56 protein-coding genes, 1 tRNA gene, 1 rRNA gene and 1 other RNA gene (1 of these 59 only partly in view) are annotated in these 56,949 nt (G+C 47.3%); 39 read left to right on the forward strand and 20 right to left on the reverse strand.

Going from position 1 to position 56,949, the window contains the following annotated elements; translation table 11 throughout:
* Positions 1-94, forward strand: a 5S ribosomal RNA gene (gene rrf, locus DET62_RS12875); the annotation flags it as partial.
* Between the two features lie 148 nt (positions 95-242).
* Complete coding sequence (locus tag DET62_RS12880) at positions 243-1,274, forward strand: IS110 family transposase (RefSeq protein ID WP_110014235.1); 1,032 nt, start codon at positions 243-245, stop codon at positions 1,272-1,274.
* A gap of 456 nt (positions 1,275-1,730) precedes the next feature.
* Here the strand turns inward: DET62_RS12880 and DET62_RS12885 are convergent, their stop codons facing one another.
* Together DET62_RS12885 and DET62_RS12890 are read right to left on the reverse strand one after the other, a co-directional pair.
* On the reverse strand, positions 1,731-5,111 hold the full coding sequence (locus tag DET62_RS12885) for a translocation/assembly module TamB domain-containing protein (RefSeq protein WP_110014236.1): 3,381 nt from the start codon (positions 5,109-5,111) through the stop codon (positions 1,731-1,733).
* Positions 5,108-6,835 carry an autotransporter assembly complex family protein gene (locus DET62_RS12890; protein WP_110014237.1) on the reverse strand — a complete coding sequence of 576 codons (1,728 nt, stop codon included), beginning with the start codon at positions 6,833-6,835 and terminating at the stop codon, positions 5,108-5,110. Before DET62_RS12890 ends, DET62_RS12885 begins: the two co-directional genes overlap by 4 nt.
* Positions 6,836-6,920: 85 nt before the next feature.
* Between DET62_RS12890 and DET62_RS12895 the strand changes: the two genes are divergently transcribed.
* The 7 genes from DET62_RS12895 (at position 6,921) to DET62_RS12925 (ending at position 12,068) form a co-directional block, all read left to right on the forward strand.
* Positions 6,921-7,778, forward strand: coding sequence for an HDOD domain-containing protein (locus DET62_RS12895; protein ID WP_034823055.1), 858 nt, complete (start codon positions 6,921-6,923; stop codon positions 7,776-7,778).
* A gap of 95 nt (positions 7,779-7,873) precedes the next feature.
* Positions 7,874-7,950: transfer RNA gene (locus DET62_RS12900), tRNA-Trp, on the forward strand.
* Between the two features lie 67 nt (positions 7,951-8,017).
* The gene (locus tag DET62_RS12905) at positions 8,018-8,338 is read left to right on the forward strand and encodes a hypothetical protein (protein WP_110014238.1); all 321 of its coding nucleotides are present in this window, start codon (positions 8,018-8,020) and stop codon (positions 8,336-8,338) included.
* Positions 8,325-8,762, forward strand: a complete 438-nt coding sequence (gene rimI, locus DET62_RS12910) for a ribosomal protein S18-alanine N-acetyltransferase (RefSeq protein WP_110014239.1) — start codon at positions 8,325-8,327, stop codon at positions 8,760-8,762. Before DET62_RS12905 ends, rimI begins: the two co-directional genes overlap by 14 nt.
* Positions 8,763-8,780: 18 nt before the next feature.
* Positions 8,781-9,527, forward strand: a complete 747-nt coding sequence (gene deoC / locus DET62_RS12915; protein WP_034823051.1) for a deoxyribose-phosphate aldolase — start codon at positions 8,781-8,783, stop codon at positions 9,525-9,527.
* A 4-nt stretch (positions 9,528-9,531) separates the two neighbouring features.
* A complete protein-coding gene (deoA, locus tag DET62_RS12920; protein ID WP_110014240.1) occupies positions 9,532-10,872 on the forward strand; it encodes a thymidine phosphorylase in 1,341 nt (446 codons plus the stop codon).
* Positions 10,869-12,068, forward strand: a complete 1,200-nt coding sequence (locus DET62_RS12925; protein ID WP_110014241.1) for a phosphopentomutase — start codon at positions 10,869-10,871, stop codon at positions 12,066-12,068. Before deoA ends, DET62_RS12925 begins: the two co-directional genes overlap by 4 nt.
* On the opposite strand, the gene DET62_RS12930 is transcribed toward DET62_RS12925, so the two are convergent.
* The gene (locus tag DET62_RS12930; protein WP_110014290.1) at positions 12,061-13,752 is read right to left on the reverse strand and encodes a methyl-accepting chemotaxis protein; all 1,692 of its coding nucleotides are present in this window, start codon (positions 13,750-13,752) and stop codon (positions 12,061-12,063) included. The genes DET62_RS12925 and DET62_RS12930 overlap by 8 nt on opposite strands.
* Before the next feature lie 178 nt (positions 13,753-13,930).
* Between DET62_RS12930 and prfC the strand changes: the two genes are divergently transcribed.
* Both prfC and DET62_RS12940 read left to right on the forward strand, forming a co-directional pair.
* Positions 13,931-15,520 (forward strand): peptide chain release factor 3, encoded by a 1,590-nt coding sequence (gene prfC, locus DET62_RS12935; RefSeq protein WP_110014242.1) that lies wholly within the window; start codon positions 13,931-13,933, stop codon positions 15,518-15,520.
* Between the two features lie 11 nt (positions 15,521-15,531).
* Positions 15,532-16,323, forward strand: coding sequence for a TatD family hydrolase (locus tag DET62_RS12940; protein WP_243735034.1), 792 nt, complete (start codon positions 15,532-15,534; stop codon positions 16,321-16,323).
* Here the strand turns inward: DET62_RS12940 and DET62_RS12945 are convergent.
* A complete protein-coding gene (locus DET62_RS12945) occupies positions 16,280-16,912 on the reverse strand; it encodes an AhpA/YtjB family protein (RefSeq protein ID WP_243735037.1) in 633 nt (210 codons plus the stop codon). The two genes, DET62_RS12940 and DET62_RS12945, sit on opposite strands and share 44 nt — an antisense overlap.
* Positions 16,913-16,939: 27 nt before the next feature.
* Between DET62_RS12945 and serB the strand changes: the two genes are divergently transcribed.
* Positions 16,940-17,602 (forward strand): phosphoserine phosphatase SerB, encoded by a 663-nt coding sequence (gene serB / locus DET62_RS12950; RefSeq protein WP_110014245.1) that lies wholly within the window; start codon positions 16,940-16,942, stop codon positions 17,600-17,602.
* On the opposite strand, the gene DET62_RS12955 is transcribed toward serB, so the two are convergent.
* Positions 17,576-20,080: a PilZ domain-containing protein gene (locus tag DET62_RS12955; protein WP_110014246.1), complete on the reverse strand. Its 2,505-nt coding sequence runs from the start codon at positions 20,078-20,080 to the stop codon at positions 17,576-17,578. The genes serB and DET62_RS12955 overlap by 27 nt on opposite strands.
* A gap of 65 nt (positions 20,081-20,145) precedes the next feature.
* Here DET62_RS12955 and radA point away from each other — a divergent pair, with 65 nt between their 5' ends.
* The gene (radA, locus tag DET62_RS12960; RefSeq protein ID WP_110014247.1) at positions 20,146-21,510 is read left to right on the forward strand and encodes a DNA repair protein RadA; all 1,365 of its coding nucleotides are present in this window, start codon (positions 20,146-20,148) and stop codon (positions 21,508-21,510) included.
* A 51-nt stretch (positions 21,511-21,561) separates the two neighbouring features.
* On the opposite strand, the gene ettA is transcribed toward radA, so the two are convergent.
* On the reverse strand, positions 21,562-23,226 hold the full coding sequence (ettA, locus tag DET62_RS12965) for an energy-dependent translational throttle protein EttA (RefSeq protein WP_011235105.1): 1,665 nt from the start codon (positions 23,224-23,226) through the stop codon (positions 21,562-21,564).
* A 159-nt stretch (positions 23,227-23,385) separates the two neighbouring features.
* Here ettA and glyA point away from each other — a divergent pair, with 159 nt between their 5' ends.
* From glyA to ribBA, 4 genes are read left to right on the forward strand one after another with little or no spacing between them, the layout of a single operon-like run.
* Positions 23,386-24,642, forward strand: coding sequence for a serine hydroxymethyltransferase (glyA, locus tag DET62_RS12970; RefSeq protein ID WP_110014248.1), 1,257 nt, complete (start codon positions 23,386-23,388; stop codon positions 24,640-24,642).
* Positions 24,643-24,681: 39 nt separating this feature from the next.
* Positions 24,682-25,131, forward strand: a complete 450-nt coding sequence (gene nrdR, locus DET62_RS12975) for a transcriptional regulator NrdR (protein WP_011235103.1) — start codon at positions 24,682-24,684, stop codon at positions 25,129-25,131.
* Positions 25,124-26,251: a bifunctional diaminohydroxyphosphoribosylaminopyrimidine deaminase/5-amino-6-(5-phosphoribosylamino)uracil reductase RibD gene (ribD, locus tag DET62_RS12980; RefSeq protein WP_110014249.1), complete on the forward strand. Its 1,128-nt coding sequence runs from the start codon at positions 25,124-25,126 to the stop codon at positions 26,249-26,251. Before nrdR ends, ribD begins: the two co-directional genes overlap by 8 nt.
* Before the next feature lie 13 nt (positions 26,252-26,264).
* The gene (gene ribBA / locus DET62_RS12985) at positions 26,265-27,380 is read left to right on the forward strand and encodes a bifunctional 3,4-dihydroxy-2-butanone-4-phosphate synthase/GTP cyclohydrolase II (RefSeq protein WP_011235101.1); all 1,116 of its coding nucleotides are present in this window, start codon (positions 26,265-26,267) and stop codon (positions 27,378-27,380) included.
* Here ribBA and DET62_RS12990 read toward each other — a convergent pair.
* From DET62_RS12990 to DET62_RS13005, 4 genes are read right to left on the reverse strand one after another with little or no spacing between them, the layout of a single operon-like run.
* Positions 27,377-28,294, reverse strand: a complete 918-nt coding sequence (locus DET62_RS12990; RefSeq protein ID WP_110014250.1) for a 2-dehydropantoate 2-reductase — start codon at positions 28,292-28,294, stop codon at positions 27,377-27,379. The genes ribBA and DET62_RS12990 overlap by 4 nt on opposite strands.
* Complete coding sequence (locus DET62_RS12995; protein WP_110014251.1) at positions 28,281-29,624, reverse strand: MFS transporter; 1,344 nt, start codon at positions 29,622-29,624, stop codon at positions 28,281-28,283. The genes DET62_RS12990 and DET62_RS12995 overlap by 14 nt, the downstream gene beginning before the upstream one ends.
* The gene (locus DET62_RS13000) at positions 29,624-30,214 is read right to left on the reverse strand and encodes a peptidylprolyl isomerase (protein WP_110014252.1); all 591 of its coding nucleotides are present in this window, start codon (positions 30,212-30,214) and stop codon (positions 29,624-29,626) included. The genes DET62_RS12995 and DET62_RS13000 overlap by 1 nt, the downstream gene beginning before the upstream one ends.
* A 2-nt stretch (positions 30,215-30,216) precedes the next feature.
* Positions 30,217-30,762: a YajG family lipoprotein gene (locus tag DET62_RS13005; protein ID WP_110014253.1), complete on the reverse strand. Its 546-nt coding sequence runs from the start codon at positions 30,760-30,762 to the stop codon at positions 30,217-30,219.
* A 129-nt stretch (positions 30,763-30,891) separates the two neighbouring features.
* Here DET62_RS13005 and DET62_RS13010 point away from each other — a divergent pair, with 129 nt between their 5' ends.
* The 3 genes from DET62_RS13010 to ffs all read left to right on the forward strand — a co-directional run bounded on the left by DET62_RS13010 (position 30,892) and on the right by ffs (position 32,930).
* The gene (locus DET62_RS13010) at positions 30,892-31,980 is read left to right on the forward strand and encodes a ketoacyl-ACP synthase III (RefSeq protein ID WP_011235096.1); all 1,089 of its coding nucleotides are present in this window, start codon (positions 30,892-30,894) and stop codon (positions 31,978-31,980) included.
* A gap of 20 nt (positions 31,981-32,000) precedes the next feature.
* Positions 32,001-32,750: an enoyl-CoA hydratase gene (locus DET62_RS13015; RefSeq protein ID WP_011235095.1), complete on the forward strand. Its 750-nt coding sequence runs from the start codon at positions 32,001-32,003 to the stop codon at positions 32,748-32,750.
* An 83-nt stretch (positions 32,751-32,833) separates the two neighbouring features.
* Positions 32,834-32,930, forward strand: an RNA gene (gene ffs / locus DET62_RS13020) — signal recognition particle sRNA small type.
* Positions 32,931-32,947: 17 nt separating this feature from the next.
* Here the strand turns inward: ffs and DET62_RS13025 are convergent.
* Genes DET62_RS13025 through DET62_RS13035 form a run of 3 tightly spaced genes read right to left on the reverse strand, consistent with a single transcriptional unit; the run spans position 32,948 to position 34,680 of the window.
* On the reverse strand, positions 32,948-33,223 hold the full coding sequence (locus DET62_RS13025) for a late competence development ComFB family protein (protein WP_011235094.1): 276 nt from the start codon (positions 33,221-33,223) through the stop codon (positions 32,948-32,950).
* A gap of 4 nt (positions 33,224-33,227) precedes the next feature.
* Entirely contained in the window at positions 33,228-34,163 is a 936-nt protein-coding gene (locus DET62_RS13030; protein ID WP_110014254.1) for a histone deacetylase, read from the reverse strand.
* Positions 34,150-34,680 carry a primosomal replication protein gene (locus DET62_RS13035; RefSeq protein ID WP_110014255.1) on the reverse strand — a complete coding sequence of 177 codons (531 nt, stop codon included), beginning with the start codon at positions 34,678-34,680 and terminating at the stop codon, positions 34,150-34,152. Before DET62_RS13035 ends, DET62_RS13030 begins: the two co-directional genes overlap by 14 nt.
* Positions 34,681-35,147: 467 nt before the next feature.
* On the opposite strand from DET62_RS13035, the gene DET62_RS13040 reads away from it, so the two are divergent.
* The 19 genes from DET62_RS13040 to DET62_RS13125 all read left to right on the forward strand — a co-directional run bounded on the left by DET62_RS13040 (position 35,148) and on the right by DET62_RS13125 (position 51,422).
* On the forward strand, positions 35,148-35,936 hold the full coding sequence (locus DET62_RS13040) for a DUF3450 domain-containing protein (protein WP_041291783.1): 789 nt from the start codon (positions 35,148-35,150) through the stop codon (positions 35,934-35,936).
* Positions 35,933-37,300: a MotA/TolQ/ExbB proton channel family protein gene (locus DET62_RS13045; protein WP_011235090.1), complete on the forward strand. Its 1,368-nt coding sequence runs from the start codon at positions 35,933-35,935 to the stop codon at positions 37,298-37,300. The genes DET62_RS13040 and DET62_RS13045 overlap by 4 nt, the downstream gene beginning before the upstream one ends.
* A gap of 3 nt (positions 37,301-37,303) precedes the next feature.
* The gene (locus DET62_RS13050) at positions 37,304-37,828 is read left to right on the forward strand and encodes a MotA/TolQ/ExbB proton channel family protein (protein ID WP_011235089.1); all 525 of its coding nucleotides are present in this window, start codon (positions 37,304-37,306) and stop codon (positions 37,826-37,828) included.
* Positions 37,829-37,840: 12 nt separating this feature from the next.
* Positions 37,841-38,242, forward strand: a complete 402-nt coding sequence (locus DET62_RS13055) for a biopolymer transporter ExbD (RefSeq protein ID WP_011235088.1) — start codon at positions 37,841-37,843, stop codon at positions 38,240-38,242.
* Position 38,243: 1 nt separating this feature from the next.
* Complete coding sequence (locus DET62_RS13060) at positions 38,244-38,855, forward strand: energy transducer TonB (RefSeq protein WP_110014256.1); 612 nt, start codon at positions 38,244-38,246, stop codon at positions 38,853-38,855.
* Positions 38,856-38,858: 3 nt separating this feature from the next.
* A complete protein-coding gene (locus DET62_RS13065; RefSeq protein ID WP_110014257.1) occupies positions 38,859-40,157 on the forward strand; it encodes a hypothetical protein in 1,299 nt (432 codons plus the stop codon).
* 74 nt (positions 40,158-40,231) lie between these two features.
* A complete protein-coding gene (locus DET62_RS13070) occupies positions 40,232-41,041 on the forward strand; it encodes a DUF692 domain-containing protein (protein ID WP_110014258.1) in 810 nt (269 codons plus the stop codon).
* Positions 41,034-41,789 carry a putative DNA-binding domain-containing protein gene (locus tag DET62_RS13075; protein WP_110014259.1) on the forward strand — a complete coding sequence of 252 codons (756 nt, stop codon included), beginning with the start codon at positions 41,034-41,036 and terminating at the stop codon, positions 41,787-41,789. Before DET62_RS13070 ends, DET62_RS13075 begins: the two co-directional genes overlap by 8 nt.
* 66 nt (positions 41,790-41,855) lie before the next feature.
* Positions 41,856-41,978, forward strand: coding sequence for a hypothetical protein (locus DET62_RS14610; protein ID WP_255801606.1), 123 nt, complete (start codon positions 41,856-41,858; stop codon positions 41,976-41,978).
* A gap of 35 nt (positions 41,979-42,013) precedes the next feature.
* Complete coding sequence (locus tag DET62_RS13080) at positions 42,014-42,391, forward strand: response regulator (protein ID WP_110014260.1); 378 nt, start codon at positions 42,014-42,016, stop codon at positions 42,389-42,391.
* 16 nt (positions 42,392-42,407) lie between these two features.
* Positions 42,408-42,941 carry an adenine phosphoribosyltransferase gene (locus tag DET62_RS13085; protein ID WP_110014291.1) on the forward strand — a complete coding sequence of 178 codons (534 nt, stop codon included), beginning with the start codon at positions 42,408-42,410 and terminating at the stop codon, positions 42,939-42,941.
* A gap of 25 nt (positions 42,942-42,966) precedes the next feature.
* On the forward strand, positions 42,967-45,012 hold the full coding sequence (gene dnaX, locus DET62_RS13090) for a DNA polymerase III subunit gamma/tau (protein WP_110014292.1): 2,046 nt from the start codon (positions 42,967-42,969) through the stop codon (positions 45,010-45,012).
* A gap of 31 nt (positions 45,013-45,043) precedes the next feature.
* Positions 45,044-45,370, forward strand: a complete 327-nt coding sequence (locus tag DET62_RS13095) for a YbaB/EbfC family nucleoid-associated protein (RefSeq protein WP_034823014.1) — start codon at positions 45,044-45,046, stop codon at positions 45,368-45,370.
* Between the two features lie 16 nt (positions 45,371-45,386).
* Positions 45,387-45,992: a recombination mediator RecR gene (gene recR, locus DET62_RS13100; protein WP_034823012.1), complete on the forward strand. Its 606-nt coding sequence runs from the start codon at positions 45,387-45,389 to the stop codon at positions 45,990-45,992.
* Positions 45,993-46,057: 65 nt separating this feature from the next.
* Positions 46,058-47,971, forward strand: a complete 1,914-nt coding sequence (gene htpG / locus DET62_RS13105; protein ID WP_011235078.1) for a molecular chaperone HtpG — start codon at positions 46,058-46,060, stop codon at positions 47,969-47,971.
* A gap of 117 nt (positions 47,972-48,088) precedes the next feature.
* Complete coding sequence (gene adk / locus DET62_RS13110) at positions 48,089-48,736, forward strand: adenylate kinase (RefSeq protein ID WP_011235077.1); 648 nt, start codon at positions 48,089-48,091, stop codon at positions 48,734-48,736.
* Positions 48,737-48,811: 75 nt separating this feature from the next.
* The gene (locus DET62_RS13115; RefSeq protein WP_011235076.1) at positions 48,812-49,219 is read left to right on the forward strand and encodes an MAPEG family protein; all 408 of its coding nucleotides are present in this window, start codon (positions 48,812-48,814) and stop codon (positions 49,217-49,219) included.
* 9 nt (positions 49,220-49,228) lie between these two features.
* The gene (locus DET62_RS13120; RefSeq protein ID WP_110014261.1) at positions 49,229-50,017 is read left to right on the forward strand and encodes an alpha/beta hydrolase; all 789 of its coding nucleotides are present in this window, start codon (positions 49,229-49,231) and stop codon (positions 50,015-50,017) included.
* A 16-nt stretch (positions 50,018-50,033) separates the two neighbouring features.
* Positions 50,034-51,422: an MATE family efflux transporter gene (locus tag DET62_RS13125; RefSeq protein ID WP_110014262.1), complete on the forward strand. Its 1,389-nt coding sequence runs from the start codon at positions 50,034-50,036 to the stop codon at positions 51,420-51,422.
* Here the strand turns inward: DET62_RS13125 and hisIE are convergent.
* The 7 genes in view from hisIE to hisD are tightly spaced (each overlapping or abutting the next) and all read right to left on the reverse strand, a layout consistent with a single transcriptional unit that may run on beyond the window.
* A complete protein-coding gene (gene hisIE / locus DET62_RS13130; protein WP_110014263.1) occupies positions 51,419-52,027 on the reverse strand; it encodes a bifunctional phosphoribosyl-AMP cyclohydrolase/phosphoribosyl-ATP diphosphatase HisIE in 609 nt (202 codons plus the stop codon). The two genes, DET62_RS13125 and hisIE, sit on opposite strands and share 4 nt — an antisense overlap.
* The gene (hisF, locus tag DET62_RS13135) at positions 52,024-52,821 is read right to left on the reverse strand and encodes an imidazole glycerol phosphate synthase subunit HisF (protein WP_110014264.1); all 798 of its coding nucleotides are present in this window, start codon (positions 52,819-52,821) and stop codon (positions 52,024-52,026) included. The genes hisIE and hisF overlap by 4 nt, the downstream gene beginning before the upstream one ends.
* Positions 52,803-53,540 carry a 1-(5-phosphoribosyl)-5-[(5-phosphoribosylamino)methylideneamino]imidazole-4-carboxamide isomerase gene (gene hisA, locus DET62_RS13140; RefSeq protein ID WP_110014265.1) on the reverse strand — a complete coding sequence of 246 codons (738 nt, stop codon included), beginning with the start codon at positions 53,538-53,540 and terminating at the stop codon, positions 52,803-52,805. The genes hisF and hisA overlap by 19 nt, the downstream gene beginning before the upstream one ends.
* A complete protein-coding gene (gene hisH / locus DET62_RS13145) occupies positions 53,534-54,124 on the reverse strand; it encodes an imidazole glycerol phosphate synthase subunit HisH (RefSeq protein ID WP_011235070.1) in 591 nt (196 codons plus the stop codon). Before hisH ends, hisA begins: the two co-directional genes overlap by 7 nt.
* The gene (gene hisB, locus DET62_RS13150; RefSeq protein ID WP_110014266.1) at positions 54,121-55,197 is read right to left on the reverse strand and encodes a bifunctional histidinol-phosphatase/imidazoleglycerol-phosphate dehydratase HisB; all 1,077 of its coding nucleotides are present in this window, start codon (positions 55,195-55,197) and stop codon (positions 54,121-54,123) included. The genes hisH and hisB overlap by 4 nt, the downstream gene beginning before the upstream one ends.
* Positions 55,194-56,267: a histidinol-phosphate transaminase gene (gene hisC, locus DET62_RS13155; protein WP_110014267.1), complete on the reverse strand. Its 1,074-nt coding sequence runs from the start codon at positions 56,265-56,267 to the stop codon at positions 55,194-55,196. The genes hisB and hisC overlap by 4 nt, the downstream gene beginning before the upstream one ends.
* Positions 56,264-56,949: the 3' portion of a histidinol dehydrogenase gene (gene hisD, locus DET62_RS13160; protein WP_110014268.1), read on the reverse strand. Its footprint extends 643 nt past the window's final position; only the last 686 of its 1,329 coding nucleotides appear in the window; its start codon lies off the right edge, out of view; it ends in the stop codon at positions 56,264-56,266. Before hisD ends, hisC begins: the two co-directional genes overlap by 4 nt.

Genomic DNA, 56,949 nt, shown 5'->3' on the forward strand with positions numbered 1-56,949 from the left:
CACCACCTGAATCCATTCCGAACTCAGAAGTGAAACACACCAGCGCCGATGGTAGTGTGGGGTCTCCCCATGCGAGAGTAGGTCACCGCCAGACTTTTATTCTAAGAAGCCCTCAGCTCACGCTGGGGGCTTTTTTTATGTCTATCGGTAGCCTGATGAGATGGTCCCCTCCCTCCTAAGCGGCATCGCAATGTGCCAATATAGAGGTTCAAGCTTCTATAGAAACAGAGTGGAGAGGACCAATGGCTATTGTAAACAGAATTGCCCTGGATTTGGCAAAGGATTTTATTCAGGTTTTGGCGCTGGATGAAAATGAGCAGGAAGTTTTTAATAAAAAACTGCGCAGCAATAAAGTGTCAGCGAAGCTGGCGACGCTGAGCCGTACGGATGACTGTGAAGTAGCGGTTGAGTCCTGCGGCATGAGTCATTACTGGCGCCGCGAATGTGAAAAGCTGGGTTATAAAACGGTGGCGTTGCCACCGCGTTTCGTCAAAGCGTACCTGCAGGGTGAGAAGAACGATGCGAATGACGCCCGGGCGATAGCCGAGGCGGCATCACGACCCAACCGTCAGACGGTCAGGCTGAAAAGCATTGAGCAGCAGGACTTAGCATTGATGGTCAATCAGCGGGAAGGCTTCGTGCAGACGAGAACGCAGTTCTCGAATAGGTTGCGGGGGCAACTGGCCGAATACGGCATTCTTTTACCGAAGCGAGTCGGTACGATATTACAGAGAGTACCGGAGGTACTGGAAGACGACAGCAATGCGCTGACGCTTCAGTCACGGGACCTCATCAACCGGCTCTATCAGATGCTGCGAGCGGTGGATGAAGAAGTTAAAGCGCTGGATAAGCACTTAGCGACACAGGCCGAAAGGAATGAAGACAGTCAGCGGCTGATGACCCTGCCGGGTATCGGACCGATAACAGCGACCTCGCTGCTGGCACTGATAGGTGATGTGAGTGAATTTAAACGCGGCCGCAACCTGTCGGAATACCTGGGACTGGTACCACGGCAAAACAGCAGTGGCGGTAAAGACCGTTTAGGCGGTATTACCAAAAAAGGGAACACCAAACTCAGGACACTGCTGGTGCATGGCGCCCGCTCGGCACTGCGGGTGGCACAACAGCGCCACGACAGGCTGAGCCTCTGGGCACAGGATGTCGCTAAACGCAGAGGCAACAACGTTGCAGCGGTGGCACTGGCTAACAAGCACGCCCGGATAATCTGGGCGATGTTAAAGAATAAAGAAGATTACCGGATGACTGCTGCTTAACAGCATTCAGTAAAAGAGCACAGCGAAGGTTCATTCCTTCCGGGAGTTGCAAACGTCAACAGGATGGTAAAATAGGGTAAACCGACGACAACTGAGACTGTTGAACGTCCGTACATAAAGTACGTTAGCCTGATAAGCCAGTTGTCGTGCGGAGTTCATCCAGGCCAGGTGCGCAAAGCGCGCACCATAAACAGGCCGTATATATGCGAGCGCCCCGACATTTACCACGAGTTGCCGTTGCAAAACGGGAGGGGACCATATATGACGTTCACGTCAGGTGAGATATCTTAGCTTCTCCCCGTACCTTAGTCTCCCTGCTCAGTTTATAGCTGCAGTGACGCGTGTCGGCCAAGATCCGCTCTCATAATATACCCCGGGTTTAACCCCCAACCTCCCCACCTGATGCAAGAGCATCAGGCTACTACAAAACAACCTTTGGTGATAAAGCGAGGTGAGTTACTTAGTTTCGATGGTATATATTAAATCGCCACCTTGACCTTCAGTGGTTGAGGTGGATTCAAAAAGTAGTCTTTCAGACAGTGTGTAGCGCAGTATGAAAGTAGAGGTTGGTTCTAGTAAGCCAATTCCATACTTAACGTACAGACGAGGAGAGAGGTATTTACCTATATACAAAGAGGTATCATTGACATCACTGGTTTCAGAATCCAAAGACACTTCATCTAAATCAAAAGTGTCTTTTATGCCTTCAGTTAGAAACTTGGCGCTACGGCCACCAACTAATAGTGCAGCCTGTAGTTCGAGATTATTCGCATCTCCCTGGCTACCCGGCGGCTTTCCGAATAACAGGTACGAGAGGATAGTACTGTCCGGAAGAGGCGGTGTTGAAAAAAGGCTTAATTCAGGTCGGTTTATAGTACCGGTAACTCTGGCTCCTATCGTCTCAGGCGGCCGCTCGTCGATACCGGTTTTTTCAATATTACGGGTAACTCTAAGATTTAGGGATGGAGTATCTAAAGGCCCCCCATTGAAAAGCAAATCACCGCGTTCAATAGCTAATTTTTGTCCGTAAATCTCGTAATTACCGGATACGACCCCAATACTGCCGTTACCTCGTGCAACGGAATCGGGTTGCTGTGTAATTTGGAGTTTCCCTTTTAAGTTACCTGAAAAACCTAGAGCTTCGACGCGAACTTGTTCTCCTAGACTCACTGTTATATCTGTATTAGTAGAAAACAAAGGAGGATCTTTAGACTCATTTTTCAAAGTAACATCAGCTGACTCCGTGACAGCTTGATCTAAATTCACTGGTGTTATTCGAGCTTTAGGTAGATGTAAATCCCCTCTGACGAATACAAGATCTTTCTCAAGCTTTAGGGAGATATCAGGTGATGCAACAAGGAGAAGATCCGGGGTATCTAAAATCAATAGATCTTTACCCTTTATAACGAGGTTTCCGGTTCGTTTAAATGCATTGAGCTCCCCCTCAATAGCGACATCACCATCACCTATTTTGCCGTCTGCATTAACCGTAAATTCGCCAACATTTGCGTCTGCCGTTAGTTTTGCATTGAGCTCAGTAATTAATGTACCACTGGCTAATACAATGATTCTGTCTGCATTAAGGTTAACTTTTCCTGAAGCAGTTGGATCATTTAAATCACCTGCAATATTGAGTTCTGCGCTAGTACTCCCATTGCCGATATCCACTTGCGGTGCAAATAAATTCAGTAACTCTAAACTTTTAGAATTTAATGAAACCTTTCCGGAAAGAGGACTGTCGGGAGCTACTTTTTCGATAGTAAGCTGCCCTGACAGGTTAAAATCGAGTTCGTCAGCTATCGCTGTCATTCCAATATCAATGCCCTCGTCGTCGCGGTTTTTAGCGGTTAAGTTAAGCTGATTTAAAATAACTTTTTCTTCACCAGCCAGTACTTGACTGTTATCCGCGTTAATAGCGCCGTCAAGCTTCCTTAACGTCATATTTTCATAATCGAATGTACCGACAACCTCAGCCGATACCTCTCCAGTTAGCTTGTAAGCGACGTCGGGTAATACAAGAGCTTGCAGTAAATCCAGCGGAATCTCACTGGCATCTGCATCGAAACTTATTAACTTGTCCTGCTGTTCTAACTTAAGGCAGAAGGGATTATCTATCCCTTTGTAATTTAGACAAACTGGCGTTGTATTGAACGTGATGTCCTCATAGTTAAAAACGACCGTGATAGGTTGATTTAAACTAACAGTATTGTAGTCAGGGTGCTTCAGGTTAAATTTATTAAAACCTATTTTAAACTCTGGTTGGTTTAGTTGCCCACTAATATCACCGGTAGCTACAACCTCTCCTTTAACGTCAGAAAGCTCGCTTAAATCTTTAGACGTTACTTGCCAGGTGAGCTTTTTGCCAGGGCTAAGCGCCCCTTCAGCGATAAGTGACTGCGCTCCCCAGCTGGCATTAAACTGGTCAACAAATAAGTAGGGCTCTGACAAACGCAATTTCGCTTCTGCATTGACCGTCCGCTGTTGATATTCACCCGAAATATCCGTAGTTAAAGATAAATTGTCTTTCCAATTGATAGCAGCCTTGCCACTGACAGTTTCATCATTATGAGTAAGTTTCAGGCTTAAGATATTTAGGCTGTCAGACTTAAGTTTAGCTTCAGTAACAAGCTGTAAGTCTTCTTCAAGTACGCCAGACAGTTCGTTACTTAAATTAATTGCAAGCTCATCGAGTTCGCCTTTGGCCTGTAACCGGCCTTCGTGGCTGCTGATACCGTTCGGTTCGTAGGTTATTTTTTCCCAACTTACAGAAGCATCAATTACCGGAGTAGTCGATAGTGATGAAACATTTCCCTGCAAGGTTAGCTGTCCCTGGATATCGCCTCTAGAGTGCACATTGAGTGGTGCGAAGTTTATTATGTTGTCTTGATAGCTAACGGAGCCATCGATATCCATTGTCTGTTGATTAACTGTGACAGCTATGTCGGGCTCGATACTGGCTTGTGTTACTCCACCCTCTCCACGTATATCTCCGGCAAAACTCAATTCAACCTGGTCAGCTCCGACACTTGCCAACCACAGGCTCAGGTTATTCTGCTGCCAATTGCTGTCAAACTGCCAGGTAAGCTCGTTCAGCGGGTTATCGATTTTAGCGGTAACTTCACCGACAAGTCCTTCGGATAGTTCACTATTTGTCGTCAGAGATCGAATGTCGCCAGCTATCTCCGTTTTTACTTTAAGCGAAGGGAAGTCTGGTGAGTGAAAATGGGTGTTATTTTCGAGCTCACTTTTAAAAGGATAAGATAATTTAGTTTTTCCGGAAATCTCGGTGGTTAGGTATTGGTGCTCCAGACGAAACTGTCTGATATTAAGCTGGCCATCAGCGTTAGCTCTGGCTGATGCTTCAATCGTTAGTTCCTGAGAAGGAGTTTCTAAAATAAAAAAACGGCTTTCCTTAACCAGCAAGTTACGCAAGTTGACATCTAAAGGCAGCTCAATTTGAATGTCTTCAACAGAAGCTTCAGAATCCGCGTTTTGACTCGAATTCTGAGCTGCACGAAGACGGATCTCGCCACCAAGGCTTTCTATGTTATCTATTCGAATAACACCGGACAACAAAGCTAGCGGATCCCAGTTTATGATTAGCTTGTTTGGTGTATAGGAAAAAGTTTCGCTTTCAAAACGAAAATCTTCAAACTCAAACTCATTCAGCAGAGTTCCATTAAATGCTTTGTACTGGATGTCTACCGATAGATATTTTTGTCCCTGAGTTAGTATCCAGCGGCTGCCAGTTTCACTGCCAACCAGGCTGATAGCCATTAGTGGGACTAAAACAACCAGAACAAGAACTGTAATGGCCAACCAACGATAAATGCTCATAAATCGGGGCCTAAGGTAAAGTGTAGGCGCCAGGGCTTATCTGGCTCATCTATTGCCTGAGCCAAATCCAGACGAACCGAACCAATAGGAGAGATCCAGCGAATTCCGAATCCAACACTTTGTTTCAGCTTTTCATTAGGTTCAATCATGGCATTACCAATATCCGTGAATAAAGCGACACGCCAATTTTCCTTAAAGCGATAATCAATTTCTGCGCTGGCAACAGCCAAATAACGGCCACCTAAAATGGTTCCTGTATCGTCTTCTGGTCCTAATTGCTCATAAGCGTAGCCGCGCACGCTGTTGTCCCCGCCAGCGAAAAAACGTAGCGAAGGAGGCAACTGATTAAAATCATTTATATAGGTAGCGCCGGCTTCGGCTCTGGCAAGAAAACGTATATTGTCTGTAACAGGGACAACGGCTTTAGAGCCAAGTTCCACGCTGGCTAAATCGGCATCAGACAAAACTGCTTCACTTGCTGCTTTTAGTGTTACATCAAAACGAAAGCCTTTGTCGATATTCAACCTTCCATCGGCTGTCACATAGTTCCAACTGGCTTGCGGAATTAAAAACTGACTGGTTCCCGAACTTTCGCCAATTTCGAAGTCATCGCGTTGCCAGTTTAACCCGTACTCGCGTTGCCATTTACCCATTGCAACAACGCTGGATGCGCCAAAGCGATATAGTCGGTTAGTTTGTCCTTCGTTATCTTTATCAGAGGCCTCGGCTCGAATCTGGTAATAATCTGACTGAGGGTTTTGACCCGGAATGATGTAGTTTGCACCAACGCGGCTTTCTACTTCTGATAACTGTGTCATCCCCCTGAGTTGGTGTCCCTGCGTATTGACCCAACGGCGGTTGAGGCTGGCACTAATACGAGCTCCGGTATCGGTTCCGTAACCAACACCGTATTGATACTGGTTTCTGAAGTTAGGCTCGGAGCTGACAGAGATAGGTACTGTGTGCTCTTCGGCATTTCCCCAGTCCGGACTGACCTGAACTTGAGAGAAATATCCGCTGTCACCTAATGCTACTTGTAATTGACTGAGTTCCTGTGTGCTGTAGCCTTCGCCGTGTTCAAAAGGAACAAAGCGATGGAGCAGTTCGTCGTCGAGTATATCCTGTTCGAATGTGACCTGCCCGTACTCGTAGCGTTTCCCGGAATCAAAAATCACTTCTATATCAGCGGTGTTTTCTGCAACATCAATTTCGACATTGTGTTTTATAAAGCGAGCATCGTGATAGCCGCGCTGACTCGCTAATGACAATAACCTGGACTTAACTTGTTCGTAAGTACTATGAATAAAACGTTGTTTTTCTTTGAGGCTATTATTCTCTATTATGTTCTCGAACGCCTCGTCTTCAGCCGCGTCGCCCCGAATTTCCCACATGTTTTTAGCAATTTTTACCGGGTCATTCAGCTCAATTTGGTAGGCAGCTGACCAACCTCCCTCAATGGTTTCTAGTTGAGCATTCACTTCAACCTGATAATATCCATATGGGCGGAGTGCTTTTTTAATGTCGTCAGGTGCTTGTCTATGTAGATACCGGACTCTATAGTCGGCGTAACTTTTGTCTTTATCCAGACGGGCTATTTGTAATAGCGCCATAACATTGGCGTACTCGTCTCCCTCAACACCGGAGACCGCAACTTCAACTGAAGCAAGAGCCAGCCCGTTGAAAAGTATACTAAAACTAAAAAGAATAAATCGAAAGTAACGCATTGAAGTGTTATACCAGACAAAAAGTTAAGACATAATCGCATGCTTTAAGATTTCATGTAAATCATTGGTTCAACCCGGAGACTCTATGGCGATAGAAATTACGACGGCAGAAAAACGATTGTTACAAAGAGTAAGTATTCCACCGCGCCCCGAAACTTTGCTAACTGTGAGTCGTGAAGCCAAAAAAAGTGAACCTGATGTCACCGTTATCGCTGAATCTATTTCGGCTGATATGAGTATAGCCGCCGCTGTTTTACAGGTTGTTAATTCTGCCGCTTACCGCAGAGCAAGAGAGGTCGATTCAATTCAGCAGGCCGTCATGACGCTTGGCTTTCGCCGGGTTTTTCCGATTGTAAGGGCGGTTGCTCTTAAGTCGGCTTTGACATCTGACTATGATCTCAGCGAGTTCTGGCGTTATAACGAGTGGGTTGCCGGGGCCTGTGTGATGATCGCTGAAGCCATCGGACGACCGGAATTGAGAGATCATGCTTATATGCTGGGTCTTTTTCAAAGCTCAGGAATACCGGTTATGTTGGCTGAGTTCGATGATTATGCTGACTTACTAAATGCCGCAGAAAGTACTCCCTGGCAGCAGGTACAAGCTAAAGAGCTAGAGCTTTTCCAGACTTCACACACTACTATCGGTGCGCTGTTGGCACAACAATGGAAGTTGCCGAAAATTGTAGTTGAAGTCATTTATTATTTGTTTGAAGACAGTTCAATTTTCAATCACTCCAGCGAACTTGACAATTTAACCCTCGACTTATTGGGAATACTAAAGATATCGCGATACGCAATTGATTTGAGAACCCGCAGTTTGGCCGGAGAAGAAGAATGGCAGTATGTTCAGGATGGCGTACTTGAGCATTTTCAAATTGATGAGTTTAAGGTAGATGAGATGCTGCAGATTGTTCATGAGGAGCTTTTTGATACAGAAGCCTAGCCATAATTGTTTAATTTATCTGCAAACAGTAGGTTAAGCCGTAAATATCGCTTGTCTGAATACTGGGTGTCGGTATAATTCTCCGCTCAAGCGTTAGGGGCGTAGTTCCAATTGGTAGAACAGCGGTCTCCAAAACCGACGGTTGGGGGTTCGAATCCCTCCGCCCCTGCCAGTTTCTAACTGGCTATCCTTCCCAAGCTTGAGTAAACTGCATTTATCTGTTTTCAACGGTAATCGTCATGCTCCCAGAATGGACCAGTCAACAACGCGCCGCATTACAAGTTATGGGTATTCCCATTTGGGAAAAGAAACGAGCGTCGGCACCGGTATTTTATTATCGTCTGGGCCCTCTCTATTTGCGTGGAGAGAGAGAATTGCCTGTTTCTCTGCCCGGTTGGCTTGATGATCTTTGCTTGTATCTCGGGCAACGCCCTGTTGCTATAAAAGCCCCCGCTAAAACTCCAGACTTGTGTTTTGATTACACTGACAGTCTGAACGGTTCCTTTCCGGTTGAAACAAAAAAGTCCCTCTGGCAGCAACTGGCACATGCAAAGCTTTAATATTGAGGACTTTCGACCCGGTGAGCTTGAGTTTTCGGTCGAAAAGAATGCACATCGTACCCCCTGGCCCTGGTCTGTATTTAGCGAAAGCTATGGTGAACAATATCGTTGTCGGCGGCTATTGCAGGGTTCTAGGGTTATTGGTTTTACTATTAGCCAGTTAGTTGCCGATGAATTGACGTTGCACAACATTGCTGTGGATCCTGACTTTCAGGGGCAGGGCTTTGGTTACAAACTCATGCAGGACTTATTAGACTATGCTGAAAAGAAACACTGCGTTGTGTTTCTGGAAGTTCGTGCTTCCAATGCTGCCGCTATCCGCTTATATGAAGGCAATGGATTTGATACGGTAGGGCGCAGAGTCAATTATTATCCAGCCGCCGACGGGCGTGAAGACGCTTTAGTTATGCGTTGGGAAAGCTAATAACCAAATGGAGTAATTATGCCATCAACACAACAGGTACGGGCACTACAGGCCTTGTCCTTTATGGATTTAACCACGTTGAATAACGATGATACCCGAGAGGTTATTGAAGACTTATGCCAACGTGCCTCGATAAATAAAAAGAGTGTCGCTGCGGTTTGTGTGTTCCCTGAATGGGTGGCGTTGGCTCGCCAGTTTCTCAACGAGCAGGGGCTGGATACCAAAGTCGCTACGGTTACTAACTTTCCTGATGGCAGTACCAATGTCGCCCGCGCCGCAGCAGAAACCGAGCGAGCTATAGCGGCCGGAGCGCACGAGGTTGACGTGGTCCTGCCTTATGCTGCTTTATTGCAGGGTGATGAGAGCACCCCGGCTGAATTGGTAAGAGAGTGCAAGGATATTTGCGGCGATTCTGTTCAGCTAAAAGTCATTATTGAGTCAGGTGAGCTTCAGCAACACGATAAAATTGTTCTGGCTAGTGAGTTAGCTATTGCTAACGGCGCTGACTTTATTAAAACCTCAACCGGTAAAGTATCGATAAATGCCACCTTGAAAGCGGCGGAAGCTATGCTGGGGGTCATTAAATCCAGTCAAACAGATTGTGGTTTTAAAGCCGCAGGCGGAATCCGGACTCTGGATGATGCGGTTCAGTATATTGAGTTAGCCGAGCGGATTATGGGTGAGGACTGGGTCACAGCTGATAATTTCCGCATCGGAGCCAGTAGCCTGTTGCAGGATCTCCAAAGCCTTTTGGTTAAGGTTTAAGTTTATGTTTTTGGCGCAAGAAGTTATTCGCAAAAAGCGTGACGCTGTAAGTTTATCCGACACCGATATTCAGCAGTTCGTTAACGGAATTTGTGATGACAGCGTCAGTGAGGGGCAAATAGCCGCGTTGGCTATGGCGATTTATTTTCGCGGTATGTCGGCGCAGGAAAAAACAGCTTTAACCGTTGCTATGAGAGATTCCGGCGATGTTCTTGACTGGCGACAGGACAATTTAAGTGGTCCGGTATTGGATAAGCACTCAACCGGCGGTGTCGGTGACGTCGTTAGTTTAATGCTGGGTCCTATTGTCGCAGCCTGTGGTGGCTATGTTCCGATGATTTCGGGGCGTGGTCTGGGACATACTGGCGGTACGCTGGATAAATTTGACGCAATTCCCGGCTATCAGACCGCTCCGGATAATCGGCGCTTTCGCGACACGGTTAAGCAGGCTGGTGTTGCCATTATTGGGCAAACAGGGCGTCTGGCACCAGCTGATAGCCGCTTTTACGCAACGCGCGATGTGACCGCGACAGTGGAGTCGATTCCGTTAATTACAGCTTCTATTCTGGCAAAAAAGCTGGCTGAAGGCCTTGATGGTTTGGTTATGGATGTTAAAGCCGGTAACGGTGCATTCATGCCAGGATACGATGAATCGAGAGAGTTAGCGCAGAGTCTGGTGAGTGTTGGCCGGAAACTGGGAGTAGAAACCACGGCGCTTATTACTGACATGAATCAGGCATTAGGTTCAGCTGCCGGTAATGCGGTTGAGGTTCAGTTAGCCGTTGATTATTTAACGGGAAAGCTCAGAGATAAACGCCTGCATGAGGTAACAAAAGCCTTATCTGCTGAGTTGCTGGTGTCGGGAAACTTGGCTAAAAGTACTGACCAAGCTGAGGTTATGGTTGAAAACGTACTGGGAAGCGGTTTGGCGGCCGAACGTTTCGCCAAAATGGTCGGTTCTTTGGGCGGACCTCACGACTTTCTGGAAAAAAGCGACCAGTACCTGCCCCAGGCAAACCTGAGAAAACCGTTAAAGCTTCCCGCCGAGTATCATGGGCTATATTTATCGGAAGTGAATACAAGAGAATTGGGAATGGCGGTTGTCTGTTTAGGTGGAGGCCGGCGCAAAGCTGATGATAAATTGGATTTAAGCGTTGGTATGACCGATATCCTGACAGTTGGATCGAAAGTGGACTCAGAGAGTGTCATTGCAACAGTGCATGCCAGTAACGAGTCGGACTGGCAAGAGGCTGCTGACAGCATACTGAAAGCTTTGAGTTTTTCCTCTACCCCGCCGGAGCCCGACTCTGTTATCTATGAGCGCATAGCCGGAGAGACTGAATGAGCAGAGCCATTGTTCTGGTATTAGATTCGTTTGGTATTGGTTCAGCCCCCGACGCTGATAAGTTTGGTGATGAAGGCGCTGATACTTTTGGCCATATCGCGGAATACAGGTATCAGCACGGACAACCCCTGCAGTTACCTAACCTTACCCGGCTGGGTTTAGCTAAAGCTCATAAAGAAGCGACAGGCACCTATGCCAAAGGTTTTCACGAAGTGGAAACTTATGGTGCTTATGCCTGTGCCGCAGAACTCTCGTCGGGAAAAGACACACCCTCTGGTCACTGGGAGTTAATGGGCGTTCCCGTACACTTCGAATGGGGGTATTTCCTCAATGAAGAGAACAGTTTTCCCAATGAATTGTTAACTCAAATTCTTAAGGCCTGCGAACTCGACGGTTATCTTGGTAATTGCCATGCTTCGGGCACTGAAATCCTAAAGCAGTTAGGTGAGCAGCACATTCGTAGCGGTTATCCTATTTTTTATACCTCTGCCGATTCCGTGTTTCAAATTGCCGCGCACGAAGAACATTTTGGTCTGGAGCGTTTATATCAGGTATGCGAGAAGGTTAGGGCCCTTATAGAGCCATATAATATTGGTCGCGTTATTGCACGTCCGTTTGTTGGCGATAAAGCGGACAACTTTGAGCGTACAGCCAATCGAAAAGACTACTCTGTTTTACCACCTAAGCCGACGGTGCTGGATAAGCTTCAAAATAAAGGCGGCAAGGTTATTGCTATCGGTAAAATCTCGGATATTTTTGCCGGGCAGGGCGTTTCCGAGTCGGTCAAAGCCTCGGGGCTGAACGGGCTTTTAACGGCGACATTAAACGCAATGGAGAAAGCCCCGGAGAACACATTAATTTTTACCAATTTAGTGGATTTTGACACCTTATACGGACACCGGCGGGATATTGATGGCTATGCCCGGGAACTGGAAACGTTTGACCAATGGTTGCCTGTTATTGAATCGGCAATGAAACCGGATGATGTTTTGGTATTAACCGCCGATCATGGCTGTGATCCCACCTGGCAGGGAACCGATCATACCCGTGAATTTATTCCTTTATTACTGTCGGGTCAAAACGTGCAGGCGGGTAACCGGGGGAAACGACACAGTTTTGCCGATTTAGGGCAGACACTGTGTCGTCTATTTGACTTACCCGCGATGGAAGAAGGCAAGGCGATTAAGCTTAGCTAACACGATACCGCTTAACGTTGTTCTCAAGTTGTGCCGCAGTGTTACTAAGCTCTTTCATATGCTCTCCGGCCTGTTGAGTGCCATCGGCGGTTTGCTTCGCAATATCGACAATTGCGGTCATATTTTGGTTTATGGTTTCCGAAACCGATGTTTGCTCTTCCGCTGCAGTCGCAATTTGAGCGTTCTGCGTGTTAATGGTGTTTACCGCCTCCAGAACTTTCGCCAAAGCGTTTTCCACTTCAGCTGCTTCAGCGACACTGGTTTCACTACCTTCTTTTATTGAAGCCATGACGCTGGACACTTTTTTACTGCCTTGCTGCAGTTGCTCTATCATCGATTCAATTTCGTGAGTGCTGTCCTGAGTTCGTTTTGCCAGAGTGCGAACCTCGTCGGCAACAACGGCAAAACCTCTGCCAGCTTCACCTGCACGAGCCGACTCTATTGCCGCGTTAAGCGCCAGTAAGTTGGTCTGTTCAGCAATGCCTCGAATAACATCAAGCACGGAGCCAATTTTCGCTGAGTGCGCGTTAAGCTGTTCAACCTCTGATGCACCATTTTCCACTTTTTCTGCCAGACCGTGAATGACATTAACGGCTTTGGTCAGCAGGTGATTACTTGAATGAACCAATTCTTCTGCCTGTTCAGCTGCTGATGACGCTTCGCTGGCGCTACGGGCGACTTCATGAGAGGCCGTCGACATTTCGTTAATGGCGGTTGCCACCTGCTCACTTTCTGCCTGCTGCTCGGTTACTCCCTCGCGAGCGTCAATCAGAACTTTGTCGAGCTTTTGAGTGGAGCGGCTGACGGAGCTCGCAGAATGACGGATATTGGTTACCATATCGGAAACCTGGTCGGCAAAATCGTTAAAGGCCTGCCCAAGATCGGCCATTTCATCGTTGCTGGTCGTATCGAGGCGCTGGGTGAGATCACCGTCACCTTTTGCAATTCTTTCCATAGCGTTAAGGGCGTTACGCAGTGGTCGTGTAATTCCTTTGACCACAAACAACGCCAGCGCGGCGATAATCAGCAATGCAATAATTGACGCAACGATGGTTTCAACAACGGCGTCGGCTAGTGCTTCATCAACATTATTTTCAATTCTGGCGGCTTCCTGCTCCATTCCGGCTGTCCAAAAGCCAGTACCTATTACCCAGTTCCACTCGTTTAGTAGCTTGGCGTAACCGAGTTTAGGATTGACTTGCTGCTGAGTATTCTGCCAGTCATATTTGACGAAGCCGCCACCGCCTTCTGCTTCTTCAATAAGCTTTCTTATAAGGTAAACCCCATTAGGGTCCTGAAAGTCGAACAGGTTTTTACCTTCAAGGCTTTGATTAACGCCATGAGCAACACTGACACCCTGACGGTCATAAACAAAGAGGTAACCCACATCACCAGAGTCATCAAAACGTAGTTGCCGTAGTATTTGCTTTGCGCGTTCTTGTCTTTCCTGTAACGAGCCCAGAGAAGTGTCTTTTACAAGGTGCTGGATAGAAGTAAATGCTAACTCCAGATAGTTAGAAAGCTCCTCTCGACTGTCTTTTTCCATTTGCGCAGTGAACTCTTCAACCGCGTTTTGGCCGACGGTCGTCGACTGAGACAAGTTATACCAGGTTAAGAATACAGCGATGAGTACCGGAGGTATTAGAGCCAGGGAAAATACTTTAGCTTTTATCGTCAGTTGCATGGGCAGGTTACTCTGGTTGTTCATATCAATTGTGTAGTCTAGCGCAGACTCGGAATCCTATCTCTTAGACGTTAGTAACGTATCTATCGCAGATTATAACGATCCATGGTTTGTGTATCGGCAGCAGATCAGCGAAAATAAGCAATATCGTTAAATTTAACCAATAAGAGTCTTGTTGATGTCTGAATCCAGCTTGCAGAATGAAGTCGCGAAACGTCGTACCTTTGCCATTATCTCTCACCCGGATGCCGGTAAAACCACGATTACTGAAAAGGTCTTGCTGCATGGTCAGCAGATCCAAAAAGCGGGAACGATAAAAGGCAAGAAGTCTGGTCAGCATGCAAAGTCGGACTGGATGCAAATGGAGCAGGAGCGGGGCATATCTGTAACGACTTCGGTCATGCAGTTCCCTTATAATAATGCTCTGGTGAATCTATTAGATACTCCCGGACACGAAGACTTTTCAGAAGATACTTATCGTACCCTGACCGCCGTCGACTCCTGTTTAATGGTTATTGACGGAGCTAAAGGTGTTGAGGACCGAACCATTAAGTTGATGGAAGTCACGCGTTTACGTGACACGCCTATTATCACCTTTATGAACAAACTTGACCGTGACATTCGCGACCCGCTGGAGTTGCTGGATGAAGTGGAAGATGTTTTGAAAATTATGTGCGCACCTATTACCTGGCCGATTGGTTCCGGCAAAAACTTTAAAGGGGTTTATCACCTTCTTAAAGATGAAACGATTTTATATAAAACCGGGCAGGGACACCGAATTCAGGAAGAAACCATTATAAAAGGTCTTGATAACCCTGAGTTGGATGAGAAGTTAGGCGTATGGGCAGATGAGCTACGTGAGCAAATTGAACTGGTGAATGGGGCATCAAACCCCTTTGATAAAGAATTGTTTCTTGCCGGAGAGTTGACCCCGGTGTTTTTCGGGACGGCGTTAGGTAACTTTGGTGTGGATCATATGCTGGATGGCCTGGTCGACTGGGCGCCAAGACCTCAGCCTCGCGAAACCGATCAGCAAGATAGTGTTAGTGCAGACAACAAAGACTTTTCTGGCTTCATCTTTAAAATTCAGGCGAATATGGATCCGCGTCACCGGGACAGGGTCGCATTTTTGCGAATTGTATCGGGCAAATATGAAAAAGGCATGAAAATGCGCCAGGTGCGTACAGGGAAAGACGTGCGTATCAGTGATGCATTAACCTTTTTAGCCGGCGACCGTTCGCACGTGGAAGAAGCATATCCAGGCGATATCATTGGTCTTCATAACCATGGTACCATCCAGATTGGCGATACCTTTACCGCAGGCGAAGACTTCAAGTTTAGTGGTATTCCGAACTTTGCGCCTGAGCTTTTCCGTCGTATCCGTTTGAAAGATCCGCTTAAGCAGAAGCAATTATTAAAAGGCTTAGTGCAGTTATCTGAAGAGGGCGCCGTGCAGGTGTTTCGTCCGCTTATCAGTAATGATTTGATTGTTGGCGCTGTTGGGGTTCTGCAGTTTGATGTGGTTGTTCATCGCCTGAGAACAGAATACAAAGTCGATGCCATGTACGAAAATATTAACGTCGCGACAGCGCGCTGGGTGAGCAGCAAAGACGAGAAGAAACTGGATGAGTTTCGTCGTAAAGCAGAAGCGAATCTGGCATTAGATGGTGGTGATAATCTGACTTACATCGCCCCGACTATGGTGAATTTGAGCCTGGCAGAAGAGCGTTACCCTGATATTGAGTTTACTCACACACGCGAACACTAAAGCTTATGAATATGCTTTACGACACTCATTGCCATATTGATTTTCAGGCATTTGATGAGGACCGGGAGCAAGTTTTAGAAGCGGCCGCCGAAGCCGGAGTTGAGCGCTTTTTGGTGCCGGGTGTTAGTGCTGAGCAATGGCCCCGGCTGCAGCAGTTAGTTAATCAGTTTTCAAGCTGGCGCTTTGCTTTAGGCTTGCATCCCTGGTTTATTCAACAACATAATCTGAACCACCTGCAAGAGCTTGAGCAAGCCTTAGATACTCCGCATGAGCGGTTACGGGCAGTGGGCGAGGTGGGGCTGGATGCTACCTGCGATAATTCCGAACTGCAGCGCGAGCTCTTTATTGAACAGCTGAAATTAGCGACGAGCTATCGCCTGCCTGTCATTATACATCATCGTAAAACTCTGGAGACAACTCATCCTTTAGTCAAACAATATGGCCCTGAGCAAGGCGTTATACACGCTTTTAGCGGCAGCTATGAGCAGGCTATGAAGTTTGTTGATTGTGGTTATAAGCTGGGTGTTGGCGGAGTAATTACTTACACTCGTGCACAAAAAACACGACAGGCAATAGCCAAAGTACCGCTATCGGCTTTGGTGCTTGAGACGGATTCACCGGATATGCCTATTTGCGGACATCAGGGAGAACGTAATGAACCGGCAAGGATTGCAAAGGTTTTGGGCGTTTTAGCCGAGTTGAGAAAGGTTGATAAAGACTCGCTTAGCGAAGCTTTATGGAAGAACAGTTGTGAGCTGTTTAATGATGCTCAACCTGCCAGTAACGATCACGTATCCGGTTAAAGCCAAGCATAATAAACACACCGGCCAGCATCGCCAAAAGAAGTAACAGTTTACCTTGTTGCATCAGGCCGTTATGGGCGGTCTGGCTTTGCTTCAATAATAAATTTTTATCGAAAATGACCTGTAAATAACCACTCACATTGTCTTCAAGGTTAATTTCTTCAACCAGTACCCAGGGCTCAGAAGTGTCTTCGCTAGTGGGCCAGTCAATAATGGATGAATTAACGCCACTGTGCACGAGCAGTTCACCAAAACGGTTACGAATGGTTGCCGCCATAACTTCGGGGTGGCTGGCGATATTGTCGGTCAGAGCAGTTAAGCGCTCGGTATTTTGATGTTCAAGCCAATAATGCGCTTCGTGCTCGGCCTGATCCATCATAAGCTGAGTTACCGACTGAGTTTGCGAGAAAAGTTGCTGTTGCGACTGGACACTGGCAATATTCCAGACATTAATAATGATTAGCAGTAATCCACCGGCAGCGGCTAAGCGCAGAGCACGTTTCGTCATAATACGAATAATGGCTTTGGTTTTATTGTTAAGCAAAGTACTTTTTACTCTTTGCCATTGCCTGGATTCTGTTAGTCGCATGAGTTCAGCTCAGGAGTTTCCCGTTAAATGAAACACAGTTCTGGTTTAATTGTTTTCGACATGGATTCTACCTTAATTCATATTGAGTGTATCGACGAAATTGCACGATTAAACAACCGTTATACTAAAGTCTCGGCCATAACGGAAGCCGCTATGAGAGGAGAAATTGATTTCGCAGAGAGCTTAACCCAGCGTGTGGCCTGCCTCGAAGGCATTAAAGAGTCTGATCTGGAAAGTTTATTTTCACCTATTCCATTTAACCCCGGCGCTAAAGAACTTATTCAGGCGCTGCAAGCCGCCGGCTGGAAAACTGCACTGGTTTCCGGCGGTTTCACCTGGTTTGCAAACAGGGTTCAAGCGGCTCTGAATCTGGATGCGGTTGTCGCTAACCAGTTGGAAGTAGCCGATGGTTGTCTGACCGGGAAGGTATTAGGTGACATTGTTGACGCTCAAGTTAAAGCTGAACAACTTCAGCAACTGGCCGGGCACTGGAGTATTCCGCCGGACCGAACTGTAGCGGTAGGAGACGGTGCCAACGACGCCTTAATGCTTAAGGCCGCCGCTGTTGGTATTGCTTTTAATGCAAAACCGGCATTGCAGGCTATTGCGGATTATTCTGTCAATTCTAATAACTTACTCGAGATACTAAGTTGCCTTAAACAGTCAGAACTTATTGAGCCAGTTATTTAGGCGCTCCTGCTGCTCCTTAATGGCATCGGTGCCCGATAAGGCAAATTCCAGTAAGCTTTCGGTTACATCAACTGTGTCTGCAATGGCGTATACCTGCCACAAGTCTTCTTCTATTTCCTGTGCCCGGTAAGCAGCATAGCGGCTAATGTAATTCAGTTCGGCCTGAATAAACTGAGTATCAGGGCGTCCTGTTCTGGAAAGAGTCACAGTGATAGCCCGAAAGATAGAATTGGGTATGCTTTGCTCAATAAAAGATTCAATAGCCTGGTTGTCATTACCCTCCAGCCATTGGGTCTGAACAATATCCTCTCCATTTTGGCGATATAACCGCAGTAACAGTAATAAAGTGACAGGTTCCGACGTACGGTCCATCTCATTTAATCTGGGGAGAAGTTCTTCTGTTAACGAGGAACCTCGTAGTAGCGGTTGTAAATTAATTGCACTTGGCTGACTGCCGGGAAATTTAGCCAATAACTTAGCCCATCCGGACGGCCAGTTAGAGAGGCCGGCGCGGCGCACAGAGGTTTTACGCTTTTTATTTCTGTACAGGAAAACCGGCAATGAGCCCGGAGCGTCACAGTACAAATTGCGCAGACAAAGTTCCAGCCCATTTATTGAGGTGTTTTCCACTTGAAGCTTAAGCAAGTCGCGCTGTTCACGAATTAAAAAGCGTATGAACTCCGAGCCCATGTGTTGTTCGTGGTCACCTTCAATTTTCAAACGTAACGTGGTGCGGGCATCGTCAATAGAAGCTATGGTGTAAGCTAAATGGTCTAACTTGGCTTTTTTATACAGCTTCTTGAAGCCGGTCAGAGAAATGTCGACGTTGTCACCTTTTTCTGCCGGTAGTGGTGTATCAATTTGTACTTGCAGACCACTGACAGAAAGGTCAATGATCATGCCGTCACGAACCAGCTTGCCAACTTTAACCCGGCAGCGGCTGCGGTAGCTGAAGCGTTTCTCACTGCGTAAGTTAATAAACTCAAGGCGTGCTTCTTTTGTCCGAATAGGTGTGGACGGTGGGTGTGCAAAAGCTTTTAATGATGCCAACTGCTCTTTTTCGATACCGGTATCGAAAAAGCCCTGCAAACTATCCGTTATATCGTTGACCACTCCCATATATCGTAAGGGTGCTATCGCTCTTTTAACTTGTGCTGTAGGTGGGTTGATGCGAAACGGAACATTAATGTTTTTCGGTACGCTCTGAGGTTGCCATGCCTGATTCAAATCTACCCGACGTAAATCGATTTGATAAACTCGCCAAGAGGCTTTTTTACTGCCAAAGGCAATATAAGTGTCCCATAACCCTGTTTTTTGAAGTTCTTCTGCGGTGGCTGAGTAGTTGTATATTTTTCCGCGTGCGGTAATGGAAAAGGTCATTACCAGTAAACGAGAATGCTCTTTTTGAGCTAAGTCCTGCAGTAACCAGCGGCTGCGGCGTAGATTAAAAATAGAACCGAAGCTGATTTGATTCAGTTCATTAATCCAGTTACTTAAAATAAAGCGGTTGTTGTCGGTGGTTAATACGTAATCGGCTACCAGTTGTTTGTTTGACTCAGAAAAGAACACCGGTAACTGCTGCATTCTGGGTAACAGGAATTGCTCGTGTCCTTTATTGAGTATTGTGTTGTAAGTATTGTCGATATTAACGCGGTAGCGTTTCTTATAACCATTAATGAATCGATGAAAAAACTTATCCAGTTCGGCTGACTGATAATCCGGGTCTCGATTCAAACTCAAGTAATGTTTACCGTCTAGCTCCTGAACTCCGACAACACGATAGGGAATTCGAGTTTCAGGGTTTATCGTGAACTCTTTCGCCAACCCGGTAAAATAAAGCGACAGTGAATCGCCGTATTGCAGATTATGTTCATCGTTAACACGTACTCGCATCCCCGTAATGGAGATATCAGCCGTTACCGCCTGATAATTTTTTCCTTTACTGTCTTCAAGCCCGACTTCGATGGTAAAATTCATTCGTTCTTCGGCGCGGTAAGGGTACTGGCCAAAGTGGAATGTTTCCAGAAGGTAAGATTCAGCCTCGTTGTCGCTGTTCAAAAATGGTGATTGACCGCTTAAGGGTTCGGCATTGTGGTCAGCTAAACTTTGTGCGAAGGCTCTTTCTTCTTCGCGAGCCTGGCGTAAATGGTTGTCTGCATCCAGTATTTGCTCAAAAGTATCCTGGGTAAAAACGCCTTTATAGGTTTCCAGACCCCGCTCAAAAATTTCAATAGCAACATCGTCAAGCTGATGCCGGCGTCCATTGTATTCGTAAGGACGGCACTCGCCATCAACCTGATTACGCAAGTCAACAGTGCGATGACAGGGAGCGGCTAAACGTCTAAGCTCCATTTTAAGCTTGAATTTTGTGGGACCATCTTCGTTTTCAGTTAAGGACTGAAATAAGGTGTCAAAGTCAGTATCGTAAACGACGGGTTTTAACTGATCGATAAGTTGGTCAAAATAATGGTTCGGCATCGAAGTCTAATATTTTTTATAGTTATTCTTGAATAATACCTCATCATAAAACGAGAAGCAGACGAATGGCAAAAGCAAAAAGTGCGTATGTGTGTAATGACTGTGGCGCCGACTTCCCGCGCTGGCTTGGGCAATGCCCGGAATGTAAGGCCTGGAACACGTTAACTGAAATTCGTTTAACATCAAAAACAACCCCTACTTCATCTGAACGGCGGGGCTTCAGCGGTATTACCGAAGGCCGGGTGCAGACCTTGAACGAGGTGGACTTGCAGGAAGTGCCGCGTTTTAGCTCGGGCTTTCAGGAGTTTGACCGCGTTTTAGGCGGCGGCGTTGTGCCCGGTTCGGCAATACTCATCGGCGGTTCACCGGGGGCAGGGAAAAGCACGCTGTTACTGCAGGCCTTATGCAAACTGGCAGAACGTATGCCTGCATTATACGTTACCGGCGAGGAATCTCTGCAGCAGGTTGCAATGCGGGCTCAGCGGCTTAACCTGCCGACGGATAAACTGCGTATGTTGTCTGAAACCTCAGTGGAAAGTATTTGTCAGCTGGCTGATAAAGAAAAACCCGCCATTATGGTCATTGATTCCATTCAGGTGATGCATATGGCGGATATTCAGTCGGCACCGGGCAGTGTCTCTCAGGTGCGTGAATCAGCCGCCTTTTTAACGCGTTACGCTAAACAAAAAAATGTCGCCATTATTATGGTCGGACACGTGACCAAAGAAGGGCACCTGGCGGGGCCGAAAGTTCTGGAACATTGCATTGACTGCTCCGTACTTCTGGATGGCTCATCAGACTCCCGTTATCGCACCCTGCGTGGTACCAAGAACCGGTTTGGTGCGGTAAATGAACTCGGCGTATTTGCTATGACAAGCGGCGGACTGAAAGAGGTCTCGAATCCATCGGCTATATTCCTGCAGCGCGCCGAAGATCAGGGCAATGGCTCTGTGGTGATGGTGATCTGGGAAGGTACCCGCCCCTTGCTGGTTGAAATTCAGGCCTTGGTCGATTACTCGGCACTGGCTAATCCTCGGCGGGTTGCGGTAGGACTGGAAGCAACGCGACTAGCACTGCTACTTGCGGTTTTGCATCGGCATGGTGGTTTACAGGTATCGGATCAGGATGTTTTTGTGAACGTCGTTGGCGGAGTTAAGGTATCTGAAACGTCGGCAGATTTAGCGTTGTTGCTTGCTATTGTTTCCAGCTTTAAAGGAGAACCATTGCCGCGTGAATTAATCGTGTTTGGTGAGGTTGGCCTGGCCGGAGAAATACGGCCAGTGCCTAATGGTCTGGAACGATTAAATGAAGCTGCGAAACACGGTTTCAAAAAAGCTATTGTACCTATCGGCAATACGCCCAAAACCTCACCCAAGGGTATGGAAGTTATTGGGGTGAAGAATCTTCAGCAAGCGCTGGATGTCATGTAGTCCGGAAATAAAAAAGGGGAGCAATAAAGCTCCCCTGTTAGCAGCATTCTTTTAACCAATAGGTTTGTATTTAATGCGGTGCGGCTCCATAGCCTGTTCACCGAATTTTTCTTTCATATAAGCTTCGTAATCGCTGTAGTTACCTTCGTAGAATACTACTTCGCCTTCATCGCGGTAGTCCAGAATGTGAGTAGCAATACGGTCAAGGAACCAACGGTCGTGCGAAATAACCATCACTGAGCCCGGGAATTCCAGAATGGCTTCTTCCAGTGCCCGCAGGGTTTCCACGTCCAAATCGTTAGTAGGCTCATCGAGTAACAAGGTGTTGCCGCCGGCTTTTAGCAGTTTGGCTAAATGCACACGGTTACGCTCGCCACCTGATAGTTCACCAATGCGTTTTTGCTGGTCGGTACCACGGAAGTTAAAGCGCCCAACATAAGCCCGGCCGTTAACTTCAAAGTTACCAATTTTCAGAATGTCGTTTCCGTCAGTAATCTCTTCAAAGACGGTTTTGCTGTCATCCATGTTGTCACGGAACTGATCAACGCTGGCTAATTGCACGGTTTCGCCCAATTCAACTGAACCACTGTCAGGTTGCTCTTGCCCGCTAATCATGCGGAATAAAGTGGATTTACCCGCACCGTTTGGACCGATAATACCAACGATAGCGCCTTTGGGAACGCTAAAGCTTAAGTTATCAATTAGCTGGCGCTTGCCGTAAGCCTTGCTTATGCCGTTAACCTCAATAACTTTGTCGCCTAAGCGAGGGCCCGGTGGAATAAACAGTTCGTTGGTTTCGTTACGTTTTTGGTAATCGCCACTTTGTAGCTCTTCAAAGCGGTTAAGGCGTGCTTTGCTTTTCGCCTGACGGCCTTTCGGGTTAGTACGTACCCACTCCAGCTCCTGCTTAATAGTGCGCTGGCGTGCTTTTTCAGAACGCTCTTCCTGCTCCAGACGCTTCTCTTTTTGCTCCAGCCATGAGGAGTAGTTGCCTTCCCACGGAATGCCGTAACCACGGTCCAGTTCAAGGATCCAGCCCGCAACATTATCAAGGAAATAACGGTCGTGGGTAATGGCCACCACAGTGCCGTTGTAGTCGTGCAGGAAGCGTTCCAGCCAGGCTACTGATTCTGCATCCAGGTGGTTGGTGGGCTCATCAAGGAGCAGCATGTCGGGTTTCGATAGCAACAGGCGGCAAATGGCTACACGGCGTCTTTCACCACCTGACAAGTTGCCGATTTTTGCATCCCACTCCGGCAGGCGCAGTGCGTCTGCAGCACGCTCAAGAATGTTGTCGATATTATGCCCGTCTTTTGCCTGCAACAAGGCTTCAAGCTCACCTTGCTCTTTTGCTAAGGCGTCGAAATCTGCGTTTTCGTCGGCATAAGCGGCATAAATTTCGTCAAGCTTAGCGAAGGCCTCTTTTACATCTGCCACAGCCTCTTCAACGGTTTCTTTCACCGTTTTATTTTCATCTAACTGAGGTTCCTGAGGCAGGTAACCGATTTGGATACCTGCTAACGGACGGGCTTCGCCTTCGTATTCATTATCAACACCCGCCATAATGCGCAGTAAGGTCGACTTACCAGCACCGTTAACGCCTAAAACACCAATTTTGGCGCCGGGATAAAACGACAGAGAAATGTCTTTTAAAATCGTTTTCTTGGGGGGAACAACTTTGCTCACCCGCGACATTGAATAGATATATTGCGCCATAGCGACGTAAAATCCTTCTTATCAACAAAAAAGTTACTGCATAGTTTACTGTTATTTACGGACATCCCCAAACTTTGTTGTGCTGAACTAGGCACTCATTTGTGTTTTAAGGTAAAATAGCGGGCAAATTAAGACCATTTAATGATTTGGAGAGCTGTAATGCTGAAATCTGAGATGAACATTGCCGACTTTGACGCGGACTTATGGCAGGCGATGCAGGGTGAAGTTGAACGTCAGGAACAACACATTGAGTTGATAGCATCGGAAAACTACACCAGTCCGCGGGTAATGCAGGCTCAGGGGTCACAACTGACCAACAAATACGCAGAAGGCTATCCGCACAAGCGTTACTACGGCGGCTGTGAGTTTGTTGATAAAGTAGAAGACTTGGCTATTGAGCGGGCAAAAGAATTGTTCGGCGCCAAGTATGCAAACGTACAACCGCATTCCGGTTCTCAAGCCAACACCGCTGCCTTTATGGCAATGATGGAAGCCGGCGATACCTTTCTTGGTATGAGCCTGGCTCACGGCGGTCACTTAACACACGGCTCTGGTGTGAACTTTTCGGGCAAACTTTACAATGCGGTTTCATACGGCCTGGATGAATCCACCGGTGAAATTGACTATGCCGAAGTTGAAAAGCTGGCGCTGGAACATAAACCGAAAGTTATCGTCGCAGGTTTCTCTGCGTATTCAGGCATTGTTGACTGGGCAAAATTCCGTGAAATTGCCGATAAAGTTGATGCTTATTTAATGGTTGATATGGCGCACGTAGCGGGTCTGGTTGCTGCCGGCGTTTATCCGAATCCTGTACCTTATGCTCATGTTGTCACTACCACTACGCACAAAACTCTGGCGGGTCCTCGTGGCGGTTTGATTATTTCCGGCAGCGATGATGAAAAGTTACACAAGAAGTTAAATAGTGCGGTATTCCCGGGTAATCAGGGTGGGCCGCTGTGTCACGTAATCGCGGGTAAAGCGGTGGCTTTTCAGGAGGCGCTGCAGCCAGAATTTAAAGACTACCAAAAGCAGGTGTTAGTGAACGCCAATGCCATGGTAAAAACCATGCAGGCGCGCGGTTACAAAATTGTGTCGAACGGCACTCAGAATCATTTATTCCTGGTCGACCTTATCGACAAAGATATTACTGGCAAAGACGCTGATGCGGCTTTAGGTAACGCGTTCATTACCGTAAACAAAAATGCGGTTCCTAATGACCCGCGCTCACCTTTTGTCACTTCAGGTCTGCGTTTAGGCACGCCGGCAATTACTCGCCGCGGCTTTAAAGAAGCTGAGGCTGAGCAGGTCGCCAACTGGATTTGCGACGTGCTGGATGACATTGCTGACGAAAGCAAAATTAATGAAGTTCGCGAGCAAGTAAAAGCGTTATGCGCTAAGTTTCCGGTTTACGGTTAATTGCGATCAGTTGTAGAGCGCACATAAAGGAGTCAGGCAATGCATTGTCCATTTTGCGGCACACAGGATACTAAGGTTATCGATTCGCGATTGGTTGCGGATGGTGCCTCGGTTCGTCGCCGGCGTGAATGTAATCATTGCAAGGAACGCTTTACAACCTTTGAGACCGCTGAGCTGGTCATGCCGCGGGTTATCAAAACTGATGGTTCCCGCGAACCATTTAACGAAGATAAACTCCGAAATGGATTGCTGAGAGCGCTGGAAAAGCGGCCTGTGAGTCTCGAGTTGATGGAGCAGGCTATTAACAAGATTAAATCCAGTATCCGGGCAACCGGTGAGCGTGAAATAAGCAGTAACTTCGTCGGCAGTCTGGTAATGGAAAATCTCAAGCAGATAGACAAGGTTGCTTACGTTCGTTTTGCTTCTGTTTATCGCTCGTTTGAGGACATTCGCGAATTTGGTGAAGAAATAGCGCGCCTTAATGACTGAGTTAAACCCGCAGTACTTTGACCATCAAATGATGCACCGTGCTTTAATGCTGGCACGGCGTGGGCTGATGACGACCCGGCCAAACCCTGCGGTGGGTTGCGTAATTACTTCTGATAATAAGGTTGTCGGTGAGGGCTGGCATCATCAGGCTGGCGAGCCTCACGCTGAAGTACATGCTTTGCGCGCGGCAGGACAAAAAGCCCGGGGCGCAACGGCCTACGTCACGTTGGAGCCATGCAGTCATATAGGCCGCACACCTCCTTGTTGCGATGCGTTAATTGAGGCCGGAATAAAACGTGTTGTGGTTGCAATGCAGGATCCAAACCCCCGGGTTAGTGGCAATGGTATTCAGCGTTTAAAAGAGGCCGGTATTTCTGTGGACGTCGGTGTACTGCAATCGGCTGCAGAAAGTTTGAATCCCGGATTTATCTCGCGTATGACGCGACAACGCCCGTGGGTAACCCTAAAAATGGCAACCTCACTGGATGCAAAAACGGCGTTGTCAGATGGCCGCAGTCAATGGATAACGTCCTCTGCCGCCCGCAGTGACGTGCAGTTTTTTCGGGCACAGGCCGATGCCATACTGAGTGGTGCTGCAACGATTCTGGCTGACGATCCTAAATTGACAGTGCGTGTTGACCAGTGGCCAAAATCAAGACCGCTGCCTGAGCCTTTAAAACAGCCGGTACGTATTATTATTGACAGTCAGCACAGGGTGAATGATGAGGCCAGAGTTTTTGACTCTCCGGCGCCGGTGTGGTTAGTGCGAACAACTGCTGGTAAACCCAGTTGCCATCCACATTGTCATGAATTAATTATTGCCGCAGACCCTAACGGTAAAGTGAGTCTGCCGGCGCTTATGGTTGAATTGGCTAACCGCGAAATTAACCAGTTATGGACTGAGTGTGGGGCGAATTTGGCGGGCGCTCTTATTCAGCAGCAATTATGCGACAGATTGATGATTTACAGTTCGGGTCAGTTATTGGGCCATCATGGACGTTCGGTTATCGACATGAACGAGCCGTTGAATTTAGCTTCAGCACCAAGGTTTAAAATTATTGATCGTCGGCAGGTAGGCCCTGATCAACGCTTGGTAGCAGTACCTCATACACAAGATTAAAAGGTAAAGCGTTATGTCACTGCATAGCACAGAAGAGATTATCGAAGATATTCGTCAGGGTAAAATGGTTATCCTTATGGATGACGAAGATCGCGAAAACGAAGGTGATATCATTATTGCAGCCGAGTGTGTGACGCCGGAAACTATCAATTTTATGGCGCGTTATGGTCGCGGACTAATTTGTCTGACGTTAACGGAAGAACGCTGTGAGCAACTGAATTTGCCGTTAATGGTAGATAAGAACAACGCCCCATACGCAACAAGCTTTACTGTTTCGATTGAGGCCGCTGAGGGTGTAACCACAGGTATTTCCGCGGCGGACAGAGCGAAAACGGTGCTGGATGCTGTGAAAAAAGACGCCAAGCCCGAAGATTTAGTCATGCCGGGACATATTTTCCCGTTAAAGGCTAAGTCGGGCGGGGTGTTGAACCGTGCGGGACACACCGAAGCGGGTTGTGATCTTGCGCGTTTAGCCGGGTTTGAACCTGCGGCGGTTATCGTTGAAGTGCTGAACGAAGATGGCACCATGGCGCGCCGCGCTGATCTTGAAGCTTTTTCTGAAGAGCATGGTATTAAAGTCGGCACCATTGCCGATTTAATCGAATATCGCTCGATACAGGAAAAAACCATAGAGCGGGTGGCTGAATGTAATTTGCCTACGGCATTTGGCAAGTTCCGGTTAATCACTTATCAGGACACTATTGATGAACAGGTACATTATGCTCTTGTTCACGGTGACCTCTCGCAAGATAAAGTGACTAACGTACGAGTTCATTTGCAGGACACCTTCCACGATACCTTTTTAACCGAGCGCGCAGCAAAACGCAGCTGGCCAATTCAGAAAGCTATGTCCTATATTGCTGAGCACGATGGTGTGCTGGTTATTATTGGTCGTCAGCAAACCCCTGAAAGCATCATTGCTCAGGTGTGTGAATTTGAAGCGCAGGATAAAGGAGAGCAAAAACCAACAACATCGGCGTCAAATGCGTCCCGGAACGTCGGTTTAGGCTCACAGATTCTGGCAGACCTGAACATTCATAAAATGCACTTAATGAGCTCGCCAAAACGTTACTCTGCACTGTCAGGCTTTGGCCTGGAAGTGGTCGACTTTATTGAAGATAAAGACTAGCCGCTATAACGTTGTTGGAACTCATTGAGTAGTTGCTGGTGAGTCGGTGTGGCAACACCCGCCGTCTTACCAGCGTTAATTAAATAACCGGTTAACTGCTGTATCTCGGTACGCCGTTGTTGTTGAATATCCTGCAGCATGGAAGAGTGGTTTAAGGCCGTCTCCTTTGCTACTAAAAGCACCTCTTTATAGCATTCCTCAGTTGTCAAAGACGCATTTTGACTGTTCGCTACAGCTACGGCTTCTGCTACGAGGCTGTATACTTGCGCCTGCCAGCTTTCCTTCAGCAATTCGCCATTAGCGCACTGATGAACTGCAGTCAGCGGATTAATAACGCAATTAATAACGAACTTTAACCAGCGCCTCTGACTTAGATCTTGTTCCAGAGTAAGCGGAGGAAAAGCCTGTTGCAGGACCAGGCCTGGGTCAAAGTCCGTCGGCTGATTCCGGACTGCAGGGTCGACTTCCAGCCAGCTTCGGCCTGCCCCCCTGTGTTCAATACAAAGGTCGGCATTTTCATTCCTGCTTCGTACCGCACCGTGAGTTGTCACCAATGGGTATAAATTAAGCTCTTTTAACGCTTCCGGAAGTTCCACCATGCCGTTGTGACTTATTATTATGGGCATGGCTTTATTAAATCCGCGCAATGTCGTTATGCGTTGCAAGGCTTGAATCACATCAAAGGCTTTAACCGCAATAACGAACACCGTATTCTCGGCCAGAGGTTGTGTAATAACAGGAGCACTGTAGTCAGCTTTAAACTGCTTATGAGTGACTTGCCAGTTTATTTCTCGAGTTCGGTTCTTACGCGGTAAAACCGATACAGACTGCCCATGTTCCAGCAGAGCGCCGGCAATAAGCCCACCAATGGCTCCGGGGCCAAGCACGACCCAATTTAGGTTAGCCTTCGTCACGTTTTCGCTCCAGCTCGGCTATGGGTTTACGAATAAACCAGAGGAAGATAAGACTGGGAATAACCATTAAAGCAGTTAAAACAAAGAATAAAGCCCAGTTGCCATCCATATAATCGACAATTTGTCCGCTGGAGGACGACAGTACGGTTTTTCCTAAAGCTCCCAACGATGCCATAAGCGCATACTGGGTTGCGGTAAAGGTTCGGTTACAAAGTAAACTGATAAAGGCAACAAAAGCCACGGTGGACCAGGCGCTGGTAAAGCCATCAATTAAAACCGCGCTTAGAAATAAGTCTGTATCCGGGCCTACCAGAGCAATCCACGAGAACATCAGGTTAGAGGAGGCCATGGCTACGCCGCCTATGAGCAGGCCTTTAATTATGCCCAGTCGTAAGTTGACGGCACTGCCTAGTAGCGCAAAAACAATAGTTACCCACCAGGTAACCAATTTTGAATAGGTGCCGATTTCGGCATTAGTAAAGCCAACTTCTTTATAGAAAACAATCGACATTCGTCCCAGAAAAGCTTCGCCAATTTTAAACAAAAAGATAAAGGCCAGAATTGAAAACGCCAGCTTGACGCCGTTGCGGGAAAAGAACTCACCAATGGGCTGAATAACAACAAGATTGACTCTTTCTTTCATTGCAGGCCAAAAGTGGGTCAATTTCGTCTTTACCGTGGGCTCTTGATGATAAGTGGTGCGGCGCACAACAAGTACGACAGCTGCAAGGACTAACATGATGCAGCCCAGTCCGAAATAAGCGTGTTGCCATTGCCAGGTTATACCATCGACAAAAAAGAACGGCAGGGCACCTAAACCACTGTAGCCGGTCCACCATCCGGCGGTTGTCATTGCTGCACCGGCGCTTTGCAGTCGGCCTTCGTTTTCCGCAAAAGATTCAATTCGGTAGGCGTCAATGGCTATATCCTGAGTCGCTGAACTGACAGCAATGCCAAGTGCAATTAGCCCGACGAGATGAAGGTGGTCGATAATATCCAGACTCGCTAATGCGAAACAACCTCCGGCAATGAGCATCTGGCAGAAAAAAATCCAGCTTCTTCGTTGACCCAGCCAGCGAGTGAGTATCGGGATTTTTAGGTTGTCGATAATAGGCGCCCATAAAAAATTTATAGAGTAGGCGCCAAAAACCGCACCGAAATAGCCAATGACTGAGCGGGTTAGTCCAACCTCCTGCAGCCACGCTGAAAGTGCTGAGCCAATCATCACCCACGGAAAACCACTGGCTAGGCCCAGAACAAAAATAACTAATACGCGAGGCTGTTTGTAGACTTTCAAATCTTGCCAGAAAGTCGGTTTTGTTAAAGCCATTAGTTTTGAGGTACAACCTCTATACGTTTCAGAATAGGCGGGTCGACAGGTACATCAGACCAGCCAATTTCATCGCTATAGGCCTGTGATTCAAGTTTAGCCATGGCTTCAAGGACATCTAAGCCTTCAACGATACGACCAAATACAGCGTAGCCCCAGTCACCATTGTCTGGATTAAGTGAAGTATTGTCATTTAAGTTAAAGAAAAACTGGCGGGTACCTGAGTGAGGTTCACGTTCGCGAGCCATAGCAATTGTGCCATATTCGTTCTTCAAGCCGTTACCGGATTCATTCGCAATTTTTTCAAATGAGGGTTTGTCCTGAAAATCTTCGTCATAGCCGCCGCCCTGGATAACAAAGCCGGGAACTAAACGATGAAATATCGTACCGTTGTATTGTGCTTTTTTCACATAACGGAAAAAGTTCTTAACGGTTAACGGAGCTGCATCGCGATTGAGCTCTACAGTGATGTTACCCATAGAAGTTATCATTTTTACCCGCGGGAAGGGGTTATCTGGCTGAATTTCAGCATGACTGACGCTGATAAAAATAGCTGCGGTGAGGCCAATAAAATATTTAAGGAAAGTCATGACTAAAAGTCCTCTTGTTCACGCATACGCAGCTTAGGATCATTAGCGATTTCCGTAAGCACCGAATTCAGTAATTGTTTGAATTGACGTTCTAAAGTTGCCTGGGCTGGTTTCAGACCACCTGTGGAGTTATAGGTTCCAGAATAAAAGTTGCTATAGCGACGATTTCCCCGGGTGGCCTCAACACGAATGGTAATACTATGCTCGAGTTCGTATTTTACGGTATAAAGAGTTGCGTCAATTAGTGCTTTTTCGATGGTGACGTACCATGTCAGACCGTTTTCATCATAAGCCCCTGTAACAGGCTGTAAAGCCTCTTCAACAACTAAGGTTAAGGGCCTTAGAGTGGGCGCGAATGCTGCTTTGTCCTGTTCTTTTTTATGACGGTATAAATAAGAATAAGAGCGTTTATCCGTGACTTTTAATTGGTTTACCTTGGTGTTTAGTTTATCAACAACAGTGTCAGCGCTAATAATTAATGGGTCAGGCTGGCTCTGGCAAGCACTGATAATAAGCAAAAAACTGGCGGCAAATAGTGTTCGGAACATAGGAGTTATCCTTTTTTATGGCGGTCATTCACCTGACGTCGATTCGTGCTATCATACGGTGAAACCGTATTGTCATAAAATACCTTACCATTATGACGATACTAGCCGACAGAAGTAAAAGGTTTTGCCGTGACTAAATTTGCTGAAATTACCGGTTGGGGAAAATGTCTGCCACCGGCTGTAATGACCAATGATGATCTTGCCACTTTCCTGGAAACCTCCGACGAGTGGATTGTTTCACGAACGGGTATTTCCGAACGTCGAGTAAGCCATGTCGGTACATCCGAGTTGGCGACGGTTGCTGCGCGTAATGCCCTGGCCGCTGCCGATTTAGATCCCAATGAACTGGATCTCATCATTGTCGGTACTTGTACTGCAGATGAACTTATCCCCAACGTCGCGTCTAAAGTACAGCAAAATATTGGCTCAAAACATGCTGCAGCCTTTGACCTAAATGCAGCTTGCAGCAGTTTTTTATACGCGATGCATGTTGCGACTCAAGGCATAAAAACCGGCGCACATAAAAAGGTCTTACTCATAGGTGCTGAACGTTTAACCCGCATTCTGGACTGGACCAAACGCGAAAGCGCCGTTTTATTTGGCGATGGCGCGGGCGCTATGGTACTTGAAGCGTCAGATGAAGAAGTTGGTTTGTTAGCTAGCCACATCAGTTGTGACGCAGATGCCCGCGACGTGTTAAGCCTCGATTTTGGCTCTAGCTTTGACCGCTTTAACTTTGACGGCATTATGCAATTTGATTTTGTTGGCCAGGAAATATTTAAACGTGCAGTGAAAGGCATGAGTGCGGCTGTCGACAAGGTTTTTCAGGAAACCGGCATGACCACCGACGATATCGACGCCCTTATTCCGCATCAGGCGAATAAACGGTTAATCGATTTCTTAGGTAAAATGTGCAAAGTGCCGAGCGAGAAAACCGTTATTAATATTCAGAATTACGGAAATACATCCTCAGCGACACTACCTATTGCCTTTGCTGAAGCTGCTGACAACGGTATTATCAAGCCTGGCGACAGCATTATGTCAGCCGTGTTTGGGGGGGGACTCACTTGCGGTGCCGGATTGATTAAATGGGGGCAGAGAGTCACGCCCAAACGTCCTAATCAAATGGAGCTACCGGCCGGAGATAAAAGCGCATTGGAGCTTATTGTTCCCATGCACGAAGCGACTAAAAAGGCCTGGAAAAATCGCGGTCAGTAATAATTGACGGGAGACAGATTTTGAGTACTGAAGAGCTCGTACAAGTTTCGCAAGATAACGGTGTTGTTCGCATACGTCTGAACCGACCAGCAAAGAAGAATGCCTTCACTCAGGACATGTACACTACATGTAATGAAGCGTTGAAGGCTGCAGACAACGACAGCTCGGTTCATGCAGTACTTTTTGAGTCCAGCGGTGACAGTTTTTCTGCCGGTAACGATTTAAATGACTTTTTATCAACTGAAAACTTAGATGAATCGGCTCCAGCGTTTCAGTTTTTGCATACTCTGGCCCGTGCCGAGGTACCTATAGTTGCCGCAGTAAATGGATTAGCTATAGGCATAGGCACAACGCTCTTACTGCATTGCGATATTGTTTACAGCAGTGACGACGCAGTATTTGCGTTGCCATTTGTGCAGCTCGGGTTATTGCCTGAAGCTGCCTCAAGTTTGTTGTTACCGCAAATTTGTGGTTACCAAAAAGCGGCAGAATTGTTGTTGCTCGGCGAAAGTTTTGACGCGCAGTCGGCTCAGCAAGCCGGGTTTGTTAACCATGTGGTTTCGCTTGAGCGGTTGCCTGTTGTGGTTGAAGAAACTCTGGATAAACTGCGTAAGCAATCCAGCAAGTCATTACGAATTTCCAAGCATTTATTAAAGCAGCCGACGGAGTCAGTAGCTGACCGCATCAGTCGTGAAGCGACGTTTTTTGCAAAAGCGTTAAGCTCAGATGAAGCTCGTCAGGCAATTGCTGCAAAGCTGCAGAAAAAGTAAGCAAAAGGTAAACTGTGGGTTGTTTCAGCCGGGCAACTGGTTCATAATGCAGCCCGCTTTGAACAAAGCGTTTATGGTGACTCTGCGGGTCCCCTCGCAACGCTAACTGGTGAACCCGGTCAGGCCCGGAAGGGAGCAGCCGTAGTCAGGGATGTGTGTGCCGAGGTGTGGCTGGTAGAGTCGCCACCCAATCTTTATTAATCGCCGTCAGGGCGTTTTCTTCCTTTCAAAAATTCCAGTGCTTCCGCTATTGCTTTGTGTACCTGCATTTCCATGTCCAGCCGCTTTGACGGTGGTAAAAAGAAAGCCATATCAACTTCGTGTCGAATGTAACGCGGCGGCAACTGATTAAGTACCAGGCAACTGAGATCAGCCAGAAACTCCTGACTGTGTTGCTTTTCCAGTTCGAGTTCTTCTATCCGGTCTGCAACTAAACGCTCGTAATAATTGTGAATGTCATCGTCAAATTTCATACTTTTATCCTTCTGTTAGCTCATTCTCAGTATAGACATAATAACTGGCTCTTAGTAGTTGAGCATGGGCTCTGACTAAACGTGGTAAATTACGTTGATACCCTCCGCCGATGACAGCAGCCAAAGGAATCTCATGTCGTTTAGCAAAGCCTAGTACAGCAAGGTCTCTTTGAAAAATACCCGCCAGACTAATATTTAGATGACCCAACTCGTCCCGCTGATAAATGTCGACACCGGCATCGTAAAGAATAAGATCGGGTTTAATTTCGCGGTTGATGCGTTCGAGGGTATTTTCGAGAGCCGCTAAGTATTCTTTGTCAGAGGTATGTTTAGGTAAAGGAATGTCCAGATTAGAGCTAGCTTTGGAAAATGGAAAATTACGTTCCCCGTGTATTGAGCAGGTAAACACCCTATTATCATTTTCGAAGAGCGTGGCGGTTCCGTCGCCTTGATGAACATCGGTATCCAGTACCACTATTTTTAGTTTTGGATGGCGAACTAGTATTTCATTGCAGGCTATTGCTAAATCGTTGAGTAGACAAAAACCACTGCCCCAGTCTTTGTGAGCATGATGGTAGCCGCCGGAAAAGTGTATGGCAACTCCCTTCGTGAGTGCCAGTTCGGTCGTCAGCAGTGTGCCCCCAGCGGAGGTTAGGGTGCGGTACAATAGCTGTTCTGACCAGGGAAAGCCTATGCGTCGCCAGCTGCTTTTATCCATGCTGTTCTGCCGTAACTGAGACAGATAGCCCGGACAGTGTGTTCGTGCTGCCTGTTCCCAGCTAAGTGGCTCAGGTTGATGCCATTGATTATTGGTTGCTCCGTGTTTAACCGCCCAGTCTTTTAGTAGGCGGTATTTCTCTATTGGGTAACGGTGTCTGGGCGGTAAATCTAATTCACTGTATAAAGGTGAGTAGATAAAAGGAACGTCAACCTTCTTCATAACGGCTAATCTTTTTCTCCAGAGAATCAATGGCCATTTGGCAGCGGTTAAGGCGTTGCTGCGCGCTTTGAATCATGGTTGGGTTATTACCCGCAGCAGCCGTATCCAGGTTTTCTGTCAGTCGTCTTTCGTAGTCACGATAAGTCACTAATTGTTGATGCATCTGCTGCAGTTGATTTTGCGCAGTAATGCGATGATCTTGCTGTTGTTTAGGTGGTCTATTAGCCCGGAAAGCTGTATTTAATGCTTCCAGCTGCAGGCTAAGTTTCTCAGCAAGGTAATGTTGAGCCTCTTGATTGTCACTTTGCTGTAATTGTCGAAAAAGATTTTGGGTCTCTGCGACATAATCGACAGCCAGGTTAGAGCTATGGTTAAACAGGGAGGGACTAAACCAACTTTCGCTAAGCTGGCGATGTTTCTTTCTATTTTCCCCATCAATTTGCTCAGCCCGCCCCTGCAAAGTGTTGAGCAGCTGTTCAATATGTTGTATTGAGGTTACATTTAATATCTCTCTCATCCCTCTATATTAAAGGATTTTGAAACTTAGGTCACGAAATTGGGTCTACCATTGAATATAGGCTAATAAATTAATTGTTTAAAAAACGTTGAAATTGAAATGTCAGTGTTGTTCGTCGATCAAAAAGTGATACTATTCAGGAAGGAGTAATATTCCAAGTTAGGTATACATGTACCAAAACTGGGGGTATGAAATGAGTTGACGACAGGATGTCGTCCGAGAAAATATCTGGAAATTACGAGAGTCCAGAACCGTGTTCTGCACCGGATACAAAGCGACAGCTATAGCGCGGTTGACTCAGTTTACTTGGTTGACAGCGTATAGCCATCGTGGGAGTATCTTTTAGTATTGCTGCTTTCTTTGGCAATAATAATAAAGTGTAGAACGAGATCTTTTCGTCATTCAAACAACTGGTGTTTCACGCCTTAGGCGTTGAAGCGGAAGTTAAGTCAAATTGGTTGGGAACTATGACCAAAGTAATCAAAAGAACCAAACTCGCTGCAACCCTTATGGGTGTGATGGCGTTTGCTGGCACCGGCGTTGCCGCTGCACAGCAAGTAGATGTAGCTAAGCTACAAAACGAAGAGCAGAAGGTTTTGAAAGCCGGCGAACAGTCGCAAAATAAAATCGACTCTTTGTTCGAGCAAAGTCAGGACCTTCTTATCGAGTATCGTTCAGTGGTTGCTGAGTACGAGAACTTGAAAGTCTATAATGACCATGTACAACGTTTGGTTAATGACCAAAACGCAACGCTTGAGTCTCTTCAAAAGCAGATCGACGGAATCGAGCGCACCAAACAGGGCGTTGTTCCTTTGATGTATGAAATGATCGACTCTCTTGAACAGTTTGTGAAATTGGACATTCCAATTCACCGTGAAAAGCGTATGGCTCGTGTTGAGCGTTTACGCGACATCATGGACAGCTCAAGCGTCTCTACATCAGAGCAGTTTCGTCAAATCATCGAAGCTTATCAAACCGAAATGGACTACGGTTCAGGTTTGATTTCGTATCAGGGCAACCTGGAAATTGACGGCGAACAAATTGCTGTTGATTACTTCCACATGGGTCGTGTTGCATTCTTAGCTCAGTCTCTGGACTTGAAAAATGCTTGGATCTACAACAATGAAACCGATGAGTGGACTGCTTTGGAAGACGAGTTTATCCGTCCTCTGACCCAAGCGATTCGTATGTCACGTAAGCAACTTGCTTACGATCTGGTGAAACTTCCAGTATTCGCAGCGGAGAGTGCAGAATGAATAAATTAGTTAAATCATTAATGATTGCAGCAGCAGTCACCCTTTCTGCAGGTACGACTCTCGCTGCCCAGGCTCAGGATCAATCTGAAGCTAAAAGTTTAGATGAGCTGTTACAGCTTGTTGAAAAAAACCGTGTTTCTTCTCGTGAACTGAACGCTGAACGTGAGCGTGAATTCACAGCTGCTCGTGCCGATAAGCAAGCATTGCTGAATCGTGCAGAGAAGCAATTAGAAGAAGAAAAAGCTCGCGGTAAACGTTTGCAGGAAGAGTTTTCTGAAAACGAAGTTGAACTGGCGAACAAAGAACAAGAACTTGAGAATGCTAAAGGTACCTTAGGTGAAATGTTCGGTGTTGTTCGTGGTGCTGCGACAGAAACTATCGGTCGTATCGCGACTTCTATCATCAGTGCACAGTATCCAGGTCGTGAAGACGTTCTGGAAAGCTTGTCAGAAGCGAAAGAACTTCCAACTCTGGAAGAGCTGGAAGAGCTCTGGAAAGCCTTGTTAACTGAAATGGTAGAGTCAGGCAAAGTTGTTAAATTTAATACTGATGTAACTTTACTTGACGGCGGTAGTGAAAACCGTGAAGTATTGCGTGTTGGTGTTTTCAACTTGATTCAGGGTGACAACTACTTAGTCTACAACGACACGACTGAACAGGTACAACCATTAGGTCGTCAACCTGAAGGTGGCGCAACTGGACAAGCACAAGAGTTTTACAACACAGAAAGTGGTTATGAAGGTATTTTCTTAGATCCTTCTAAAGGTCAGATTCTTAGCTTGTTAACTAACAAAGCGACGTTGTCTGAACGTTATCACCAAGGTGGTACTGTTGGTTATGTAATTACTGCAGTATTAATTCTTGGTCTGTTAATTTCTGTATTCAAACTGGTTACCTTGACAACTGCTGCAGGAAAAATCCGCTCTCAGTTGAAGAACCCAGAGCAACCTAAAGACAACAACGCATTAGGCCGTATTCTTAAGGTTTATCAAGAGAATAAGAATGCAGACGTTGAAAACTTAGAGTTGAAACTGGACGAAGCAATTTTACGTGAAACCCCGAGAGTCGAAAGTGGCATTAACGTCATTAAGATCCTTGCGGCTATTGCTCCATTGCTTGGTCTGTTAGGTACAGTTGTTGGTATGATTGGTACGTTCCAGTCTATTACACTGTTTGGTACCGGTGATCCGAAGATCATGGCAGGCGATATCTCTATGGCGTTGGTAACAACAGCTATGGGTCTGATTGCAGCTATTCCATTGATTTTGGCTCACAGTATTGTGGCTTCTCGCGGCAAGTCTATTGTTCATATTCTGGACGAGCAAGCAGCGGGTATCGTAGCTGCGCATTCGGAGAAGGAGTAACCCATGCTTTACCTGATGGAACTTTGGGAATCTATCAGGGATTTTCTGGCTACCGGTGGCGATGTCCTGTACATCGTCATGGGGGTGCTCTTTCTAATGTGGGTACTGATGATTGAGCGTTATTGGTACCTTACAGGTGCTTTCCCTAAACTTCGCAATGACATTATAGCGAAATGGGATGCCCGTAAGGACACCACCTCATGGTACGCCCATAGAATCCGTGAAGCATGGATTTCCGAAGCGAACGATAAACTGAATGCACGTATTCTGTTGATAAAAACTTGTGTTGCCTTATGTCCACTAGTTGGGCTGCTGGGTACCGTAACAGGTATGATTGCGGTGTTTGAAATCATGGCAGTACAAGGGACGGGTAACCCTCGTCTAATGGCATCGGGTATTTCGATGGCGACTATTCCGACAATGGCTGGAATGGTTGCTGCGTTATCCGGTATGTTTTTCGCGACACGCCTGGAAAGTAAAGTGCGTAGAGCGAAAGAAGGCCTTGTTGACAGTTTGCCACATCACTAAGAGAGTAAAACTATGGCACGTAATCGTAATCGAGAAGAGGAAGATGCGTCGATCGACATGACGCCGATGCTCGACATCGTCTTCATTATGTTGATCTTCTTTATCGTAACGACCTCATTCGTCAAAGAAGCGGGTATTCAGGTTAATAAGCCTGAAGCCAGTAATACGACAAAGGAGCCTTCAGCTAACATCTTTATCGCTATTCGTGATACTGGTGAAGTCTGGATGGATAAACGTCAAGTGGATGTTGAGCGTGTAGGCGCTAACATTGAACGTATGCTTGCCGAACAACCAACTGATGTTGTTGTTATCCAGGCCGACAAGAAAGCTGAACATGGTGTCGTTGTAGAAGTCATGGATCAGGTTAAGGAAGCGGGTATCGATAAGATATCCATAGCTGCGGAGAATAACTAATATGGTGCGCTTTTTAGTATCTTTACTACTAGGTGCCGCCGTTACGTTTGCTCTGTTTGCTTTCATGGCTTACTTAATCGGCGGGGGAGCGCAGCGTAACGAAGCGCCGCCTCCATCGCCGGTCATTGACATCGTAACGTCGCCACCTGAGTCTGACGTTCAGGAGCGTCGGCGTACTCCGCCGCCGCCACCACCACCACCGGAGCAACCACCAGAAACACCACAGTCTGAGCCTGATACATCAGACAGTGGCATGAACATGAACATGGGTTTTGATGTTGATGTTGGTGGTGCTGATACAGGTCTTTCAGGGCCAGGCGGAGGACTAAACTCTGACGGAGACGCAACACCTATTGTTCGTATTGAACCGCGTTATCCGCCTTCAGCCGCAAGAAACGGTACCGAAGGTTGGGTGCAATTGCGCTTCACTATCGATCAGCAAGGTGGTGTAACTGACGTTGAAGTCATCGATTCTGAACCTCGTCGAGTGTTCGACCGTGAGGCAAGACGTGCATTATTGCGTTGGAAGTATAAGCCTAAGGTCGTTGACGGTAAGCCAATTCGTCAAGAAGGTATGACCGTTCAGCTCGACTTCACAATGGATGGGAACTAAGAAATGAAATATACAGTTAAAACATTTGTTAGTGCCCTGGCTTTTGCTTCGGTTATGTCTATGACAACGGTCCAGGCTTTTGCTCAGGACCTTGGTTTCAACATTCCGGATAAAGAGACCGTTGAGGCGCAGAAGAAAGCTCGCGACAATAAGGCTGCTTCGCAGAGTATTGGCCGGGCGATCATGGATGCGTTTGAGCTGTATGAAGAAGATAAAATTAAGGAAGCAATAGCGGTTCTTGAAGAGCAAGACCCTGATCCAGGTTACGATTCTGCGTATCTGGATCGCTTCCTTGGTAATCTTTATGCAGCAGACGAGCGTATGGCTGACGCTTTAAAAGTTTTGAAAAATGCAGTTGATCAGGATGTCCTCGGTTGGAATGATCAGGCAGCGGCTATGAAACTGGTCGGGCAAATTAGTCTGCAAGAAGAGAAGTACAAACAAAGCCTAGAATACCTAAAACGTTGGGTTCAATTTACTGGCGAACGTGATTCTCAAGTTTTCTTGTACATGGCTAACGCGCATTACCAGATGAAGAACTTCGCTCAGATCATTCCTTTTGCCCGAGTGGCGTTAGAAGAGTCTGATAAGCCTGACAAGAATATTTATAACCTGATGATGGCGTCCTACTATGAACGTAAGATGTATTCGGATGCGATTAGAATTCTTGAAGAAGGTTTGAATAAGCTGCCGGATCAAAAAGCTTGGTGGCCTCAGTTGGCGCAGTTCTATATGCTGGAAGAAGAATTAGGAAAGTCTCTTCAGACTATGGAGGTGGCGTATTTGGCAGGGTACCTGGATAAAGAGAGTCAGTTTAAAATGCTGGTTCAACTTTATGATAATGAAGGTATTCCATACAAAGCTGCTGCGACTATGGAAAAGCATGTAGAAGCGGGTGATATCGAAAAGACTGCGAAGAACTTTGCGACTATCGCTAATAGTTATCATCGCGCTAAAGAGTTCGGTAAAGCGGTTTCTTGGTATGAACGAGCCGCTGAGTCAACTGACGATAGCGACGACAAAGGTGAGTACTACCGCAAACAAGGTAACTTGATGCTGACAAACGAGCAGTATATTGCAGCAGCGGAGCCTTTGAAGAAAGCGTTGGACTATCTTGATCGTAAAGACGAAGGTCGTGTATACATGTCATTAGCGGAAGCGTATTTCTATGGTGGTGACTATCGCCAGGCTATGCGTTATGTTGATGAAGCTGCAACCTTCGATGGTCAACGTCGCAGTGCTCGTAGCTGGAAGGGTTATATTAAGTCTACAGCTAAACGAAAAGGTATCGATCTCGATTAACCACTTTTCGTTTTTATAACTGCATAGTAAAACCCGGCCACAGTGTCGGGTTTTTGTTTTCTGGGGAGAGAAACATGAGGTCTAATTCGGTCGGTCTTGGCTTAAGAAACGAGTTGCTTGACGCTGCTTTAGCTGGAGATATTGATGCGGATTTTCTTGAGATAGCCCCTGAGAACTGGATACCTTTTAAAGGTTCCCGTCTGGAAAAACTCGCCCAAATAGCCGGAAAATATCAACTGACCTGCCATGGCTTATCGCTTTCTATTGGCAGCCAGGACTCGTTGAGCCAAAGCTTTCTGAAAGATGTGAAGCGCTTTTTGAATGACTTTGATATTGAAATTTACAGTGAGCATTTAAGCTATTGCTCTCATAACGGCCAGTTATACGATTTACTGCCTATTCCTTTTACAGTCGATGCCGTTGCCTATGTTGCCGAACGAATTAAGCAAGCTCAGGATAGGTTAGGGCAAGCTTTAATATTGGAAAACGTCTCTTATTACGCGAGTCCCTCTCCGGAACTTACCGAATTAGAATTCATTAATCAGGTTCTTGAGGCAGGTGATTGCAAACTTTTACTCGATGTAAATAACGTTTTTGTGAACAGTGTAAACCACAGTTATGACCCTTATGAGTTCATCGACGGTCTGCCTTCTGAGCGAATTGTCTACGGACATATAGCCGGGCACCACGAAGAATACGACGACCTTTATATTGATACTCATGGTGCCAGCGTAAAAGACGAAGTTTTCCAGCTTCTGGACTATGCTTATGGGCGGCACGGCGTTTACCCTACTTTGCTGGAAAGAGATTTCAACTTCCCTTCGCTGGAAGAGTTAAACCAGGAGTTGAACAGGATAAAAGCGATACAGGCTCGCCATGAGTAAAATGACTTTTAAAGACATTCAAAATCGCTTTGTTGAACAGTTAAAAGCGCCGGAAAAGTTCGTAGACGAGCCTTGGCTGGATGAGATAGAGGCGCGGCGCTTGGCTGTTTATCAGCGATTGTTGCGCAATAATATTTTCCGTTTTATTGATAGTGCCTTCCCCGTACTTAAAAAGTTGGCTGCGGAGACGCAATGGACAGAAACCAAAGAACGGTTCTTTCGTACCTTTTCTTCTCAGTCACCATATTTTACTGGTATTGCCGCAAGTTTTGTTGAATATCTGCAGTCTCACAATGAGTTGTTTATCTTTGCGGCTGAACTGGCTTACTATGAATGGGCAGAACTGGCGGTAGAGCAAAAGTCGTGGCCTGAAAATTATATTAATCCGGCAGAGGCGCTTGAAAGTGACTCTCTGATTGCACTTAACCCCACGGCTATAATCTCGTCATATCAGTACCCTGTTGATGAAATAAGTACTGAGTTTCAACCTCAGGAAGCCTTGCCCGAACCGCGTTTTTTGATCGTGTTTCGCGATAGCAACGATAAGGTTCGCTTTATTCGAATTAATGCGATGACTTTTTTACTGTTAACAGAGCTACAAAATAGAGAGAGTATTCAATTAAATAGCTTACTCGAGCTTTTACCTGAATTACTCCCTCAATGGCCCATAGATCAACTACAGCAAGGGGCCGGGCAGACTTTAAACAGGTTAGCCGGGCAGCAATTGATATTGAAGGTAAAGAATTGAATTCAACTTTTATCGTTGTCGAGGATCGAGTATGATCAGCCCCGATTTCATCAAGAGGTAAAAGTTATGTCATCAGAAACCTTTAAAGAACCGGCAGGCAAACGATTTTTGCTTATTACGGCAGTGTTGTTTTTATTCTGGGCCTGTTTACCGCTGGTTCTGCGTTTAACACAAATTCTTTCTTCTTAAATACATCCTCATTAACTATCAGGTAAACGACATTTATGTCAGTCACTTTGCTCGTTGTCGAGGATAAAGACAAAACTCTGGAGTCTATTTGTAGCGCGATAAAGCCACTTGGCTTCGAGGTTACTGTAGCCCGGGATGGTTTAGATGGCTTAAGTAAAGCGAAACAGAGCTACTTTGATATTGTTTTGCTTGACCACAAAATGCCGGTTATGGACGGTTTGTCTTTACTGAAAAACCTGCGCGATTTAGACGCTTACCACCGTACTCCATTGTTGTTTATGTCAACTCAGGATTTGGTAGAGATAGAGCCAAAGGCATTAAAGGCCGGTGCGACTCAATGTCTGGCTAAACCTTTGAGCGAAGATTTTCTGTTGGATACGCTAAAATCCTGGGCGGTGCGCTTTGTCGCATAATGATGAGACTAATATTATGGAATCAGCCACGACTGATATAAGAGACTCTATCGGCTCCATTCCGGACTACCCTAAGCCAGGTATTATTTTCCGGGATATAACGCCTTTACTGCAAAATTCTGATGCGTTCAGATTAACCATTAATACCTTAAGGCAACGCTATGCAGGGCAGGGCATAACGCAAATTGCTGCCGTTGAAGCCCGTGGCTTTATTTTTGGTTCCGCATTGGCTTATGCCATGGGGTGTGGGGTCACTTTGTTAAGAAAGCCGGGGAAGTTACCCGGTAAAGTGACACGTCAGAATTATGAGTTAGAGTACGGTTCAGATGAATTGCAAATGCATGAAAACGCTTTGACTGAAAACGACAGAGTGCTAATTGTCGACGATTTACTGGCTACCGGCGGAACCGTGGTAGCTGCAAGTCAGTTGATTAAGTCCTCCGGTGCAGACGTTGTTGAAGCCGCTTTTGTAGTCTCTTTGCCTGAGCTCGGTGGTGAAGATAAATTGCAGCAGGCCGGCGTTGCGTGCTATACCTTATGTCAGTTTTAACGAAACAGAGTTAATAATCCATCCTATGAGTTATCAGGTACTGGCAAGAAAATGGCGACCTTCGCAATTTGCAGAAGTTGTCGGCCAACAACATGTTTTGAAGCCGCTTGAGCACGCGTTAGACAAGCAGCGGCTTCATCATGCTTATCTGTTTACCGGTACTCGCGGGGTGGGTAAAACCACCATTGCACGAATCCTCGCTAAAGCGCTGAATTGCGAAGAAGGTATTACGGCAACGCCATGTGGCAAATGCAGTGCCTGTCTTGAAATAGAGCAGGGACGGTTTGTTGACTTGCTGGAAATTGATGCAGCATCAAGAACCAAAGTTGAAGACACCCGCGAGTTACTTGATAACGTCCAATATCGCCCCACCCGTGGTCGCTATAAGGTGTATTTAATTGATGAAGTGCACATGCTGTCACGGCACAGTTTTAATGCGCTGCTGAAAACACTGGAAGAACCACCGGAGCACGTAAAGTTTTTGCTGGCGACCACCGATCCGCAAAAGCTACCGGTCACCATTTTATCGCGTTGTCTGCAGTTTAATTTAAAAGCCTTGTCGAACGACGATATTACACAGCAGCTTAGCTATGTTTTATCGCAGGAACAGGTTCAGGCTGACTCCGAAGCGCTGCCACTGTTGGCTCGTTCTGCCCGTGGCAGTATGCGCGATGCGCTTAGCTTAACCGATCAGGCTATTGCCCAAGGTGGCGGCTCGGTTAGTATCGACAGTGTCAGACGTATGCTTGGCAACGTACCCGTGGCAGATATTGCCGCATTACTGGAATGTGTTCTGGAAGGGGATGCAGAAGCGGTAATGCAGCGTGTGGACAGCATGGTATCCATGGTACCGGACTTGAGTTCAGTTCTGGTTGAGCTACAGAGCTTATTGCATCAGTTGGCTTTGGTTCAGCAAGTACCCAGTGCCGCTAATGTGTTCGAAAACAGCGATGTTGTGAAACCATTATTGCGACGCATGCCGGCTGAACTTATTCAGGTTTTCTATCGCACGGTTCTGGAAGGTCGCCGCGAGCAGGCTTACGCTATAGACGCGCGTAGCGGACTCGAAATGACTTTATTGCGGCTGCTGTGTTTCCGTCCGGCAGACAAGGGCGATTACAACATTTCAGAAGCGGACTCGTCTGCTGTTGATATGCCGGAGTCAAAGCTAACGGCTCCTGCGCCGGAAGTGACTGAGACTGAAACCGAGACGGCAGCAGAAGTAACACCGCAGGCAGAAGCAGAGCCGCAGCCTGAAGCGGAACTATCAGAGCCTATGCAACCGTCTTACAGTGAGCATCAAGAGCCTCCTGAATTTAATTACTCTGAACCGGATGATGATGCGGGCTTTTATCATAATGATGAGCCTCCGTATCATATGGAAGAGGCGGCTAGGTCGGAGCCCGTACCTGAGCCAACAGCAGATCAAACAGCAGAACCAACGCCTGAGCCAGCGGCGCAGAGCAGTTCTGGCGTAGCCGATCTTTTACGCGTGCGAGAGCAACTGGCTGAAAAAAAAAATCCAGACAATAGCAACAAAACAATAAACAGCCAGACAGAAAACAGCTCGCCGATGCCGTTAACTGTTCCGGCAAAAGCTGAACCAGAAGCTCAATCCGCGCATCAGCCGGAAGCAAAAGACGAATTAAACGAAGATCTGCCAGAATTAAATGACGATATTCGCGAAGCCGCCGAAGTTGATAAATGGAGTGCGATGATTGCGGGCATGGACATTTCCGGGCTGGCTCGTCAGGTGTTGTTAAACTCCGAACTGCAAAAGCTCGGTGATGACGACTGGCTGATTCTGGTGGCTGAAGAACAAAAAAGTTTATTGAACGAATCGACCAGTCAGGCCGTCAGAGAGTCTTTGGCCGGGTTATTAGGGGCGACTGCAAGGGTAGAGTTTAAAGTTGGCGTACCGAGCCAGCCAACCCCTTTGATGGTGCAACAACATATCAATGAATACCGTCACCAGCGCGCATGTGAAATATTACATGGGGACGCCAGCGTGCAGGAATTACAGCAAAGGTTTCAAGCGCAAATTGATGAGTCATCAATTCAGGCGCGTTAATTTTTTAAAAGCTTAAACGAGGAAGAAAATTATGTTTAAAGGTGGAATGGGTAACATGATGAAGCAGGCGCAACAAATGCAGGAGCGCATGCAAAAAGCCCAGGAAGAAGTCGCCAATATGGAAGTGACTGGTGAAGCCGGCGCAGGCCTGGTTAAAATTACCATGCTGGGTAACCACAACGTAAAGCGTGTAAGCATTGATCCAAGCTTAATGGAAGACGACCAGGAAATGCTGGAAGACTTGATTGCTGCAGCTACCAACGATGCTGTGCGTCGCGTTGAAGAAACCAGCAAAGAGCGCATGTCTGAAATAACCGGCGGTATGGGTTTACCTCCGGGCTTTAAAATGCCTTTCTAAGTAGTAAGGTCAGTTAATGAGTATTAGTCCGGCAATCGATCAACTGGTCGAGAATTTAAAACGCCTACCGGGTGTTGGTCAAAAGTCAGCACAGCGTATGGCGTTTCATTTGCTTGAGCGCGATCGCGGTGGAGCCTCAAGGCTTGCTGAATCTTTGCAGTCGGCGGTGGAAAAAGTAGGCCACTGCGAGTGTTGCCGGACCTTAACCGAAGAACCTCTGTGCCGCATTTGCAGTAACCCTATGCGACGCGAAAATGGTGTACTTTGCATTGTTGAAACACCCGCCGACGTATTAGCTATTGAACAGACTTCTCAATTTCAGGGACGTTACTTTGTGCTGATGGGACATTTGTCTCCGCTCGATGGTATTGGGCCGGCGGACATAGGTCTGGATGAACTGGAGCGGCAATTGCAGAGCGAGCCGGTGGAAGAAATTGTGCTGGCGACTAACCCGACCGTGGAAGGGGACGCTACCGCGCACTATATTGCCGACATTGCCGGGCAATTGAATATCAACACCACCCGAATTGCTCACGGGGTGCCAGTAGGCGGTGAGCTGGGTTATGTCGATCAAACCACACTGGGTCACGCCTTCAGTGGCCGAAAACAATTTTCCCGATGACTTGAAAATGTCTCCTGCGCCCCCATTGTTATTGCCATAGGTAATAACAGCAGGAGAAATATACTATGGCGGAAGCCGGTCAAATGGAAAAACATGGATTTCAGACAGAAGTAAAACAATTGCTTCACCTGATGATCCATTCTTTGTATTCCAATAAAGAAATTTTCTTACGCGAATTGGTCTCTAATGCGTCCGACGCAGCAGATAAATTGCGCTTTAAAGCTTTAAGCGACAACTCTCTGTACGGTGACGACAGTGACCTGCACGTTCGTGTTTCTGTTGATAAAGACAGCCGCACCATTACCATCAGCGACAACGGCGTTGGTATGACGCGCGACGACGTAATGAATAACCTGGGAACCATTGCCAAGTCAGGCACGGCTGAGTTCTTCGGTCAGCTATCCGGCGACGAAGCAAAAGACAGCAAACTTATTGGTCAGTTTGGTGTTGGCTTCTATTCAGCCTTTATTGTTGCCGATGAAGTTACCGTAAGAACCCGTTCAGCATTAGATAAAGACGCTCGCGGAGTCGAATGGCGCTCGCAAGGCGAAGGCGATTTCGAAATTGCTGACATTGATAAAGCCCGGCGTGGCACCGACATTATTTTACACCTGAAAGATGATGCCGATGAATTCTTAGATGAAAATCGTCTGCGCGGCATTATCAATAAATATTCAGAGCACCTGAGTATTCCGGTTCAGATGTGGAAAGAGCCGGTACCTGAGTCAGAAGACGACGAAGGCAATAAAGTAGAAGGGCAGCCCGGCGAATGGGAGACCGTAAACTCAGGTCAGGCACTCTGGACTCGTGAAAAGTCAGACATTACGGACGAAGAATACAAAGAGTTCTATAAGACCGTAGCGCACGACTTTGATGAACCACTGCTGTGGAGCCACAACAAAGTTGAAGGCACAACCGAATACACTAATTTGCTGTACATTCCAAAACGCGCTCCGTGGGACTTATGGAACCGCGAACAACAGCACGGCGTTAAGCTTTATGTGAAGCGTGTTTTCATTATGGACGACGCTGAGCAGTTAATGCCAACTTACCTGCGTTTTGTGCGTGGTTTGGTTGACTCAAATGACTTACCGCTGAACGTTTCGCGTGAAATTTTGCAGGATAATAAAATTACCCGTGCAATGCGTAACGGTAGTACCAAAAAAGTACTGCAAATGCTGAAAAAGCTGGCAAAAGACGACAAAGAACAGTATCAACAGTTCTGGGATACCTTCGGCAACGTGCTGAAAGAAGGTCCGGCGGAAGATCACACTAACCGTGAGCGTATTGCCGAGCTGCTGCGTTTTGCTTCAACGCATAACGACGGCGCAGTGCAGTCAGTCAGCCTGGACGACTACATTGAGCGTATGAAAGAAGGTCAGGATAAAATCTTCTACATTGTTGCCGACAGCTACGAAGCCGCCAGAAACAACCCCGCACTGGAAATCTTTAACAAGAAAGGCATTGAAGTGTTGCTGCTTTCAGAGCGCATTGATGAATGGCTGATGAGCCACCTGACTGAATTTAAAGAGAAACAGTTGCAGTCAGTGACTCGTGGTGACCTTGATTTAGGCGAACTGGACGACGAAGAAGACAAGGCCGAGCAGGAAAAAGCCGAAGAAGCCTTTAAAGAAAACCTGGAACGCTTTGAAAAAGCCTTAGGTGATAAAGTTAAGAAGGTTCGTGTGACTAACCGCTTAACCAACTCGCCGGCCTGTATCATTACCGATGACAATGATATGAGTACGCAAATGGCTAAGTTGATGGAAGCCGCCGGTCAGGCGGTTCCTGAAACTAAGTACATCTTTGAAGTAAATCCAGAACATCCGTTGGTTCAGCGCATGCTGACCAAAGAGGATGATACCTTTAAAGAATGGGCTGAAGTGTTATTAGATCAGGCCACTTTAGCGGAGCGGGGCAACCTGAAAGATCCAGCCTCCTTCGTTACCCGCCTTAACAAATTAATGCTTAACGCTTAATTTCGTATCAACCGCTGTGGGTAAGTCATTGCCTGCAGCGGCTTTCTGCGCTTGTAATAGCCCGCCTGTCAGGGTAAAGTTCGGGGCAGACTTTTGAATCATGCAAAGAGGTTTTCTATGCGCATTATTTTGTTAGGCGCCCCGGGAGCTGGAAAAGGAACTCAGGCACAATTCCTGATGAATACTTTTGGGATCCCTCAAATTTCCACCGGTGATATGCTGCGTTCAGCAATTAAGTCCGGTTCGGAACTGGGTAAAAAGGCCAAACAAGTTATGGATGCCGGACAGTTAGTGTCGGACGACATCATTATCGAATTGGTCAAAGAACGAATTGCAGAGCCAGACTGCCAGAATGGTTTTTTACTCGACGGTTTTCCAAGAACCATTCCGCAAGCCGACGCGATGCGCGATAACGGTATCGAAATTGATTACGTGCTGGAATTTGATGTTCCGGACGAAATTATTGTTGATCGCATGAGTGGTCGCCGTGTCCACCCTGGTTCCGGCCGTGTTTATCATGTTGAGCACAATCCACCGAAAGTGGAAGGCAAAGATGACGAAACGGGTGAAGATCTGGTTGTTCGCCCGGATGATCAGGAACAGACGGTTCGTAAACGCCTTTCGGTTTACCACGAGCAGACGGAACCTTTGGTAGAGTATTATCAAAAGCTGTCTGAAGAAGGTAAGACGGAGTATCACAAAATTGATGGTACGCAACCCGTTGAAAGAGTCAGTGAGCAACTGGGCGATTTGCTCAGAAAGTAATTTTTTACTAAAAGGCTCACATGGTGAGCCTTTTTTAATGAAGCCAGGCCCCAACGAATAACAAGAGGCATTCCAATGACATCTCAACTAACAATAACCGGCTTTTATGCGGGCATTTTAACGCTTATTTATCTTGTTTTGGCTGTGAACATTATCCGTTTGCGCTGGAAACACCGGGTAGGTTTGGGCACCGGTGAAGCGGAAGAGCTCAATGTTGCAGTGCGTATCCACGGTAACTTTATTGAGTATGTGCCTCTGGCGCTTATTCTGTTTGCTATGATGGAAGTACAACACGCTCCGATTGCTCTGCTCCATGGGTTGGGTATTGCGTTAGTCGTTGCTCGCTTATGTCACGCTATAGGGTTAACCCGCAGTGTCGGCGTGAGTTTGCCCCGCACCATTGGGGTATTAACGACTTTTGCCGTTTTATTGTTAGCTGCTGGCTTTGGTATTGGCCAGTTTGTTGGTGTCAGTTTATTATAAAGTGAAGCTATGTCTGAATTAGAATCAGGTATTCATCTGTACGGCGAACAACAAAACCCGCCGGTTGTTTTGTTGCACAGCTCGCAGAGCGCCAGTAGCCAGTGGCGGGCGTTAATAAAAGAGTTAACCAGCACTCACTTTGTTATTGCGGTTGATTTGCTGGGGTATGGGCAGGCGCCTAACGTTGAGTTTACGGCAAACTTTCGACTGGAGCAGGAACTGCCCCGTATTATTAGCGCGGTTGAGCAACTTGCGTTATCCAGGCCTGTGCAACTGGTTGGTCACTCCTATGGCGGCGCTGTTGCATTAAAACTGGCGCTGGAAAAGCCATTTAAAATTGCCGATGTGGTTGTCTACGAACCTGTTGCCTTTCACGTATTACCGGATGATTCTTCAGGAATGCTGGAAATACAGGAGATCAGTCACGCTATGCACGGTAAAGACGCAATAGAATGCACACGCACCTTTGTCGATTACTGGAATGACGCCGGATATTTTGATGCTTTGCCTGAACGCATTCAGCAAATTATGGTCAGTCAGGCTGCTAAAGTGGCTCTGGACTTCGATGCCTTGCTTAACGAACCCCGACGCCTGGAAGACTACCGCGGGGTAGGGCAAAGCGTTCTGCTGCTGCAGGGCGAACACACTCGTCGCAGTGCAAAAGCTGTCGCAGAGGCTTTATCGACGATACTTCCTGATGTCCAACGAGACTCCGTTGGAGCAGGGCATATGGGGCCTTTGACTCATCCGGCTGATGTGAATCAGCGTATCCTGCAATTTTTGCGTAAGCAATCCTAACCCAGAGAAAACGCGCGTGAACTGGTGGACGAATAATAAAGGCGAATTTAATAAGCTGGCTAAACTGACCGGTCCTATTCTTGTGGCTCAGTTAACTCAAATGTTAATGAGTGTCGTGGATACGGTTATGGCTGGGCGCAAAGGGGCACTTGACCTGGCCGCTGTGTCGGTCGGCGGCAGTATTTTTGTACCAGCAACTTTATTGGTGTTTGGTCTGGCGCTGGCTTTAGCGCCAATTATCTCTCATCTGGACGGTTCAAATTCGCACCGACGTATCGCCAATATACTGCAACAGGGCTTATACGCCTGCGCCATTGTCGGGGTGATTACTCTAATCGGAATGTCCTCGGCGCCCTGGTTGCTGGACATGATGGAAGTTGAAGACGACTTTCGCGCCATTACGCTGGATTATTTGTTTTACATCTCCTGGGGCATACCGGGCTTTGTTATTTACGCGGTACTGAGAAACTTTTGTGAGGGCTTGTCGAACACCATGCCGTCGCTGATCATTGGTTTTATCGGGCTATTGATAAATATTCCGGCAAACTACATTTTTGTTTACGGCAAGTTTGGTATGCCGGAGCTGGGCGGAGCCGGTTGCGGTCTGGCAACGGCTATTGTCTTGTGGGGTATGGCGCTTTCAATGGTTGTTTATACCTTTACCGCCAAACGTTACAAGCGGTTGCGTCTGCTCCGTCGCTGGTACCGGCCTAACTGGGACGACGTTACCTACGTTATTCGTATTGGCTTTCCTATTTCGATGTCACTCTTTTTCGAGGTCAGCCTGTTTGCTGCAGTCGCGTTATTAATTGCGCCGCTGGGGCCGACGGTGGTTTCTGCTCACCAAATTGCACTGAACATAAGTTCGTTAGTGTATATGGTGCCGCTGAGTATCTCTATGGCAGTGACTTTACGGGTTGGCTTTGCGCTGGGTGCGGGTAATCCGAAAAACGCCATGTTGAGCTTTAAACTCGCGATGCTGTTTGGTGGCGTGTTTGCGGGCGTTAACGGTTTAATTATGTATCTGGGTGGTGGTTGGTTAGCCAGCCTTTACACTCCTGATAAGGATATTATTAATCTGGCAGCAACGCTGATGGGGCTGGCGGCTATTTTCACTGTGTCGGACACCTTCCAGGCCATTTCTATTGGCACTCTGCGTGGCTACAAAGACACTAAATACCCAATGATATTGGCCTTTATTTCGTACTGGCCGTTTGGCTTAACCGTTGGTTATATTCTGGGGCTGACCGACTGGGTTGTGCCAGCCATGGGCGCGGCAGGCTTCTGGATTGGCTTTATTAGTGGCCTAAGTGTCGCAGCGGTACTCTTGTCATTGCGCCTACGCCGCGTATCCCGCCGATACGAGCGTAAGCATTTTCGTGAGCAGTTAAACAGCGCCGCTTAACCGCGGCGCTTCGCTAATACCTCCAGCACATCGTCCAAACTAAGCTCATTGGCCCGTAGCGCAACCAGCAAGTGGTAGAGTAAGTCGGCGCTTTCATTAGCCAGCTCGTCTTTATCGGCAGTTGCCGCTGCCAGAGCGACTTCCACGCCTTCTTCCCCAACTTTTTGAGCCACACGTTTTAATCCCTTAGCAAATAGGCTGGCAGTGTAACTTTCGTTGGTATCTGCGCCTTTACGGCTGGCAATGAGCGAGTCAAGCTCATGCAGCAAGGGTTTAGGTGCCTCGGCAAAACAACTGCGGTTACCTAAATGGCAGGTAGGGCCATCGGGTATAGCCTGAACCAGTAATGCGTCATAATCACAGTCCGAATAGATGCCCTCAAGCCGGAGGTAGTTGTTTGAGCTTTCGCCTTTAGTCCATAAACGTTCTTTACTGCGGCTATAAAAAGTGGTTTTACCGCTTGCTAAGCTTTCCTTAATGGCTTCTGTACTCATATAGGCCTGCATTAACACTTCACCGGTTAGAGCGTGTTGTACTGTGCAGGGCAGTAAACCTGACATTTTCTCCCAGGCCAACTCGTCTATGTTATTCAAATCAATTTTCATGTCGTCTCCTGAAGCGCTTCAATGGGGCGAACCGCAATATTATTGGCTGCCATTGCGGCTTTCACTTCGCTGATACTGAATAGGCTTTTGTGAAACACCGAAGCCGCAAGTGCACCATCCACCTGCGCCTTTTGAAAGGCATCAACAAAATGCTGAATTTCACCGGCACCACCGGACGCAATTAAAGGCACAGAGCAATGTTCGCGCAATGCCGACAGTTGTGCAATATCGTAACCTTGACGCACGCCGTCCTGATTCATGCAATTCAACACAATTTCACCGGCCCCACGGGAAATGACTTCCTGCAACCAGTCTTTGGTCTGCCATGTTGATTTCTGCGACTTGCTTTCGTCACCGGTAAACTGGTGCACTTCGTATTCACCGGACTGTTCGTTATAGAAACTGTCTATGCCAATAACAATGCACTGCTGGCCAAATTCCTCCACCAGGGTATTAATTAAATTGGGATTAAGCAGGGCAGGCGAGTTAATGGAGATTTTGTCTGCGCCCATAGAAAGCATGGTCTGTGCGTGCTCAACCGAACGAATACCGCCGGCAACGGTAAAAGGAATGTTGATTTCCCGGGCAACCCGCTCAACCCAGGACTTATCCACCGTGCGGCCATCTGCGGATGCGGTAATGTCATAAAACACCAACTCGTCAGCGCCACTTTCTGCATAGCGTTTTGCCAGAGGCAGAATATCACCAATAATTTCATGGTTACGGAACTTCACTCCTTTTACTACTTGCCCGTCGCGAACGTCCAGGCAGGGTATTACGCGTTTTGCCAGCATGCCAGTGCCTCCTGCATAGTGAAAGCGCCGGTAAGCAATGACTTACCCAGAATAACTGAATCACAGTTTACAGCCTTTAAATCTTTAAGGTCGTCTAAGCGACTGACACCACCCGACGCCTGCCAGACCACCTGCGGGTAAAGCTCTTTGTAGCGTTTATAAAGCTCAACATTGGTGCCGGTCATGGTGCCGTCTTTGCTGATGTCGGTGCACAACACGTGGCGGCAGCCTAAATCCAGGTAACGGTTGAGAATGTCATCCAGTGTATGCGTGCTGGCCTGTTGCCAGCCGTGGGTAGCGACCATGGCATTGCCACTCTGATCAATATTCACATCCAGCGCCAGTACAATTTTTTCGCCGCCGTAGGTCTGCAACCATTGTTTTACTCTGTCCGGGTTATTAACCGCGGTGGAACCAATGACGGCACGCTCAATACCGGCGTCAAACAAGGCTTCCAAATCCTCGGTTGTACGAATTCCGCCGCCAGCCTGACACTTCATACCTGAATCTGAGGCTAGTTTAGCCAGCAGTTTCTGCTGGCGCTTGTCCGGGTCTTTAGCGCCGTCTAAATCAACCAAATGCAGCCATTCGGCACCGGCCTGAGCATAGAGTTGGGCCTGACCCAGCGGGGTTAAATCAAACTCGGTTTTTTGCGCGAAGTCGCCCTGATATAGGCGTACCACTTTGCCGTCAATTAAATCCAGGGCAGGTATCAGCATAATGTTAACTCCAGAAAACGTTTCAGCAGAGCTTCGCCAGTCTTACCTGAACGCTCAGGGTGAAACTGCGCACCAAAATAGTTGTTGTGACGTATCATTGAGGCAAAACGCTCACCATACTCGCTGCTGGCTATAGTGTACTCATCAACTGCTACAGCAAAACTGTGCACGAAATAGCAGTAGCTGTCGCTCGTGTCGACTAACGGGTTATCTGCGGTTGGCTGCAGGGTATTCCAGCCCATATGCGGCAAAGGCAGACCAGAATCGCGCAGGCGTTTGGTTTTTGCCGGAATTAAATTCAGGCAGTCAACGTCACCTTCTTCTGAGTGTGAGGTCAGTAACTGCATGCCCAGGCAAATACCCAGCACCGGCTGGGTTAACTCCCGTAGCGGCTCCACGAGTTGCTTGCGCTGTAAGTTACGCATAGCTGCGGCAGCGGTACCTACGCCAGGCAAAATGACACGGTCAGCGGCGCGTATTTGTTCTGCATCATCGGTAATAAGCACTGAGTAGCCCAAACGTTCAACCGCAAAGCGGACAGATGTCAGGTTGGCACACTCGGTATCGACAATCACCACATTCATGCCAGCATCCCCTTACTTGAAGGCAACTGTTGGTCTCCGGTTTTGGTAATGGCCTGACGCAGTGCCCGGCCAAATACCTTAAACAGGCTTTCGACCTGGTGGTGGGTATTACCCTCGGTGGTCGATAAGTGCAAGCTCATTGCCATGGCGTCGGTTAACGAGCGGAAGAAGTGCTCGACCATTTCGGTGGATAATTCGCCGACTTTGTCGCGGGTGAAGTCTGCTTCCCATTTCAAATAGGGGCGGCCGGATAAATCGATGAGACATTCCGCCCGGCATTCATCCATAGGCAGAGCAAAACCAAAGCGACCAATGCCGCGCTTGTCGCCCAGTGCTGAGCGTAATGCCTGACCCAACGCCAGAGCCGTGTCTTCAATGGTGTGGTGATCGTCAATGTGCAAGTCACCCTTAACCTTAACCGAAAGCGAGAAACCGGCGTGTGTGGCTATCTGCTCAAGCATGTGGTCAAAGAAGCCAATGCCGGTATCAAATTCGCGCGGAGCCTGACTGTCTAAATCCACCTTAATATTGATGTCCGTTTCCCGTGTGGTGCGGGTAACCGACGCTGTACGCGGGTTGTCCAGTAATTGGTGAACAATGGCATCCCAGTTGAGTTCGCTACGACTGTAACGCAGACCTTCAATACCCATATTTTCTGCCAGTTGCAGGTCGGTTTCACGGTCGCCAATAACGTAGGAGTTGGTAAAGTCGACACGGCCTTCTTTCAGATACGACTTTACCAGCCCAAGCGCAGGCTTACGGCAGCTGCAGTTATCACTGTCAAAGTGAGGACAGATCAAAACATCGTCAAAACGAATGCCTTGTGACTCAAACACCGCCATCATCAAATTATGTGGCGCGTCAAAATCAGCCTGCGGAAAGCTGTCTGTACCCAGACCGTCCTGGTTGGACACCATCACCAGCTGATAACCCGCCTGTTGCAGTTTCAGCAAAGCCGGTACCACGTTCGGTTCAAACACCAACTTTTCAACGCTGTCCAGCTGTTTGTCAGTGGCTGGTTCTTCAACCAGGGTGCCGTCACGGTCAATGAATAAAATAGGCTTCTGGCTCATGAAAAATAGTCCTTCAACTGTTGAATCAGTTCGTCATTTTCGGCGGCGCTGCCAATGGTTATGCGAACAACGTTTTCCAGCCCCCGCTGCGCCGACTGATTACGTATTAATAAGCCGTTATCGGCAAGTGATTTCACTAAACCAGCGGCATCTTCACACTGATACAGTAAAAAGTTCGTGTCACTTTCCGATACCAGGGTCAGTGGTGTTTGTTCTAAGGCTGTTTGCACCCGATCGCGCTCGGCTAATAAGGTTGCTACCTGTTGCTGCAGCCGTTCAAGCGAGCTTGTCTGCAAAGCCTGAACCGCAATTTGCACTGTCGGGTCTGGCAAAGGGTACGGCGCCAGAACTTTCTGCAGTAACTCAATAATGTCGTCATTCGCCAGCAAAAAACCGCAGCGAATGCCGGCCAGAGCAAAGGCCTTCGATAAGGTACGTAACACCACCAAGTTCGGATAACGTTCCAGCCAACTGACAACGCTGTCACCAGAGCTGAACTCAATATAGGCTTCATCAACTACCACAATAGAACGTGGCGAGTGTTGCAGCACTTGTTCAATATCATCGGTATTTAGTGCATTGCCCAGCGGGTTTGAAGGCGAGCAGAGAAAGATGACTTTGCACTCAGCAGCAGCTTCTATAACCGACTCCGTATCCAACTGCCAGTTGTTCACCTCTCCGCTATTTAGTAAGGGAACCTCAGTAACACCAACCGCAAAGGTTTTAGCCGAAATAGCGTACATACCGTAAGTCGGTGGGCAAATCAGTACTTTGTCCTGACCGGGTTCACAAAAAGCTCGTATCAGTAACTCGATACCTTCGTCTGAACCGCGGCTGCTTAATACCTTCGAGGCGTTAATTCCGGCGTACTCAGCGTAGGCCTGGTTCAGCGACTTAGACTGAAACTCCGGGTAACGGTTAAGTTTGCTGTCATCAACAGTGTACGAGTTACTGTACGGAGACTCGTTAGCGTTCAGCCAGATATTGCCGCCACTCATGCTACGTCGTGCAGAGGCGTATGGCGTTAGCTGTTTCAGGTGCTGGCGCTGTAACTGCTCAACAATGCTCATAGTTTGCTCTCCGTACTTTTAGTCTCCGTACGAATAGTCACGGCACGTTTGTGCGCATCTAAACCTTCAACGTCAGCCAAAGTAGTAATGGCTTCTGCTAACTGGCGTAGTCCGTCGTGACTGGCTTCCTGGACCGTATAACGACGGTAGAAGTCGACCAGCCCAAGGCTGCTGTAATTGCGGGCATAGCCATACGTTGGCAAAACGTGGTTGGTACCGGTGGCATAATCACCGCCGGACTCTGGTGTGTAGTGTCCGACAAAGACAGAGCCTGCACGGGTTAACTGTGGCAGCAGCTCACGCGCGTTATCCGTCTGAATAGAAAGGTGTTCGGGCGCATAGGTTTCGCTAATGGCTATGGCTTCATTCATATCGGCAACTACCAGCAGACGACTGGCCTGTAAGGCCTGCTCGGCAATATCGGCGCGACTTAGCTGAGCGCATTGTGCCATCAGCTCCTGCCGTACATTTTCGGCGACCGTCATTGAGGGCGTAAGCAAAATAACCTGAGAATCCGGTCCGTGCTCGGCTTGTGACAGTAAATCCGCCGCCACATAGGCCGGGTTTGCACTGTCATCAGCAATCACCAACAGCTCTGAGGGGCCTGCCGGTAAATCCATGGCACAACCGCTGTCATTCTGGCTAACCTGTTGCTTGGCTTCGGTAACAAAGCTGTTACCCG

Source organism: Idiomarina sp. H2 (genome assembly GCF_004364275.1).
In the GTDB taxonomy this organism is placed as follows: Bacteria; Pseudomonadota; Gammaproteobacteria; order Enterobacterales; family Alteromonadaceae; genus Idiomarina; species Idiomarina loihiensis.

Coding starts and splice junctions, on each gene's coding strand:
- hisC (WP_110014267.1), bottom strand. CDS start 56,267: ATGAGCATTGTTGAGCAGTTACAGCGCCAGCACCTGAAACAGCTAACG.
- DET62_RS12940 (WP_243735034.1), top strand. CDS start 15,532: ATGCTTTACGACACTCATTGCCATATTGATTTTCAGGCATTTGATGAG.
- DET62_RS13000 (WP_110014252.1), bottom strand. CDS start 30,214: ATGACTTTCCTTAAATATTTTATTGGCCTCACCGCAGCTATTTTTATC.
- DET62_RS12885 (WP_110014236.1), bottom strand. CDS start 5,111: ATGAGCATTTATCGTTGGTTGGCCATTACAGTTCTTGTTCTGGTTGTT.
- DET62_RS12880 (WP_110014235.1), top strand. CDS start 243: ATGGCTATTGTAAACAGAATTGCCCTGGATTTGGCAAAGGATTTTATT.
- DET62_RS13030 (WP_110014254.1), bottom strand. CDS start 34,163: ATGAAGAAGGTTGACGTTCCTTTTATCTACTCACCTTTATACAGTGAA.
- adk (WP_011235077.1), top strand. CDS start 48,089: ATGCGCATTATTTTGTTAGGCGCCCCGGGAGCTGGAAAAGGAACTCAG.
- DET62_RS13120 (WP_110014261.1), top strand. CDS start 49,229: ATGTCTGAATTAGAATCAGGTATTCATCTGTACGGCGAACAACAAAAC.
- DET62_RS13005 (WP_110014253.1), bottom strand. CDS start 30,762: ATGTTCCGAACACTATTTGCCGCCAGTTTTTTGCTTATTATCAGTGCT.
- glyA (WP_110014248.1), top strand. CDS start 23,386: ATGCTGAAATCTGAGATGAACATTGCCGACTTTGACGCGGACTTATGG.
- radA (WP_110014247.1), top strand. CDS start 20,146: ATGGCAAAAGCAAAAAGTGCGTATGTGTGTAATGACTGTGGCGCCGAC.
- DET62_RS13050 (WP_011235089.1), top strand. CDS start 37,304: ATGCTTTACCTGATGGAACTTTGGGAATCTATCAGGGATTTTCTGGCT.
- DET62_RS12955 (WP_110014246.1), bottom strand. CDS start 20,080: ATGCCGAACCATTATTTTGACCAACTTATCGATCAGTTAAAACCCGTC.
- DET62_RS13115 (WP_011235076.1), top strand. CDS start 48,812: ATGACATCTCAACTAACAATAACCGGCTTTTATGCGGGCATTTTAACG.
- ettA (WP_011235105.1), bottom strand. CDS start 23,226: ATGGCGCAATATATCTATTCAATGTCGCGGGTGAGCAAAGTTGTTCCC.
- recR (WP_034823012.1), top strand. CDS start 45,387: ATGAGTATTAGTCCGGCAATCGATCAACTGGTCGAGAATTTAAAACGC.
- hisB (WP_110014266.1), bottom strand. CDS start 55,197: ATGAGCCAGAAGCCTATTTTATTCATTGACCGTGACGGCACCCTGGTT.
- hisIE (WP_110014263.1), bottom strand. CDS start 52,027: ATGAAAATTGATTTGAATAACATAGACGAGTTGGCCTGGGAGAAAATG.
- hisA (WP_110014265.1), bottom strand. CDS start 53,540: ATGCTGATACCTGCCCTGGATTTAATTGACGGCAAAGTGGTACGCCTA.
- DET62_RS12945 (WP_243735037.1), bottom strand. CDS start 16,912: ATGCGACTAACAGAATCCAGGCAATGGCAAAGAGTAAAAAGTACTTTG.
- rimI (WP_110014239.1), top strand. CDS start 8,325: ATGCAAAGCTTTAATATTGAGGACTTTCGACCCGGTGAGCTTGAGTTT.
- DET62_RS13085 (WP_110014291.1), top strand. CDS start 42,408: ATGGAATCAGCCACGACTGATATAAGAGACTCTATCGGCTCCATTCCG.
- DET62_RS13035 (WP_110014255.1), bottom strand. CDS start 34,680: ATGAGAGAGATATTAAATGTAACCTCAATACAACATATTGAACAGCTG.
- prfC (WP_110014242.1), top strand. CDS start 13,931: ATGTCTGAATCCAGCTTGCAGAATGAAGTCGCGAAACGTCGTACCTTT.
- deoA (WP_110014240.1), top strand. CDS start 9,532: ATGTTTTTGGCGCAAGAAGTTATTCGCAAAAAGCGTGACGCTGTAAGT.
- hisF (WP_110014264.1), bottom strand. CDS start 52,821: ATGCTGGCAAAACGCGTAATACCCTGCCTGGACGTTCGCGACGGGCAA.
- nrdR (WP_011235103.1), top strand. CDS start 24,682: ATGCATTGTCCATTTTGCGGCACACAGGATACTAAGGTTATCGATTCG.
- deoC (WP_034823051.1), top strand. CDS start 8,781: ATGCCATCAACACAACAGGTACGGGCACTACAGGCCTTGTCCTTTATG.
- serB (WP_110014245.1), top strand. CDS start 16,940: ATGAAACACAGTTCTGGTTTAATTGTTTTCGACATGGATTCTACCTTA.
- DET62_RS14610 (WP_255801606.1), top strand. CDS start 41,856: ATGTCATCAGAAACCTTTAAAGAACCGGCAGGCAAACGATTTTTGCTT.
- DET62_RS13040 (WP_041291783.1), top strand. CDS start 35,148: ATGACCAAAGTAATCAAAAGAACCAAACTCGCTGCAACCCTTATGGGT.
- htpG (WP_011235078.1), top strand. CDS start 46,058: ATGGCGGAAGCCGGTCAAATGGAAAAACATGGATTTCAGACAGAAGTA.
- DET62_RS13045 (WP_011235090.1), top strand. CDS start 35,933: ATGAATAAATTAGTTAAATCATTAATGATTGCAGCAGCAGTCACCCTT.
- ribD (WP_110014249.1), top strand. CDS start 25,124: ATGACTGAGTTAAACCCGCAGTACTTTGACCATCAAATGATGCACCGT.
- DET62_RS13080 (WP_110014260.1), top strand. CDS start 42,014: ATGTCAGTCACTTTGCTCGTTGTCGAGGATAAAGACAAAACTCTGGAG.
- ribBA (WP_011235101.1), top strand. CDS start 26,265: ATGTCACTGCATAGCACAGAAGAGATTATCGAAGATATTCGTCAGGGT.
- DET62_RS12890 (WP_110014237.1), bottom strand. CDS start 6,835: ATGCGTTACTTTCGATTTATTCTTTTTAGTTTTAGTATACTTTTCAAC.
- DET62_RS13070 (WP_110014258.1), top strand. CDS start 40,232: ATGAGGTCTAATTCGGTCGGTCTTGGCTTAAGAAACGAGTTGCTTGAC.
- DET62_RS12905 (WP_110014238.1), top strand. CDS start 8,018: ATGCTCCCAGAATGGACCAGTCAACAACGCGCCGCATTACAAGTTATG.
- DET62_RS12930 (WP_110014290.1), bottom strand. CDS start 13,752: ATGCAACTGACGATAAAAGCTAAAGTATTTTCCCTGGCTCTAATACCT.
- DET62_RS13055 (WP_011235088.1), top strand. CDS start 37,841: ATGGCACGTAATCGTAATCGAGAAGAGGAAGATGCGTCGATCGACATG.
- DET62_RS13095 (WP_034823014.1), top strand. CDS start 45,044: ATGTTTAAAGGTGGAATGGGTAACATGATGAAGCAGGCGCAACAAATG.
- DET62_RS13065 (WP_110014257.1), top strand. CDS start 38,859: ATGAAATATACAGTTAAAACATTTGTTAGTGCCCTGGCTTTTGCTTCG.
- DET62_RS13025 (WP_011235094.1), bottom strand. CDS start 33,223: ATGAAATTTGACGATGACATTCACAATTATTACGAGCGTTTAGTTGCA.
- DET62_RS13060 (WP_110014256.1), top strand. CDS start 38,244: ATGGTGCGCTTTTTAGTATCTTTACTACTAGGTGCCGCCGTTACGTTT.
- DET62_RS13075 (WP_110014259.1), top strand. CDS start 41,034: ATGAGTAAAATGACTTTTAAAGACATTCAAAATCGCTTTGTTGAACAG.
- DET62_RS12995 (WP_110014251.1), bottom strand. CDS start 29,624: ATGGCTTTAACAAAACCGACTTTCTGGCAAGATTTGAAAGTCTACAAA.
- DET62_RS12925 (WP_110014241.1), top strand. CDS start 10,869: ATGAGCAGAGCCATTGTTCTGGTATTAGATTCGTTTGGTATTGGTTCA.
- dnaX (WP_110014292.1), top strand. CDS start 42,967: ATGAGTTATCAGGTACTGGCAAGAAAATGGCGACCTTCGCAATTTGCA.
- hisH (WP_011235070.1), bottom strand. CDS start 54,124: ATGAATGTGGTGATTGTCGATACCGAGTGTGCCAACCTGACATCTGTC.
- DET62_RS12895 (WP_034823055.1), top strand. CDS start 6,921: ATGGCGATAGAAATTACGACGGCAGAAAAACGATTGTTACAAAGAGTA.